Below are 57671 nucleotides of genomic sequence, written 5' to 3' on the forward strand. Positions count from 1 at the left end.
TTGCCTGCCCTTAACGGCCTGCGCGCTTAGCCCGTATTGCGCAGGCCCGCCGCAATCCCGTTGATGCTCAAATGAATCCCGCGCCGCACGCGGGCGTTGGTGTCGCCCCCGCGGTGACGCTTGAGCAACTCGACCTGCAAGTGATTCAGCGGATCGAGATACGGGAAGCGGTTCTTGATCGAACGCGCGAGCAGCGGGTTCTCGGCAAGCCGTTCGCTCTTGCCCGTGATCTCCGACAACACCTTCGACGTGCGCTCCCATTCCGCGACGATCCGCTCGAACACATGCTTGCGCAGCTTCTTGTCGGACACGAGCGCGGCGTAGCGCGAGGCGACCGCGAGGTCGGTCTTCGCCAGCACCATGTCCATGTTCGACAGCAGGGTCGAGAAGAACGGCCACGTCTTGTGCATTTTCCGCAGCAGCGAGAGACGGCGCGTGCGTTCGGCGTCGCTCGGCGCGCCGTCTAGATACGCGGCCACCGCGCTGCCGAATCCGTACCAGCCGGTCAGCAGCAAACGGCATTGGCCCCACGAGAAACCCCACGGAATCGCGCGCAGATCTTCGATCTTGCGTTGCTTTGGATCCTGCAGTTTGCGCGAAGCGGGACGGCTGCCGATATTCAATTCGGCAATCTCCGCGATCGGCGTCGACTCGAAGAAATACTCCTTGAAGCCGGGCGTTTCATAGACCAGCGCGCGATACGAGGCCATCGCCGTATCGGACAACTGCTGCATCGTTTCTTCGAATGCGGGCAGTTGCGCCGGCGCGATGCCGTGCGGCAGCAACGACGCTTCGAGCGTCGCGGCGACCACCGTCTCCAGATTGCGGCGGCCGATCTCCGGATTGCCGAACTTGCTGGCAATCACTTCGCCTTGCTCGGTCAAACGGATCTGACCGTCGACGGTGCCCGGCGGCTGCGACAGAATCGCCTGATAGGTCGGGCCGCCGCCACGGCCGACGGTGCCTCCGCGTCCATGGAACAGACGCAGTGTCACGCCGCGCTCGTTGAAGAGCGACACCAGCGCGAGTTCGGCGCGGTACAACTCCCAGTTCGACGTGAGGAAGCCGCCGTCCTTGTTGCTGTCCGAGTAACCGAGCATCACTTCCTGCTCGTTGCCTTGATGTTCGATCAGCGCATCGACACCCGGCAGCGCGATCAGATCGCGCATGATGTGCGGCGCGTTGCGCAAGTCGGGGATCGTCTCGAACAGCGGGATCACCATCAGGGCCGCCTGAGCCGGATCGTTCGCATTGCCGAGGCAACCGCGCAAGAGGCCGGTTTCCTTTTGCAGCAGCATCACTTCAACCAGATCGCTGACGGTTTCCGTGTGCGAAATGATGTAGTTGCGCACCGCGCGCGCGCCGAATTTCTCGCGCGTGCGGCGGGCTTCTTCGAGCACGCCGAGCTCGCTCTTCACGAGGTCCGAGTACTCCGCGAACGGCAGACGCAACGGACGCGGCTGCGCCAGTTCCGAGAGCAGCACGGTGAGCTTGTCCGCTTCGGAGAGCCCCGCATAGTTTTCTTCGACGCCCGCGCGACGCAGCAGCTCGGTGATCACCGCCTCGTGAACGTCGGAGCTCTGACGCAAGTCGATGCTCGCCAGATGGAAGCCGAACACCTCGGCGGCGCGCGCGAGCGGCGACAGACGCGGGGCGGCGAGCGGCGCGCCGTGATGCTCGGCGAGCGAATCGATCAGCACGTGCAGGTCGCGCACGAATTCGGAGGAGTCCGCGTAGGGCTTGGCGCGAATCGGCGCCGCGCCGCGGCCCGCGCTGCGCACCGGCACGCTGCCTTCGCCGAGACGCACGCGCGCGCTTGCCGCGAGGCGCGTGTACATGCCGATCAACGCGCGGCGATACGGCTCGTCTGTGCGATGCGGCGACTGGTCGGGCGAGATTTCCGCGAGTTCCTTCAGGGCGTCGCTGGCGCCGGCCAGCAGGTTCGACACCGACAACTCGGCGCCCAGCTTGTGCACCTGTTCCATGTAGTGCTCGAATATCACCGCGGCCTGGCGGGTGATCGCGTTTTCGAGCGTTTCGGCCGTGACGTTCGGATTGCCGTCGCGGTCGCCGCCGATCCAGCTGCCCATCTGGAAGAACGGCGGCAGGCGCGCTTCGAGGCCGTGCTCGGCGAGCGCTTCTTCGATATCGGCGTAGAGCGCCGGGATTTCTTCGAGGAAGGTGGCGCGGTAGTACGACAGCGCGTTTTCGATTTCGTCGGCCACGGAGAGACGCGAATCGCGCAGCATGCGCGTTTGCCACAGCGACGTGACGCGGGCGCGCAGCATCGCTTCGTTGTGCGCGCGTTCGCGGTCGGTCAGTTGCTGGTCGCGTTCGGCGAGCAGGCGCGCGACGTCGTGCTGCGCGTCGAGAATGCTCTTGCGCTGCACTTCGGTCGGGTGCGCGGTGAGCACCGGCACGATCAGCGCGTTGTTGAAGAACTCTTGCAGGACCGGCGTGGCGGCCGCGCCCGCTTCGACGAGGCGCTCGAGCGAGTGGGCGATCGTGCCCGGCTGCGAGGTCGAGCCGGCCAGCTCGTGAATCCGGTGACGGCGATTGCGGTGGCGGTCTTCAGCAATGTTCGCGAGATGCGAGAAATAGCTGAAGGCGCGCACCACGCTGACCGTTTGCTCCGGGCTCAGCGAGCGCAGCTTCTTGTCGAGCGTCTGTGCGGCGGCGCTGTCGTCTTCGCGGCGAAAGCGCACGGCCGTCTGACGGATCGTTTCGACGACGTCGAACACCGCGTCGCCTTCCTGCTCGCGCAGCACGTCGCCGAGCAGGCGTCCCAGATAACGGATGTCCTGGAACAGCGGATGGTCCTTGTCCTCGCGCGTGCGGCCATTGCCTTTCGACGCAGGCGCGGCGGTCTGCTCCGTCACGGCTTGCAGCGTGGGCGCTTGCGCGGCTTTATCGGCCTTATCGGCCTTCGGTGCGGCGACGATCTTGACCTTCGTGGAGCCGGCCTTGGCCGATTTCTGCGCCGGGGCCTTGGAGGCGGCCTGCGTCGTCTTGTTCGCCGTCTTATCCGTTTTGACAGCCTTCACAGCCTTGTCCGTCTTGACGGGCGTGGACGTTTTGGCGGGCTTGCCGGCTTTGGCGGCGTTGGCAGCCTGCGCGGCTTTGCCGGCGCGTTTGGCCGGAGCGGGCTGACTGGCGGAAGCAGAAGCGGCGGCAGAAGCGGTGGGCGCCGCGGCGGCGTCGGCCGCTCGAGCGTTGGGCGATGCAGTGTTGCGGCGGGCAGGGCGCGCCGGTCCGGAAGACGTCACGATGGGTTTCCTCAGGGAAGCCAGGGTCTGTTGAGTGATGAACTGCTACTGCGGAACTGCACTATGAACTGCAACGTGAACAGCAAGTGAACAGCAAGAAGCGGTCTGCGCCGATGGCGATACGCCTGAGAGGAACTGCGCGCCTTCATGCTGCCGAGCGTTTGCACGACGCCCATGTGAAGCGCTTGCGGCACGTTGCGCCGCATTGCATCATCCCGCATGCCGGAGCACGGTGCGCGAACGACCGTGCTTGAACAGGCGGGGTCTGGGCCGGCGCGCGCCGCGCGAAGCCCGTCTCCTCCATCGATACCGCTTCAGCACGGCGCTCCACTGCGTCTTGAGACGCGAGAGCGCGTGCTAACATTGATTGTTATTACATCCCGTCATTCGATCAGCAAGCTAATGAACACCGAGACGTTTTCCACGCCACCCCACACGCTTGTGATTGCGTCGCGAGAGAGCCGCCTGGCCATGTGGCAAGCGGAGCATGTGCGATGTGCGCTGCACAAATTATATCCATCTTGTGACGTAAAAATCCTCGGAATGACAACACGTGGCGATCAAATTCTCGATCGCACTTTGTCGAAGGTTGGTGGTAAGGGCCTCTTCGTCAAGGAACTGGAAGCCGCGTTGGCCGACGGCCGCGCCGACCTCGCCGTGCATTCGCTCAAAGACGTGCCGATGGCATTGCCCGAGGGCTTCGCGTTGTCCACCATCATGGAGCGCGAAGATCCGCGCGACGCGTTGGTCTCCAACACGTACGACTCGCTTGCCGCGTTGCCGGAAGGCGCCGTGGTCGGCACCTCCAGCCTGCGTCGCGAAGCCATGCTGCGCATGCGCTATCCGCATCTCGTAGTGCGGCCATTGCGCGGCAATCTGGACACGCGCCTCGCCAAACTCGATCGCGGCGATTACGCGGCGATCATTCTGGCGGCGGCTGGTTTGAAGCGTCTGGGTCTCGGCGAGCGCATCCGCGCGTTGCTCGATCCCGAAGACAGCTTGCCCGCAGCGGGGCAGGGCGCGCTTGGCATCGAGATTCGCGCCGACCGTGCGGACCTCGCGGCATGGCTCGCGCCGCTGCATCACGAACATACGGCGGCTGCCGTTGAAGCGGAGCGCATGGTTTCGCGCGCGCTCGGCGGCAGTTGCGAAGTGCCGCTCGCCGCGTATGCCACCTGGCACGATGGCGCACTGCATCTGCGCGGCATCGTCGCGACGCCGGACGGCCAGCGCGTGTTGAGCGCGCACGCTTCGGCGCCCGCGCCTACCGTCGAGCATGCGCTCGCGCTCGGCCAGGAAGTCGCGGACGCGCTCGCGCAGCAAGGCGCGATGGACATCGTTCGCGCACTCGGCACCGCCGGCGGCGCCGCTGCGGCGGACAGCGCGGTGACCGGCGAGTGATGGCGGCCGATACTCCCGGCAACGCATCCCCAGCCGTCGACAAGGCGGCGTTCACGGTCGTGATTACACGACCGGCCGGTCAGTCGAACGAACTGATCGCACGGCTCGCCGAAGTCGGCCTCGCCACGCTCGATTTTCCATTGATCGACGTCGCACCCGTCACGGACGACGCTCCATTGCGCGCGGCGCTGAGTTCGCTCGAACGTTATGCGCTCGTCGTGTTCGTGTCGCCGAATGCCGTCGATCACGCCTTCGCCCACAGCGACACGATCTGGCCGCATGCGCTGCCGATCGGCGTGGTCGGTCCCGGCAGCGTGCAGGCGCTGGCGCGCCACGGCGTGAGCGCGCCGGCGTACAACGTGATCAGCCCGCCCTCCGGCGCGGATGAAGAAGCCGCGCGTTTCGATTCCGAAGGCCTCTTCGCGGCGATCGATCTGGCGCTCGGCGCAACGAACCTGGAAGGCAAGCGCGTGCTGATCGTGCGCGGCGACGGCGGCCGCGAGTGGCTCGCCGAGCGTCTGCGTGAAGCCGGCGCCGAAGTCGAGACCGTCGCGGCGTACCGGCGCCTCGTGCCGGAACCGTCGATAGGCGGCTGGGCGCGCGTGCACGAACTGCTCGCGGGCGAACCGCACGCGTGGCTGCTCACCAGTTCCGAAGGCGTGCGCAATCTGCACGAACTGGCGCAAGACCACCTCACCGTCGACGAAATCGTGCAGCTCAAACGCGCCACGCTTGTCACGCCGCATCCGCGAATTGCGCAGACCGCGCGGGCATTGGGTTTTGATAGCATTACGGTGTCCGGCGCGGGCGATGAGCGCATTGTCCGCACCCTGCTTGCCGCCGTCCCGACCGTAGTTCAACCGGTACCGTCCAACCCGGCTCATTCACCGGCTAAATCACGCATGACTGAAACGAACGCATCCACGAACGCTTCACCCCAGCCTGCCGCGACCACTGCGTTGCCGCCGAATCCACCCTTCACGCCCTACGAAGCGCAAAAGCGTTCTAGCGCGAGCGGACCGCTGCTGTGGTTTGTCGTCGTGATCATTGCTTGTGCCGCGGGCGTGGGCGGCTATGCGCTCAATCGCAAGGTGGAGCGCACCGAGCAGCAACTCGTGCAGCGCCAGCAGGCCAACGACACGCAGACCAACGAACTGCGCATCAAGACGGACCAGGCGCTCGCCACCGTGCATCAATCGGACTCGCAGGTCGCGCAACTGGAAGGCAAGCTCGCCGATGCGCAAAGCGCGCAGCAGGCGCTGCAACAACAGTACGCGGATCTCGCGCGCAATCGCGACGACTGGACGCTCGCCGAAGTCGGCCAGATGCTCTCGGCCGCCAGCCAGCAGTTGCAGCTCACCGGCAACACGCAGCTCGCGCTGTTCGCGCTGCAAAGCGCCGACACGCGACTCGCCGCGTCGGACAGCCCGCAAGCGGTCGCCGTGCGCAAGGCGATCGCGCAGGACATCGACAAGCTGAAGGTCGCGCCGTCCACCGACCTCACGGGTCTGGCCATCAAGCTCGACAACGCGATCGACCACGTGGACGACCTGCCGCTCTCCGGCGAAGCCCCGATCCCTCATGCCACGCCGCAAGCCGCAACGTGGGCCGATACGGCCAAGGTGGCCGCGGCCACCGGCGAGCCGCGCTGGAAGGTGTGGTGGCGCGAGGTGAGCACCGGCATCGGCCAGCAGTTGACGAGCCTCGTGCAGGTGCGCCGTATCGACAATGCCGACGCGATGCTGGTCACGCCCGATCAGGGCTACTTCGTGCGCGAGAATCTCAAGCTGCGCTTGCTGTCCGCGCGTCTTGCCTTGCTCTCGCGCAACGAGACCACGCTGAAGTCCGACCTGCTCGCCGCGCAGAATGCGCTGACGCGCTACTTCGACAATTCGTCGAAGAAAACCCAGACCGTGAGCGATCTCGTCAAGCAGGTGCAGGCGGGCTCGGCCGCGGTTGAACTGCCAAATCTGAGCAACAGTTTGCAGGCCGTCAATCAATACCGGAGCCGAGGTTAATCATGGCGATCCGGGGACTTCTATGGCTTGCATTGCTGTTCGCCATTGCCGTGGTGCTGGCGGTGGTGGGACGCTTCGATATGGGGCAGGTGCTGCTGATCTATCCGCCGTACCGCGTGGACATGTCGTTGAATCTGTTCGTGGTCGGACTGGTCGTGCTGTTCATCCTGCTGTATGCGCTGCTGCGCATCTTCCGCAATATCTGGCGCATGCCGCAACGCGTGGCCGCGTATCGCGCGCGTTCGCGTGTCGCGAAAGCGCATGCCGCGCTGCGTGATGCGATCGGCAACCTGTATGCCGGGCGTTTTTCGCGCGCTGAAAAGGCGGCCAAAGACGCGCTCGCGAATGGCGACAACAAGGGCGCGGCCGGTTTGATCGCGGCTACTGCCGCGCATCGCATGCATGAATATGCGCGGCGCGACGAATGGCTCGCGCAGATCAACGAAGCCGACTGGCAGGACGCTCGCCTGATGGCCACCGCCGACATGCGCGCGGATGGCCGCGACGCGGACGGCGCGCTGACCGCGCTGACCGAAATGCAGTCGCAGGGCGCGCGGCGGATTCACGCGCAGCAGATCACGTTGCGCGCGCAACAGCAGTTGAAGAACTGGGGCGAGGTGCTCAAGCTCGTCAAGACGCTGGAAAAACGCGAAGCGATTCATCCGGCCGTGGCGGTGCGCTTGCGTCAGATCGCGGCGGAAAACCTGTTGCGTGACCGGCGCCACAATGCCGACGCGCTGCTGGAGTTGTGGAATTCGCTGTCGGCCACCGAACGCCATTCGCCGCGTCTCGCGGATCTCGCCGCCGAGTTGCTGGTGGCGCTGAACCGTCCGCAGGAAGCGCGCAAGATCGTCGAGGAAGCGCTGGCGCAAAACTGGGACGCGCGTTTGCTGCGCCGCTATCCGGATACGGCGGGCGGCGACGCGTTGCCGCTGATTCAGAAGGCCGAAGCGTGGCAGAAGGATCGTCCGGAAGATGCGGACCTGATGTTCGCGCTGGGCCGCTTGTGCCTGCATCAGCAACTGTGGGGTAAGGCGCAATCGTTCCTCGAACGCGCGCTGAAACTCGCGGACAACGAGACGCTGAAGATTCGCTCGCATCGCGCGTTGGCGCGTTTGCATGAACAGCTCGGCGATACGGAGAAGGCGAGCCAGCATTATCGCGAGAGTGCGTTGGCGATGAATATTGTTTGAGGGTTTTTGGGGCGGCGTATCTGTTCTTGGTGCGCTGCTTTGAGGGCTTGAGACGGCTGGTTTTTTAGTTCGTGAGTTGATGGGTTGATGGCCGCAGCGGATGCTGCGGCCATTTGTTTTTGTGCCGGCGGTTGCCTGTTAGGCGAGGCTCGATTTGATCGCTCGGTACGGTCTTAGTGCGGCGCGGTGGACGGCTGTTGCACGGTCGCGGACGGCGACTCGATCACGCTTTTCGTGGAGGGCTTTTTGCGGGGCGACGCTTTCGTTGCTTCGATGGACGCCTCTGCTCGCTGCGACGCTTTAGTCAGCAAGTTCGTCGCATGCTGCGCCGTGAGGCGGCTGCGCGCGACGCCCTTCGCGTCGAGTGCAATCACCTGGAACAACTCGCGGTCGTATTCGAGATCCTGCTGATACTGCTCGGCCGTGTCCACCAGCAATTCGAGCAGCGTCTGACGACGCTTTCTTTCGTCGTGGGTAATCGCAGGATTTCTAACTATCGATGACGCCAGTGTGATCAACGTGTCCAGTTGACCCAGCTGCCGGTCGCATAAGTCGAACGCGGAAAGGGCAAGCTTTTCGTACTGGAGGGCGTCGACGGGCGGACGCGAAGCCGGTTGATTTTTGACGGGCCTGGTCATGGTGCGATCTCCTTGTTGGTGGGGTGGATCGCCCGGACACGCTTCTTTGGAGGAGGGGTGAGCGGGCACGAAGTAGGGTTGACAGACCGGGGCATAAACAAACCGGCGAGCCTTGCGGCTCCCCTACCAAGGCCCGCCCATTGAAATATAGACGTGCAGAGGTAGTCGCACGACCCGCCTGGGCGGGTGTGCGGTTTATGCCACAGGCTGTCAAACCTGGTCGCTGGGTGTTTCCCGACGACTTGATAATTATAAGGGAGTGGGGCTGTCTCGGATTTAGTCTTGCGGTTAAATGGTGGGATTGGCTGAAGGGATAAGGGGGAGCGGGGCGGGGGATCTGACGATGCTTCAAGTATCAACTTCAAGTTCATCGAAGGCCACGGGCCTTAGTGACTTGTGGTGCTTCACTCGATCCCTGCCAAGCGAGGTCCCCGGCATTTAGGAGCGAGGAGAGCTGAAGTCAACCCTGACCGGTCGATACCCTTACCATGCGCCGAACGGTCGCTTACGAGGTACGAGCGCTGCCACGCCACTCCAAATTGACAGCCAGCGCAATGGCCGAAGCCGCTTTCAGGTACCTGCCGGTGGTTCGAACGTATCCGCATTTTTGAGTGCGCGGTGGATCGACCTTGCCTCACTCGCGCGCGTGATGATAAGAGAAGAAACGTATACAACGCGATAGCGGTGTTTGAGAAAACAGAATCCGTTTAGCCAATAATCATTCACACGATTGGAAATTCTAGGGTAACCTCGCCGCCTATACATCTTCGATGAACGGTCTCAGCTTGAGAACGTTAGGCGACACCCGGTGGTCGAGCAGTGGCTCTCGCGTAAAAATGAGGCTTGGCCCTTCGGGATCATAGGTCATCCGATCAACCAAGACATTTTCGGATACTGTCGGCATCTGGGTCGCAAGGCGAGCATAATTCTTGACTGTCCATCGAATGACTGCCCGATGTAATGAGTTAGTCGGAGCAGTGAATTCATTTCCGTGCACTATCAAGCCCATCACGTTTAACATCAACCCCAAAATACGGCTGCTTTGATAGTTCCAGTGTCCGGTAATTTCTTTGAGCAGTAAGCGGCGGAGTTTAAATCGAACCATCTCAACAGCCGGTCCATCTGCTTCAAATTTCCCAAAAAACTCGTTCCAGACATAGTTCCGTTGAACAAGCCAGCACAATTCCCGCGGTTCTTTAATGGCCGACGCACTGGATATCAGCTCGAACATTAGCCCCGCAATCATGTCACATACGTCCTTGCTATGATCGCTCTTGGCCCGTCTCGGCACGATAAACGTCTTGTCGAAATGCTTGTTTAAGATCTTCACGACATCCATGACAAAGGTCACTGCGATTCGGAGCTTGCGGAGCTCATCGTCATCCCAAGCGTCCGTTGGCTTACCGTTAAGCTTGTACAGCGAATTAACGGAACGCTCGACGTGATTGAAAGCACCACCTATTATTGGATCATAACTTGAACCTACTCCGCTACTGATCGCGCTTTCGATAGTTACTAAATTCAGTCGGCAGAACGCTTCCCACTGAGCGGAATCCCAGCGACGCTGTTCTTCGAAATCCATATTGAAGACTTCCCGAAGCGAAGTTACCAAAGGGTAGTCTTCGTAGATGGCTCTCGTGATGGGCTTCTGATGGCCAAAGAACCCGGTGTAGTACCCGTTGGTCTCATGAAATGCGAACGAGTCTTTGTTTGCGATGGCCGCCGCGGTGAAGTTTTTTGCGAAGGTGCCAAGCGCAATGTGATGACGATTCTGCGCGCGTACTTCGTCAAACAATTCCGTTGCGATGACTGGGGCGGAAACGACGACATGTCGACAAAACCGCTTATCGGCAATAATCAACAGAATTTCGTGAGCACAATCTCGCGCTAAGAACTCCCTGCTGGGCTTCTGCTGGTATCGAGGAGCCATTTGGGAAGCGGTCTGTGCCTCATGGCGAAGCCAAGCGTGCTTCACGATCGCGCGCGCTGAGCGCGCCAACTCGTCGGCGACCTCCGGAAGCTCCGTTGGCGAGCTTCGCAAAACCGCACGGTATACCTCGCGGGCAAATCGGAATGCATTCCACCTGGAATAGGTGGGCGGCTTTATAAACGCATACCACACCCACACCATAAAGTTGGCGAGGAAAATAAGGCCCAGTAGCGCCTGCCAACCTGCGGATGAAAGCCAGCCCTCAGGGACCAGCCATTGCTTGGCTCGCCATAAGTCGGTCACCAACGTGAGCAATCCAACAGCCCCGACAACCGAATATGTTGTAATTTGAAGCGGAATCGGTGCGGTTGCGACCCGAAACTTATAGCGCACGTCAGCGATGGTCCAAGCCAACGCCATCAGTGCCACGGCAGCGAGGTATTCCGCGAAGCCGAAAAACTTCGGCACATCCTTGGACAGATGAAAAAAACATACCGACCAGTAGCAATGGCTGGGCATTTGGATTGATCCTCTTTTGTCTTTGCAGTTATCGTAACAGGGATAAACCTAATCAATATCCGAGGAATCGACATGGGGTGATACCGTTACGAGTGGTTCGAGAGCTTCCAACGAAATATCACGTCAACCGGGAGCAACACCGATGGCAAAGCTGTATATCGTGTTCGATACGAACGCTATCTATAATCCTAATCACGAAGACCAGTTTTTTGCACCTGAGGCCGCGAGGCTCATTGAGGATCCCGCACACGCGCACCTTGACTTGATGTGGATCATTCCTCGAATGGTTCGTTTGGAACGCGAGTACGCGATGCGGAAAAAGGTGAAGCAGATAGCCGCCTTGGCGCGAAACATGCCGGCGCTTTTTGGTGAGACTTGGGTGGGCGACACCCAAGAGTTACACGGGCGCATCAGCCAACTCGCGGAGGCTGAGATGAAGCGGCTCAACGTGCAAGAGCGAAAGTGTGAGGCATCGTTTGTGGACTGGAATACCCTGATGGATGCCGCGGGCTCCAGACTGCCGCCCTTCGATCCGAATGAAGACAAAGAGAAGGGTTTCAAGGATGCAATGGTAGCTGAGACGTTCATTCAAATATGGGGTGATCTGCCGGCGCACGGCACTGACTCAATCGTTCTCGTCACCGACGACGCCGTGTTGAGCGAGCATGTCAATCAGCGAATCCGCCATAATTGGAAGGTGCTGAAGAACACTGATGAACTCAGTGCGGAACTGAACTTTTTAGCGTCTGACATTCCTACTGAAATCGCGGAAAAATTGCCGGCGCGGGCAAACGAAGTACTGATTGGCGCTGGTGAGTTTTGGGATAATGTTTGGCGCTTGTCGAATGCCAATTTTCCCGAGCATTTTTCAAAGGCAATTCCCGGCTTGTTCAATGTGACGCTCCGTCCGCAAAAATTCTCGCAGCCAAGTTTCGTAAGAAAAGACATGCGTCGGTTGTACTTTACATGCCGATATTCGGTCTATAGAGTGGCGCAGCGGCTTGTCCCTTCTGGACCGTATCCTGAGGGGCTGCTCACTGATCAAGATTTAATTACCGTTGGGCACGGTTTGACGGGTATTGATCAAATTTTCCCAAGTGCTATCCAATCGGACGACGCTACTCCGGGGGAAGCCATTCCGATGCCGCCCGTTGCCCAAGTTCTTCCTCGCAATGGATTGTTCGGTCTCGGACCAACCATCCCAACGGAAGCCTCTCTGCGGCTCGTCCAATATCGATTGCCCTTTGTGAGCGTTGGATTGACGTGGAGTACGGAATTCGACGTCAAAGGAAAGGGGAAGGATGTCGCAATTACGATGTCGAGGCCACGTTTAGAAAGCCTAGATTCGGTGGAATTTGTCGGGTCTGATGTTGCACTCAACTAAAAGCGGCAGGTCGTAACGCTACCTCTATCCATCGGTGAAGTTGCTCGAAGAGCTCGTGCGACAAGATGGACGAAATAGGCGTTGCTCAGCAAGTCAGCAGCCATTCGGAGCGCTAGATAGCGTTACGATCGGCGAGGAACGGGCAGCCTCGCAGAAGCGCCTCGGCGACCGCCTCAAGGAACTCATCCAATCGCGCTCCTCGGCTACGAACACGCTGGGCCCATTCTTTCGCGACCTTCCTGTAATACGCACGTTGTTCTGCTTTCCACCCTCCATTCGGGAACACCAAGTCGTGCATCCCGGTCAGAAAGACGCGTTCGATACCGAGATCCGCAAATTTTTCAAAGTGGTGAATCTGGTTGCGCTCCCGAATTTCTTGATCGAATTCCTTGGCGAATCGTTTGATGAATGGACCGAATTGAATACCATGTTTGGGCACCAAGACGTCGACAGCGTCGACTAAATGCTTCAGGCGCTCCTTGAACTGATAAATACGACTGAAGTACAACTCGCAGACGTTGCTTAGGTGTTCATGCCGAGTAACGGGTGAGCCATTGAACGGAAAGCGGCGGAAGTAATACTCACAGGTCTTTATGGAGAGCACGAGGTCGCACAATTCGAGGTAACGAATGACAACGGCATGTTGCAGGTCCAATTCAGGGGGCAGTGCAATCGGCTTCTCCTTGCCGCTCGGCTCCGAAAAAATGCCGTCGAGGTCCATCGCGGCTACCAAGTTCGAAACTCGTGCCTCCCGCCAACCGGGGACGGCGTTAAGCCTCGCGATGAAGCTGCTTATCGCGTCCAGCATCTGCGCGCTTGCTGATTTTTTAGATTCAGATGTCTTGTTTTCCATTGCAGCCACATTTACGGTAGACAGCACACGAGTTTGTCAACAATGTATTCACCAATACTGAACGGCCGATTGTGGCCGAACTGAGCCCGGCGACGACAGGCTCTGATCGACCCATACCCGACATCGGTAGTACTGGTTTGGGCGCCCAGAAGCTGACGCTCGTACAGTCGAGTAACGAAGGCGATGTCACCGCAGGCCCGTGCTCTCGATGGAGGTTGGATGGCGATTAAAGATCTGCGGACAGTCGCCCTCGTGCCGCTGCATTGCAGTCGACCGCTGTCGATACCTAGGGCTTGGATTCAATTCCGCCCTCGACCAAAAGCTCCGGTACTTTGCTCTCTGCGAACAACGTCCGCAACAACCGTCCGAAACGGTTCTCTTTCTCGGCTCTGACGATGCGCCGGCATGCTTCCAAGAAATTCATCCCAGCCTGGCCGAAGTGGTTCTCGTACATTTGGTTCTGCTCGAGAATGTCCAAACCTTTAAGTACGAAAAGCTTGAAATCACGACCTTTCATCGTCCGCATCGCAGTCTCGAAATCGTCGATCGTAGCGGCTCTCATCGCCGCTTCTTCCCGATGGCCCCAACCGCTGTTCTCAAGAAGATACTTGATGGCATCGACGACGGTCGCACTGTGAATTCGAGCATCGCGCGCATTGTCGACTGCCGCCTTAAGTTTTGGGTGTAGCGGCCGACGGAACGGTGATTCACCGAATTCGGTGTTGTCGGCGATGGTCGCGAAGTGAGCCAACCAACCATCAATCAAATCTTCTTCAAGTTTGGCACCGCCAGGCAGGTCGGCCATCTGTTTTCCGAGCGCCGTGACAGTGTAGGCGTCAAGGTCGGCGACTCTGGCGATGAGCTTGACCGCATCAGCTACGAGATCGTCGTCGCAGTCTGTGACGTCCCAATAGCAACGTTCAAAGAATGCTTGCGCGAGATTTCTAGATTCGGTGCGATTCTCGTTGTCCTGGTAGCCTTGGACGATGGCCTCAATCGCCTGCGCGTCGTGCCTTCCGTCGCAAACAAAGGCGACAACCAGTTCTTCAAATTCGTCCGAAGAATTGATTCCTAACTTTGACAGCAGAACTTTCCATGCGGCTGGCGTTGAGTCCTCGGCTTTCTCCTTGAACGCATCGCCTTCCTGCCCGAGGTAGCGCCTCATAAAGTCGCCAGAACCGCGGTTGTAGCCTGCAACATACTCCAGAGTCGGCCCGTCCTTGATGGCTTTGTTTGCAAGAGCAGAAATGAGCACAATCGATGGAACAGTTCGTGCCTGTATCGCGAGAGGCATGTCCCCAGTCGCACCGAGGAGCCGAACCACAAGACGGTAAGCCTGACGGATGACCCGAATATTGGTGATCCCGCAGGCGTCCACCGCAGTCCTGGCCGTCGCGCGGTAAGGGCTATCCAAGTTCGGAACCGCGATGTCAAACGCCTCCCCAGGTGTCGGCGTGAAACGAAGTTCTTCTTCGACCACCTTCTCTCGGAACGCCGCCCAGAGCGCGCTGTCGGTAGTTGCGGAGAACTGATCCGAGTTGAGAATCAAGAGGAATCGCGTACCAAAATTCTGAGAGTATTCGTCAACGAAGCCTAGGACCTCGTCAACCGACAACGAGGCGTGCTTGCGCTCGATATCGTCGACGACTACGAATCGGTTGCGCAAGGCGACAGGAACTGCTACCAGCGCAAGCTCGTCGAGCGCCGAAAACCCTTCGTGGACCTTCTTCAAGGCGTCGACGCTGACCTTCCAAGTCTTCATCAGACCTTCTGTCAACGAACTGCTGTCTCCGCCTACTGGGAGCGCGCTTTGGACCACCTTGAGCTTGAGCTGATTGATGTCTTTCACGCCAAAGAGGGACACGTAGCGCGCGCCTTCGACAATTGGGTCCTGCGACTCCTTGCGAATCTCGTTCCAGAGGTGGGTTTTGCCGGTGCCCCAAGCGCCTGTCAGCGCGATGACTTTTAGGTCGGCATTGCCGACGAGCGAGATCAACTGCGTTTTAGATTGTTCGATCGTCATTTGCTTTATTCGGTCCTGAACCCAGCAGGCGCTCCTGCCAGTACGACGTTTGGGTTGCATCACTGGCGCACTCGACCAGCCAACTCGTGTGAAGATTTTTCGAGATTCGAAGGGAACGCGTTGTCATTTCAATTCCACGCCAACACCGGTCCACCGCGAGTTTATCGGCCGCTCCGAATCTGCCATTCTCGACCGGCAAAAGATGGCCGGCTCCCGCCCTCGGCGCAGTCGGCCAACATCCGTCGAAGCCGACGTATTCGGTGGCAAAGTGATTGCTCCTTCGCACACCCACGGAAAGCCTCAACAGGAAATTACCGCCAAGCCCCGCCTCTCAAAGCCTCACTTATTAACCATCTTCGCCGGCACACTAATAGCCAGCAACCCACCCAGCACCATAAACGCCGCCAACATATACATCCCCGAATCATTCGCAGCCGTAGCCTGCTTCAACCACCCCACCGCATACGGACTCAAAAACCCCGCCAGATTCCCAATCGAATTAATCATCGCGATCCCAGCAGCCGCCCCAGTCCCCGCCAAAATCGCCGTAGGCAAACTCCAAAACAACGGCAAGGTAGTAAGAATCCCCATCGTCGCAAGCGTAAGCGAAGCCATCGCCAACACAGTGTTATGCGTCCACACGACCGAAAGCACCAACCCAATCGCCCCCGCAAACGCCGGCAGCGCAATATGCCACCGCCGCTCCCGCTTCCTATCCGCACTACGCGACACAAACACCATCGCCACCACAGCCCCCGCGAACGGAATCGCCGACAGCAACCCAATCATGAAAGCATCCGTCACCCCAGTCGCCTTAATAATCGTCGGCAACCAGAAGCTCACCCCATACAACCCCATCACAAACGAGAAGTACGTCAGACTGAGCATCAACACCCGCCCACTCGTGAGCACCTGACGAATCGGCATGTCATGCTTGGTCGCTTCCTCCGCGGACACATGCCGCTCGAGCAACTGCTGCTCTTCCTTGGTCAGCCACTTCGCCTTCGAGATCCGATCGTCCAGCATGGCGAACACCATGATCCCGACGATCACCGAAGGAATGCCTTCGAGCAGAAACAGCCACTGCCAGCCATGCCAGCCGTTCAAGCCGTTAAAGGTCTTCAGGATATAACCCGACACCGGGCCGCCGATCACACCCGACAACGCAATCGCCGTCATGAACCACGTCGTCATGCGACCACGCCGATGCGACGGATACCAGTACGTCAGATAAAGAATGATCCCGGGAAAGAACCCCGCTTCAGCCAGACCAAGCAGAAAGCGCATCACATAAAACATCGTCGGCGTAGTCACGAACATGGTCAGCATGGAGATCACGCCCCACGACACCATGATCCGCGCAATCCACACCCGTGCGCCGACCTTATGCAAAATCACATTGCTCGGAATCTCGAAGATGAAATAGCCGACAAAGAAAATTCCCGCGCCGAATCCGTACACCGCATCGCTCAGCCCAAGATCGCTGGTCATTTGCAGCTTGGCGAAACCGACGTTGACGCGATCCAGATACGCGACCACGTAACAGAGCATCAGAAGCGGCGCGAGCCGCCAGGTGACCTTGCGGTAGGTGGCCTCTTCGAAAGTGGAAGGTGGCGCACCCGCGCCGGGATGGTGGAGCGGATTTGCGGGACTAGCCATGGTGTCTCCTCTTTTCTTGTGGAATTGAAGTACCGCCGTCGATCGATTCTATCCGCGCTCAGTGCTTTGCACGACGAATCGATACCGGGGGAAAACACTGACTGCCGCGAGGGCGGTGCAGCGGCCGCCCTCGCTGGAATGGTCCGACGCGGCGCTACACGCAGCGCCCGCCGTCCACTTCGAGACACACGCCGGTGATGAACTCCGCCTCGTCCGAGGCCAGATAAAGCGCGGCGTTGGCAATATCCTGCGGCGTCGAGAAACGCCCGAGCGGAATGCCGGCGAGAAAGCGCTGGCGATTTTCCGGCGTATCTTCCACGCCCATGAATTCGGACAGCAGCGCCGTCTCGCCGATCACCGGATTCACGCAGTTCACCCGAATCCGGTCCGGACCCAGCTCGACCGCCAGCGACTTGCTCGCGATAATCACCGCGCCTTTGCTGCCGTTGTACCAGACGAGCCCAGGGCGCGGCCGCACACCCGCCGTGGACGCAATATTGATGAAGCAGCCGCCGCCTTGCTCGCGGAAATACGGCACGAATTCCTGCACGCTCCAGTAGATGCTTTTCACGTTCACCGCGTAGACGCGGTCGAATTCGGCTTCCGTGACTTCCATCACCGGCTTGTTGCGATGCGTGGTGCCGGCGTTGTTGACGACGATCTGCACGCTGCCGAAGTCTTCGAGCGCGGCCGCGCGCAGCGTCTGCCAGTCCTCGCGCTGGGCGACGTTGCCCGCCACTGCGATCGCCTTGCCGCCGGCCAGCGCGATTTCGCTCGCCACGCGCTCGGCGGCCGGGCCGTTCAGATCGTTGACCACCACGTTCGCGCCTTCGCGCGCGTAGGTCTTCGCAATGCCTTCACCGAAACCCGAGCCGCCACCTGTGACGATGGCTGTTTTACCTGTCAACCGCATGATGTCTCCGTTGTTCGTTGTGGATGGTGATGCCAGTGCGTGCCGCGCCCGCTAACCGTGCCGGATGGCAATGGTCTTCAGCACGGTGAACCCATAGAGCGCTTCGAAGCCTTTTTCGCGTCCGTGGCCCGAATGCTTGACGCCGCCGAACGGCAATTCCACGCCGCCGCCCGCGCCATAGTTGTTGATGAACACCTGGCCGGAGCGTAGGCGGCGCGCGAGCCGCATCTGCCGTGCGCCGTCGCGCGTCCAGATACCGGCGACCAAACCGAATGGCGTGCCGTTGGCGAGATTCAAAGCTTCGTCTTCGTCGCTGAAGGACATAGCGGCCAGCACCGGTCCGAATACTTCGTCGCGCGCGAGGCGGTGGCTCGCGGGCACGTCGCGCAACAGCGTGGGCGCCTGATAGAAGCCGGCTTCCGGCGCTTCGGGAATCACCTCGCCGTGCGCCGCCATGGCGATGCCGTCGTGTTGCGCATCGTTGAGGAAATCCCACACGCGCCGCTGCTGTTTCGCGCTGATCAGCGGTCCGCAGTCGAGGTCGGCCTGCGAAGGGCCGACGCGCAACGCGTGAAACGCGCTGCTCAGCCGGTCGAGCAAGGGCTCGTAAATGGCTCGGTCGATCAGCACGCGGCTACCCGCCGAACAGGTCTGCCCGGCGTTTTGCACGATCGCCGACACCAGCACGGGCAACGCGGCGTCGAGGTCCGCATCGGCGAAAACGATTTGCGGCGATTTGCCGCCGAGCTCCAGCGTGACCGGCACGTGATTCTCGGCGGCCATTTGCGTGACGAGCTTGCCGGTATCCGGCGAGCCGGTGAACGAAATGTGATCGATGCCCGGATGACGCGCGAGCGCCGCGCCCGCTTCATGGCCGTAGCCGGTGACGATATTCAGCGCGCCGGCCGGCAAACCGGCCTCGGCGGCCAGTTCGGCGACGCGCAGCACGGAAAGGCACGCATCTTCGGCCGGCTTGACGACGCAGGCGTTGCCGGCGGCGAGCGCCGCGCCCACGCTACGCCCGAAAATCTGCATGGGGTAATTCCACGGCACGATATGGCCGGTCACGCCATGCGGCTCGCGGATGGTCAGTACCGTATAGCCGGTCTGGTAAGGCAGCGTTTCGCCGTGCAGCTTGTCCGCCGCGCCGGCGTAAAACTCGAAATAGCGGGCGAGGGCGGCGGAATCGCCGCGCGCCTGCTTGAGCGGCTTGCCGGTGTCGCGAGCTTCGAGTTGGGCGAGTTCCTCCTGGCGCGCGGCGACCAGCATGGAAAGCCGGTACAGAATGCGGCCGCGTTCGGCGGCGCTGGCTTGGCCCCAAGGGCCTTCGAACGCGCGGCGCGCGGCGTGCACGGCAGCGTCGATATCCGCCGCGGTGCCGCGTGCGAGTTGGGTAAAGGGTTGGCCGTCAGAGGGATCGAGTACGGCGATCGTCTCGCCGCCTGATGCGGCGGACCATTCGCCGCCGATGAAATGCCGGGCTTCTTCCATGCAGGCTCCTTGAGGTGTCACGAGCACCGCGCGGCGGTGACGTGGTGTTCACAAACGAGAGGCACAATCGAGAGACGCCCGACGATTATCGCCCCGATGTTCCGAGGGATGCCATTAGGTGATTGGCTATAATGGCGTATTCAGCACTGTCCGGCCGCAGCGCCGCTGCTCGAGGCGAGTTTTACGTTGCATCCCGTTCGAGCAAGCGCGCCGCACGCCGTGTTCCGAATTCCATCCCGACCAGAGAGCGCTCATGAGCTTCAATAACGTCCCCGCAGGCAAAGACCTTCCGCAAGATTTCAACGTCATCATCGAAATCCCGGCGCAAAGCGATCCGGTGAAGTACGAAGCCGACAAGGAAACGGGCCTGCTCCACGTCGATCGTTTCATCAGCACGGGCATGCGCTATCCAGCTAACTACGGCTACATTCCGCAAACGCTGTCGGGCGACGGCGACCCGGTCGACGTGCTGGTGATCACGCCGTTCCCGCTGCTGGCTGGCTCCGTGGTGCGTGCCCGCGCACTCGGCATGCTGCAAATGACCGACGAATCCGGCGTGGACGCGAAGCTGGTCGCCGTCCCGCACGACAAGGTCTGCCCGATGACCGCAAGCCTGAAGTCGATCGACGACGTTCCGGCGTACCTGAAAGATCAGATCAAGCACTTCTTCGAGCAATACAAGGCGCTCGAGAAGGGCAAGTGGGTGAAGGTCGAAGGCTGGGCGGATATCGAAGCCGCGCACAAGGAAATCACCGAAGGCGCGGCGAACTACAAGAAGTAAGCTGCGTCACGTTTGGTGGACAAAAAAACCGCGCGAGCCTGCAAGGGCCGCGCGGTTTTTTCATTTGCAAGTCGAAGCGGGAGGCCGGCGCGTTACATAGTCTTCAGAAGGGAGCATAGACGTAGCGCATCGATTGGATGAACCGAATGCATTTTTATAATTAGGGGTAAACCCTTATCATGGGGCAGCCGATGCGCTCACGTTGTTTCGCCGGCCTTTCTCAATGCGCTGATGCGGCGCCAATCCCTGTTCTTCTGAGCCCACCGTCCGGATGCTGAATCGCAAGTCCAACCCGTCGTCGTCTTCGCTGCGCTGGTCGAACTGGCTGTATGCCGTCGCGAGCGCGATCTATCGCAAGCGGCCGGTCTGGATGGTGTCGTTTTCCACGAGCGAGGCCAGTCTGTCGGAAGGCTTGAGAGCGGCTTGCGCATCCACGGCCATGCTCGCGCTGGGCAATGTGCTGCATGAACCGATGTTCGCGTGGGCCGCCATCGGCGCCTTCTGGACCTGTCTCGCCGATGCCGCCGGCTCCAACCGCGCCCGCTTTGCATCGATGATGGGCTTCGCGGTGCTGTCCACGGTGTGCGGTGGCTTGACCTCTTTCGCGTCCGCAGAGGGAACGGTGGTCGCCGCGCTCGCGGTGTTGCTGTTCACGAGCCTTGGCGCGTTCGGCAGGATCTGGGGCGCGGCTACATCGCAGGTGACGATTCTCGTGGCGACCGCCTGCGTCGTGATGGTCGATCGGCCGATGCACGATGTGCGGCAAGGTATGGCGTTTCTCGGTATCTACCTGGTCGGCTGCCTGTTCGCTGTCGCGCTGAGTCTGACGGTCTGGCGCATTCATCCGTTCGGTACGAGCCGCTCGACGCTGCGCGCCGTGTATCTGCGTCTGGCCGATATCGCGCTGGATAGCGCGCGGCTGCTCGAACGGCGCGCGGCTCGCGGCGAATGGGCCACGCATGCGGCGAAATTTCGCGCCGATGCCCGAGCCGCGCTCGAACGCTCGCGCAAAGTGCTGGCGCGGGTGCCGGCGTCGAGAACGGGCGGCCGCGAAACCTACGACACGCTGCTCGGCTTGCTGACCGACGGCGAAGCGTTGTTCGCTTACCTGATCGCCGTGTCCGGCGCCTGTGAGCGAGCGCCGGATAACGCATGGCGCGCGAAACGCGCGGCGCGGCTGCTGGCCGTGATGGGCGACTTGCTGCGCGACATCGGCGCAGCCGTCAACGATGCGCAGTGGGAGCGTCTCACTGCTTTGCAATTGCGTTTGCGGCGCTTTGCGAAGCGGCTCGAAACCGCGTTGTCGGAACCGGTGTCGCTGAAGTCCGATTTCGAACTGGTCGACTTCGCGCCGGTGTATGCGCAGCCCGAAGGTTGGCGCGACAGCGCGACGCGCCTCTTCACGCGCATTTGGGCTACGTTCAAGGCGAACCTGTCGGTCGAATCCGTCGGCTTGCGGCATGCGGCCCGCGTCGGCGTGACGACCACCGCCGGCTTTCTCGTGATTCGCGCGCTCGGGCTGCCGTTCGGCTACTGGGCGACCATGGCGACGCTGCTGATCTTGCAGCCTTCGATTGCCGCGACCTGGCCGCGCAGTATCGAGCGGGCGGCGGGCAGCATCGTCGGCGGCGTGCTGGCGGCGGCGATCGGCTACGCGATCCATTCGCCGCTCGGCATTTCCCTCGCGGTGTTTCCGCTGGTGATGGCGACCATGGCGCTGCGTCCCGTGAGCTACAGTCTCTTCGTGCTGTTTCTCACGCCGACCTTCGTGCTGGTGGCCGACTTCGCGACGCCGGGCGCCAGCGAATTCGTCTATGCGATCACGCGGCTCGGCAACAACGTGCTGGGCTGTGTATTGGCGCTGCTGGCCACGTTCTATCTATGGCCGACGCGCGAAAAGATCGACTACCGCGCGTATCTGGGCGAAGCGGTGCGCGCCAATCTCGCGTATCTGCGAGCCGCGCTGGCGTCGCCTCGCCGCAGCGAGAAGGAAATGGAGCGCTTGCGCCGGGCCGCGGGTCTGGGCAGCAATAACGCGGAAGAAGCGATCGGCCGGATGCGCCTTGAGAAACTCGAGGACTCGATGGCCGATACGGTGACGCTGACGGTGCTGAGCGTGTTGCGAAGAATGGCCGGCACCGCGACGCAACTGCGTCTGAGTACCAACCGGCGCGACACGCACGACGAACTCGACGCGTGGATCGCGACCGTGAGCGCGGATATCGACGCCGCATTGGATCGGACCTTGCGGCCGGTGCGTCACGCGCTGCCGGCGCGGGATGGGCTGACTTCGCTGGAAGCGGATGCGGTGGGCGAGCTTGCGCTGATGCATCGGCTGCTGAATGAGCGGATGCGGGAGGCGAGGGGGTAGCGAGCCTGAACGAAGCCGAACGGCCTTCGTTCAGGACGCGCCGGTTGCCTGTTCCGTTCCCTCATCAACAACCACTTCAGGCTCCGGCAACGGCATCACAGACTCAAGCGTGCGCAATCCTGCCGCCAACGCCCGTTTCTCCGATGCCGTGAGCCGCTTGACCCAATACTCGGCGCGCGACGCGCTCGACCGGTCCGTCAATTCAAACGACGCCAGCACCCGCAACGGCTTGCGCGAACGCGTATAACGCGCGCCTTCGCCGCTGACGTGTTTATCGAAGCGCGCCTGCACATCGACGGCGATGCCGGTATAGACGCTGCCGTCCGAGCATTCGAGCAGATAAAGAAACCACGCCATAAACGCGCTTCAGCCTTTGAACGGATTGTGTTCGCGCAGCTCATCCACATACGCGTGGATGCTGTTCTTTTCGTTGTCGAGAAAGTGGCCGACCGCATCCGCGAAAGCAGGGTGCGCGAGCCAGTGCGCCGAGCGCGTCACCGTGGGCAGGAAGCCGCGCGCCATCTTGTGTTCGCCCTGCGCGCCCCCTTCAAACGCGCCGAGTTTTTCCTCGATGCAGAATTCGAGCGGTTGGTAGTACGCGGTTTCGAAGTGCAGGCACGGCACGTGTTCGAGCGCGCCCCAATAGCGGCCATACAGCGTGCCGCCGGTTTTCGCGTCGCGCTGATACACCACGAGTGAACTCGCGATCGGCTTGCCTTCGTATTCGGCGATCACGAGCAGCAGATTCTCCGGCATCGACGCGCCGATCATGCGGAAGAAATCGAGGTTCAGATACGGACTCGAAAAGTGCTCGCGATACGTCTGCCGATAACACTTGCTGAAGAAACGCCAGTCCGCGTCCTGAATGTCTTCGCCGCGAATCCGGCGCATCGTCACGCCGGCCTCCTGCACTTTGCGCCGCTCGGCGCGAATGTTCTTGCGCTTCTTCTGTTCGAGCGTGGAGAGGAAATCGTCGAAGTCGCGATAGCCGTCGTTCAGCCAGTGAAATTGCACGCCTTCGCGTTGCATCATGCCCATGTCGGTGAGCGCGTCGGCTTCCGTTTCCGTCGGAAACAGCACATGCAGCGACGACACGTCGGCCTGCTCCGCGAACGCCATCAGCGTGGCCGCCAGATGCTTGAGCGCATGCGTATCCGCCGATAACAACCGGTTGCCTTGCACGGGCGTGAACGGCACCGCGCACAGCAGCTTCGGGTAATACGGCAGACCGTTGCGCTTGTAGGCGTCGGCCCAGGCCCAGTCGAACACATATGTGGCCGGGGGCTTTTTGGCCTCTTTTTGTACGGGTAGCGTTGGGTGGGTTTGTGGCATTTATATGTCAATTACCTTTCAAATCCTACCGCGGCTAGCGAAATTACAAATCTTACAAATTGCTTTGGACGCTTGATTCAATTCGGCAGTTCTGCAGCTAGCCTGTCGCCGGTCTCCAACCACACCCGTTCTAGCTTGCTTTCTTGCGCGGGCGGCGCGCCTTGCCAAGGTGGTCGCACATTTCCTCGAACCACTTCTTCATGAAGGTTTGGTCTTCAGGCGAAAGTCGCTCGAGGCGCGCCGCGAATTCTAGCCCCACATCGACTGGTCGCGCTGACTCGCCTTGCAAGAGCTCCGCCACAGGCACCGCCAATGCTTCAGCTAGCTCGAACAAACGGGGCAGAGTTGGGAGAGCAGTGCCACGTTCGAATCGACTGATGGTCTCCACATGAACGTCTAGTCGCCGAGCCAGATACTCCTGTGAATATCCCCGTTCGATGCGAATTCGAGCGAGCCTAGGCCCGAGTCGATTATTCAGTGTGTGGTCTGGAGTCGCTGTCACTACTCAACATTCAGTGTCGTTGGTCAACGCGCATATTCCCTTCTTCTAGCATTTGATGTAACAACGTGATATGTTGGTATACAACGTTTTGCGTTGTTTTAGTTCTAATCTGAATTTCCCTTGGTCGTTCTGATGCTATTTACTGACAGTAGTTGGGAAGAGCCACATCCCATAAAGAAGAGGCTCATGCAGCCACTTCTTGCGTGGCGCTGCGTTGGATGGACGGACCTCACGCCGAACTTCTTCGTCGTAGCCTCCTCTCGCGGTGTGGACTGCGCGAGCGCGGATGGTTGGGTGGTGGACGGTGCCGAGGCGCTGATTCAACTGGTACTGCAACTTGGCGATGTCAGCTTTTCGGTTCACCTGTTGGCTCGCAATGAAGCTGACGCTTCCGTTACGCTCTGTCGAGTAAGTGGGTTGTGGCAGGAGGTTCAGGCCAAAGATGCTGACGTCGTGAGGTATTGGTATTCAACTAACGACGGGGAGGCGAGACCGTGTTTGCCTATAGCGTCCGGTAATCGTGTTAAGAGACCACGGTTGGTAAGCGTGATGAGCTTCGAAAACAGGTGAGAGCTCTCAGCAAATTTGCGTATCGCTGAATCGGCGACGAAAGGTTTTAGCCTCACTTAGGTAAAGGAATGAACATGCCGCGTTCTACGCGCGCGACAAAGCCCGAAACGTCGCCCCAAAACGAATGGGTGGAACATATCATCCATCGCGCTGCGATTGCCGCCATCCTATTTGACCCGAGAGTCGCCGAAACGCTGCTCGAAATTCCTGACGCGGCGCTTGGCCGCATGTTCAAGAATCATCTTTGCAAGGCCGTTGGCCAAGCTATGGTCTATGGCATCGACTTCCCTGCGCTTAGCGAGGAGGAAGATAGACTTCGCAAGCGTGTGAAACCTGAATCGGAACGGGCGCCAGAGAAAAAGCCTTCCCCCAGGTACCGTGATGCCAACACGAAGCGTTATCCGCTTGTGCTCCAAGGGAAAGTGCTTCGGAAGCACGACTTCTGCATCTCGGCTGGCCTCACAGAAAAGAAGCTGGCTAAGCTTGTCGAATCGCAGAGACTATTTCCAGTCTTCTTTGGTCCCGAAGCCTACTACCCAGCGTTTTTTCTCTCGACCACGATTTTTCGCGACGACTTCAGAAGGGTCATACGTGCTCTTGGCAAGACCCACTCGTGGACAATGTTCGACTTTTTCACGACCCCAATCGCGTCCTTGAACGGTGCTACGCCGCTTCAGAGGCTATCGGCTGGAGATGTCGGACCGGTAGTGGAGGACGCTAAGAGCTTCGTGGAGCAATACGCTCGGCTGTTTCCGACGGAACAAGACCTCAGTTCATAAGTCTGTTGACCATGAAAGCGCTCTTGACCTTCTCCCTCAACAATTACGGACTGCTGGTCTTGACTGCGGCCGGCGCCGTCCTTACCTTGGTCGTGCTGCGCATCAAAAAGAGATACATCAATGAAGGAGTCCTGTTCCGACGACTGCCAGCTGCGGAGCATGAAGTCCAAGGGGAAAAGATGCGCTTTGACAACCATATCGACCTCGAGATTGCGCTTCGTAAGTTCCGTGAGCTGGGCTTGGAGGGCGGAGACTTAGGATATGCCTATTGGCATGAAGTCGGGCAGCTGCTGAAACAAGCGGTGGGCATGCAGTCGCGGATACATGAGCTCAGCAAAGAACTAGAACAATGTCGCGCGAGGCTCGCCAAAGCTGATTGATACGGAAAAGCGCAAGGCGCGAGGAGGCTTCAATGAAGGAAGGAATTGGTGTGGAAGAGCGGTTGTCAAGGAAATCGGGCAAGCCTTCTGAGGACTTGAGTTGCAACTGGCACTACAAAACGTCCCCGAGCTACGACGGCTCCGCGTCTACTGATGCGACAGGCAAATGGTGCATCTTTGTAGGCGCTGCCGAAGTGGACGAGGTGTGGAGCAAAACTAGCGGCGCTATCGAGAGCGACCAGTTAACGTGTGCCAAAGCGTCCACCGCTCTGCGCAGCATGGGTCGCATTGGGCACGTCATCTGCGTCTACATGCGTGACTGGGCGGATAGGCAGGACCTCATGCGCGCCCGCGAAGTGCTGCAGTCGCTGGGCTTCGTGAAGGAACTCGACTACAAGCGTGACATTGATACACGGAACAGGATTTACGGCCCTAGTGAGTGGTATCTGCGTGCGTAGCTAGCTGCTTGAATCGAATACCGGCGCTGTGCGGTACAAAGCGCCGCGAGAGACGCTGAGACGAATAATTCTTCATGGTGACGATGCCGAATACCGATATGCACGTTCCAGCCGAGTATATTGCGGTGAGCAAATTCCTATCGAAAATTTTGCGTCACGAGCCCCTGTTGGTTGGTGTCCAACTCGATAAGCATGGGTGGGTCTCTATTGATGTGTTAATACGCGCTATCGAACGTACTGCGCGAAGCCCCGGTGCATCAAAGCGGCTGAGGACGCTGCCGACCGTGACCAGAGAATTCATTGTGGCTGTGGTCGCTACGAGCGATAAACAACGGTTCACGATTTCATCGGATTGCAAGCGAATACGCGCTGCCCAAGGTCACTCTGTCGAGGTGAATCTCGGATATGCGGAAATGGAACCACCGGCCGTCCTCTACCACGGCACTGCTTGGAGTAACTGGAAAAGTATCGCCGTTGAAGGGTTGACGGCTCAAACTAGACACGCGGTTCATTTGAGCACGGATGTGGATATGGCAAAACAGGTCGGTGCTCGACACGGCCCTCCACTGGTACTGGTCGTGGATGCCGCCCAGATGCGTGCCGACGGGTACACATTCACGTGTTCAGACAACGGTGTGTGGCTAACGCAGGTAGTGCCCCCGGCATATCTTTCTCAGGCAAAGCAGCATACACAGGGGTCGAAGTCGTGAGCGTAGACTCCGGGCCCTCCGCACTTTCGTCGCAAGCGACAATCAATGGATGAACAATCGCGCATCGAAGAGCTGCTATCAAGGACGTCCGACAGGCCAGCCGAAGACTTCAGTCGAAGCTGGCAGATGCGGAAATCCCCTAGCTGCGGAATTATTTTCTCCGGACCTACGACAGGTAAGTGGTGCGTCTTTGCTGCTTCATCCGACTTCGACTCGGCATGGAGCAAAATCAAAACCGCTGTCGAAGAGGACAAGCTCTTGTTCGCCAACGTACCCTCAAGCTGCTTGACGCCTCTTTGTGAATGCGCGACGGAAACGACCCCCAACAGTCAAGAGGAAGATATGACTCCCCGACGTGTGCCCGATGATTTTCCGAGGGAGCCAGACCCAGGTTCTGTAACTGGGGTTCAACCTAAAGTTCTCGTTCGCGAAGTCTACGGGCGTTATCAAAGCGGTCTCTCGGAGGAGCAACTGTGGGTACGCTATGACGCGTGCGAGGACCTAGCTAGCCAGCTATCCGCGTATGCGTCGCGAAAAATTGCTAGCTCGGGTCTGCCGCCGGACGTGGCGTTGACTCGCGCCGAGAAAGGCGTGAGATTGAAGGTCGACGCTGGCGAATGGGACTTTTCGCAGGCGGAGGTGGCTTGGGTAATGAAGCGCACGCGACAACTTCTAATAGCTGCGACCGATGGGTAGCGCGCACAACCGCTGAGAAACCGCCGCGCTAAAACATCGTTGGTCGCTCCTCGATACAGCGTTGACCGACAGCGGTTCGCCTTAGGGCGTTCGCTGACTGCGCCAGCGTCGAGCGCAACGCAAGGAGCGTCGACACGGAAACTGACTGGTGCACACCCGAGCATCCAAGGGGAAATTCATTGCTGATTCGCGACTGACAACCAGAGGCCGCACCACCGTGCCTGCCGGAGTCAGAAAAGCACTGGGCTTGACGCCAGGTACGCGGCTGGTATGGCATGTCATGCCCGATGGCGAAGTCCTCGTAAGGGCAAAATCGAAGCCGCTTCTGGAACTGGCGGTTACCGCGGGCGAAATCCCCGGTCAGAGTGGTGACCATTGAGGACATGAAAGCGTGGCGACGGTATCCGTCTTTGACGGGGCGCTGGAGCACTCCCTCGATGACGCGCTATTGCACTTCAACCGCGCGGTCATTCTCGAAGAGCTGAAACGCTACGACGCTGCGGCGACAACCGCAGCCTGCCGTCACGATGAGTGTTTGACCGAGCGGGTGGGTATGCCAGTTCGAGCGAGCGCCGGGCTAGAATGTGACGCTTGCGCATGAGACACGCGCAGGAAAGGCGCTCGAAACATCCAGGTGCGGGTCGATGGACAACTCACGTTTAACTGTGCCTATCAGATGTTGAACGCAGCAATCGACGGGGCCGGCATGGCATTCGTGCCAGAGGACCTCGCGGAACCACATGTCGCCGCAGGTCGCTTGCTGTGGGTGCTGCCAGATTGGTATCCAACTTTCCCCGGACTGCACATCTTTTATCCCAATCGCCGTGAATACTCGAAGGCGCTGACTATCGTAGTGGACGCGTTACGGACAGCCGGCTAGTCGGCATCGCCGGCCTCAACGTATGTGAGCAGTTCGGCTCGCGCGCAGGTCAAGATTTAGTGGTCCGCCCATGCCCTTATTGTCGGCGGGTTCTGTGGATTGTAGTAACGGAATGCTGCTAGTTATTTTTTGCAGCAAGTGCGCCTCGACTTCGAGGCACTTGACGAAAACTGCCTCTACTATCGTCAAAAGAATCGCGCGTCCGTCTTGTTTCGGACGCGCCCAAAGTCACTCCTTGAATGGCAGTTCAATCCTGGACGTTCGCTCCAACTCGAACAGCGCTTTTCGGTAGCGCTAAAAGTATCGTGAGACCGCCTGCCACCATTATCGCGGCGATGACATAGATGCCGTTTGAGAGGCTGCCGGTGTGAGACTTGATGAAACCAAGAAGCGTCGGGCTCACGAACCCGCCGATGACACCAATCGAACTGACAAGGCCGATGCCGACGGCAGCGGCTTCCTTGCTGAGATAGGTCGGCGGAATAGCCCAGAATGCTATGCCCGCGCCGAACTGGAAGAAGGCGACAAAGCTCAGCACAACCAGACTTGCCACCAGCGAGGCATGGAGCTGCGTTGTGAACGCGAGGGCAATTGCTGCAACGACGAGCGCACCGCCTACGTGCCAACGGCGTTCCTTGAACCGGTCAGAGCTACGGGTGATGAAAAGCACACCTGCTGCGGCGAACACATACGGAATCGCCGAATACCAGCCAATCCGGCTGATGTCGCTGACGCCCAGACTTTTTATCATTGTCGGAAGCCAGAAGGTGAACGTGTAGTTGGCGCAAGCAGTGGCAAAGTAGATGAACGCCAGAATCCAGACCCGCGGGTCGGTCACAGCACGACGAAACTCAGTCGCCACGCTGGCATGCGTCGGCGCAGAGCCGGCCGCGTCAGACTCCAGAACACGCTGTACCAGAACCTTCTCTGAATCGTTCAGCCAGCCTGCCTCTGACGGCTTATTCTTCAATGCGAAGTAGCACACGATACCGAGTGCCGCTGTCGGGAGGCCCTCCAGGAGGAACATCCACTGCCATCCATTCAATCCGCCGACGCCCGTCATTGACCCCATAATCCATCCGGAAATTGGACCGCCGATGATTCCGGCGACCGGTATCGCGAACATAAACTGCCCCGTCACTGCGCCGCGTCGTGTGCTGGGATACCAGTACGTCAAGTAAAGAATAATTCCCGGGAAAAAACCCGCTTCGAAAAGCCCGAGCAAGAAGCGCACGATGTAGAACTGTGTTGGAGTGACTACGAACATGGTGGCCGCGGAAGTCACACCCCACAGGAACATGATGCGCAACAGCGTAAGCCGGGCTCCGATACGCTCGAGCAGCAGATTGCTAGGAACCTCGAACAACAGGTAGCTCAGAAAGAAGATGCCCGCGCCGAAGCCATAGACCGAATCGGAAAAGCCCAGGTCAGTCTTCATTTGAAGCTGTGCGTATCCGACATTGATGCGGTCGAGGAATGCCAGAAGATACGATACGAAGAGTAACGGCATTATCCGGAGAGAAATCTTTCGATAAACCGCGTCCTCGCTCATACTGAGCAGATTTCCGCCGGTTGGCATATCGACTGGTAGATGTGATGTGCGGGCCATGATGTCTCCATACCTTTGTGTCTCGCGTTCCTTCATCGCTGCAGGGATAGGCACACGAGACGTATGTCTTCCGGCGAGCAGGGCGAGTTGCTATAAAATTTGGCCCCTTGGTGACGTGGCTGTGGCAACGACAACTCACGCGCACCGAGACCGAAGATGAATTTGATTCGCAAGGTCAGAACGACACCTTGTCACGGCCCTTGAGCTTCAGGATTTCCCGCGCTTCCGCTGGCGTTGCAATCTCCAAAGACAGCTCTTCGAGAATGCGTCGAATCTTTCTGACCTGCTCGGCGTTAGACTTAGCCTTGACGCCTTTTCCCAGATAGATACTGTCTTCCAGCCCGACTCGAACGTTGCCTCCCATGATGGCGCCCATCGTGAGCAACGACATCTGGTGCCGCCCCGCGCCAAGAATCGAGAATTCATAGACGCCTCTTCCGAAGAGACGGTCCGCGACGGTCCGCATCATCGCGAGGTTTTCCGGGTCCGGGCCCATGCCTCCGAGAATGCCGTAGATTGACTGGATGAAAAACGGTGGTTTGATTAAACCCTCGTCGACAAAGTACGCGAGGTTGTACAGATGACCGACGTCGTAGCATTCGAGTTCAAAGCGCGTACCTTCATCGCCTAGCGTTTGCAGGATGTATTTGATGTCTTTGAAAGTGTTGCGGAAGATAAGGTCTTCCATGCCTTCTACAAAGGGCTTTTCCCACTCGTGCTTCCACTCAGTAATCTTTCGTGCGATTGGGTGAATTGAGAAATTCATCGACCCCATATTCAAAGAACACATCTCTGGCTTCAACTTCATTGGATAAGCCAGCCGCTCCTCGAGAGTCATGCGCGTGCTGCCGCCGGTAGTGATGTTGATAACGGCATCGGTTGCCTCAGCAATCTGCGGAATGAACTGCTCGAATATTGCGGGGTCTGGCGACGGCCTTCCGTCGGCCGGGTCGCGTGCGTGAAGGTGCAGCACGGCTGCACCGGCTTCTGCGGCTTCGATGGACTGTTCCGCGATTTGCTTCGGTGACAGCGGCAGATATTCCGACATCGTCGGCGTATGCATCGCGCCGGTGATGGCGCAGGAGATAATGACCTTGCGGTTGGGCTTGCTCACGATGGTGCTCCTGAAGAATGCTTAAGGTGTACGCGGTTCAGCTATCAATAGCGGCGATGAGATGGAGTGCGAGCAGGCGCTTGACTTCGTCTGCGCCCTCGGGCGTCCACTCGCGCAGGCCCTTGCCGCTGCGCATGCCAAGGTGGCCCTTCGCTAGAAGGTCTTCGAGAAGCGGGGACGGCTCTTTTGTGCAGTCGAGGTCTGGAAAGATTATTCGATGGACGTTGCGTGCCAGTTCGAGTCCGACCAGGTCTGCGTTTTCCATCGGCCCTAGAACTGGAAGCCGCATTCCGAAACTCTGCTTGACAACCGTGTCGATGGTTTCCGCGTCGCAAACGCCCCTATACACGAGCGAAATAGCTTCTCGCCAAAGGGCATGCTGAAGCCGATTCCCAATGAACCCGGGTACGTCCTTGTAGACTTTGACGGGACACTTGCCGACGCTGGCCAAGATGTCGAAGGTCACATCAAACACAGCATCGGAGGTGAATTCTGTCTTTACTACTTCCACGAGTGGTACTAGATGCGGCGGGTTCCACCAGTGCGTTCCGACGAGTCGGTTGCGGGCCTGCTCGTCGAGCAGTTGTCCGATTTCAGTAATCGGGATGACAGAGGTGTTGCTTGCCAGAATGGCGGTGGAGGGGGCCGCCTTCGACACTGCGAGGAAAAGTTGCTGTTTGAGTTCAATTCGCTCTGGAGCTGCTTCAATAACGAGGTCTGCGTCCGAGACCGCATTTTCGAGGCTGCCTTCCAGCCGGATATTGTTGAGCACTGACGCGTGCTCGACACCCATCTGCTCGAGGTTGTGGGTAATGTGGCGAGGGGCGGCCTGAAGGATGTCGTTATTTGTGTCGGTAATCGTCGCATGATGCCCGGCGGCGGCGAAGACCTGAGCGATGCCGTGACCCATAAGGCCGGCGCCGATGACCACAACATTCAAATTTCTCTGCACGGTTGTCTCCAGTCTAGTCTCGCAGCGCTACGGATGAGGCTGCGCTTGTGGAACCGATACTAGATAGACGGGGCTTGCGCGATAAGGTCCGTTTGGGACAACATTATGTTCAAATGGGACACCGGAGAGGGACATGTCAGCGAGGTTGCCGCTGCTCAATGAGTGCATCTACGCGCCATACAAGATTGAGATGCTTGTCGAGGCGCTCGCTGAGCAGGGTTTCTCCGTAGAGGAGTGCCTACGCGGAAGCGGGCTTGAAGTAACTGACATCCACAACCCGGATGCGCAGACTTCGGTTCGGCAGTATTTGAGCGTATGTCAGAACGCAGTGCGGCTTTCGACAGACCCAGCCACCCCGTTTAAGGTTGGGCTTCGGATGCATCTGTCCGCGTACGGGATGTACGGCTATGCGCTGATGTGCAGTGTAACCATCCGGGACTTCTTCAATCTAGGGGTGAAATATCACAAGCTGGCGACGCCAACGCTAACAATCGAATGGCGCGAGGACCCAGATGCTGCGGTGTGGGTATTCCCTGACGCGTTCATTTCGGGGCCATCCAGAGAACTGAAAGAATTCCTGATTGAACAGCAGTTTGCCCAACACGTTACTCATCTGAAGGATGTCGCCGGCAGAGACTGCACGGCGATGAAGGCTCACTTCGCGCATCCGGCGCCGGCGCACGTCTCGCTCTATGAGGAGTATCTCGGATGTCCCTGCTTCTTTGAACAGGGTGCCTACGAGCTTTTCTATCCGCAGACCCTGCTGGACCAAAAGCCCCAGTTGGCACACAAACTCACGTCAACCCTGCTTCAGGATACATGCGACCGCCTCATTGGCCGTGCGAAGACATCGAGCGGAACGGCCGGAGAGGTTTATCAGCTGCTGATGCGTACTCCAGGACACTTCCCGACGATGGAGGCCATTGCGGGAGAACTGCACATGGCACCTCGTACTCTCCGGCGGCATCTGGAGACCGAGGGGCTGACATTTGCGGAGATAACTGAAGACGTGCGCTGCTCGCTTGCCACCGAGTATCTGCGCACGACCAAGATGAGTACGGACGACATTGCCGTTTTGGTTGGTTTTACTGAAACCGCAAACTTTCGCAGGGCGTTTAAGCGCTGGACTGGCAAGGCGCCAGGAGAATTCCGGGCCTGATTCTGGCAGTATCGCGCCCGCGATGAATCGGCACGGCATCCTCTTAGGCTAAGCGGTCCAATTCGTCGCCAGACGCCTCTCCACTACCTAGGTGAAATCACCGATACCGGCTGGAAACGCTTGATAGGTAAGGCGCCGGGCGACTTCGGCGTAATCCGTGTCCCATATAGACATTTTCACGTCCCCGAATGACCTCGTTCTGCTGGGGGCTCATCCTTACCATCGAATCACTCCGTCAATCTACCCGGAGTGATTCGCCACCAAGAGGAACCTGTAGTTCCTGTGCGCGATTCGAAAAGCAAAATACACAGGAGACAGACATGCGATTCCTACGATTGTCGGCGCTTGCGTCAACGGCAACACTTTTCCTTGCAGCCGCGCTTGCCGGGCCCAGCCTCGCGCATGCGGCGGACAAATACAAGGCCTACCTGAGCATGAGCTACTCAGGGAACGACTGGCAAACGGAAGCCCAAAACATGGTCGAAGCCATGGCCAAGGCGCATAGCGACAAGGTGGAACTGAAGACCCAGATTTCCGGGACGGACGTACAGCGCCAAATCCAGCAAATCAACGCGATGGTTCAAGCCGGCGCGAACATCATCATCGTCTATCCGATTTCGCCAACGGCTCTAAACCCCGCGATTCGTGCTGCTTGCGCGAAGAAGGTCGTCGTCTTTGCGTATGACTCGCGAGTCACGGAACCTTGCGCCTATAACGTTTTCACCGACCAGAAGAAACTCGCGACAGACAGCGCTGAATGGGTGGCCACCAAGATGAACCACAAGGGCAACCTTGTCTTCATCACAGGCGTACCTGGAACTACCGTCGACACCGAGCGCAATGATGCAGCGCATGCCGTCTTCAAAAAATATCCCGACATCAAGATAGTCGGCGAACCGAACGGCATGTGGTCAGCCGCCGTCGCTCGCAAGGCGCTGACCGAGACAATGTCAACGCGCAAATGGTCCGACGTAAGTGGCGTTTGGGGCGGTGCAGCATGCTACGTGTCATGGTCTATGCAACGTGAGGCAGGCACTCCGGCGGACAAACTCGTTCCATGCGGAACGGAAGGCACAAACGGTATGCGTGTCGCGATGCTTAAAACGGGCATCGTACCTAACGCAAAACCTGATTACACCGCGATGGGCGGGCCTGGAATCTCCATCGAAAGCCATCCTGCCGCTGGCGCTCTGGCGCTCAAGCTGGCGCTGAAGGTACTTGCCGGCGAATCCGTTCCCAAGACGACAGTCATGCCGCTAGTCGAAGTCACTCCCGAGACGGTGAAGCTCTGCAAGACCGGCTCGTGGGTTGAGATGAAGGACGGTTGCAACACCTTTGACCCCTCGCTCGTTCCTCCCGGCTGGTTCGCAAACATCTTCAGCCCGGACACCCCAGAAATTGGCCTCCATGCCGCGCTTAACCGCGAGCCTGAATCGAAATAACAGGCATGGACGCAGTCGCGCTGCAAGCCTAGTTGCCCCCGCCAAGCTGAGGGAGTTAGAGATGAACGCAAACGCAGAAGCATTTGCCGTAGATGGCGTCACGAAGCGCTTTGGGGCGACAGTTGCCCTGAACAGCGTCACCTTTTCCGTGCGGCAGGGAGCGGTTCACGCCATCCTCGGCGAAAACGGTGCCGGCAAGTCCACGCTTATCAAGGTGCTGAGCGGCATTACTCAGCCTGACGAAGGAAAGGTCCGTCTTCTGGGACAGGAGGTTCAGCTGGGTGGACCTCGCATCGCCCAGAACGCGGGGGTTGCTACCGCATTCCAGGAACTGTCGCAGGTCCCTTACCTGACGGTTGCCCAGAATCTCCTGCTACCTAACGAGCCGACTCGCTTTGGGCTGCGTAGCAAGCGCCTGGCCGACGAGCGGGCGGAGCAAATCCTCGCCGAGTTCGACATGACGGATGTGGACCCGACGCAGCAGATTCAGGAGCTTGACCTGAGCGTGCGGCAAAAGCTCGAAATCGTTTGTGCAATCTCGAAGGCTCCGAAGGTACTGCTACTGGATGAACCGACCTCTGCCCTGACAAGTTCGGATGTCGACTGGCTGGGTCGGCAAATCGCCGAATGCTCGCGACGAGGTATCACAGTCGCACTTATCACCCACCGGATGCCGGAAGTCAGAGCGTTCTGTACGAGCATGTCCATACTCCGAAACGGCGCATGCGTTGGGTCATTCGACGCGCATGAAATAGGCAATGACGAAGTGTTTCGCCTCATCATGGGACGTACGTTGGGTGCGGCGTTTCCGCCGAGAGCGGCGCCCATTGAGGGACGAACTGTGCCTCGACTGGCCGTCAGTAATTTGCGTTCGGGAAGCCGGTTGCACGACGTCTCGTTCGACATCCACCCGGGTGAATGCCTCGGGGTGGTGGCGCTGCAGGGCATGGGACAGCTTGAACTGTTCAAGTCGCTGTTCGGTCTGGCGCCGATGGATTCAGGGATGTTGGCGGTTGACGGACAAGAGGTGACGGTCAGGTCGCCGCAAGATGCAATATCCGCTGGTGTTGGTCTTAGCCTAGTCCCGGAGGAGCGCAAGACGGAAGGACTCGCGCTGAATCTTTCTGGCCGTGCAAACGTGTCGCTGCCGACAATCGAGCGTTTCGCCCGACGGGGCAAGATTGACAGACAAAAGGAGGAGGCGGCCGTGGCGGCCGCGTTGCGACGCGTGAGCGGGAACCTTCGCGCGTTGTATGAGCCTGCGTCGGCCTTCAGCGGCGGTAACCAGCAAAAGTTCGTCATCGCAAAATGGCTGCTCGCCGATAGTCGCGTGCTTCTGCTATTCGACCCGACGCGAGGCGTGGACGTCGGCGCAAAGCTCGAAATCTACCAGGTCATGCACGACTACCTTGCATCGGGCGGTGCAGTTCTGCTGCATTCCACTGAAATTCCGGAAGTGGCGAACCTATGCGACCGGATTCTCGTTATGTACGCAGGTCGCGTCGTCGCTGAGCTCGATGGCCGTTCAACGAACGAGCATGCCATCACGACGGCAATGCTCGGCGGGTCAGGGCCGGCTGCCAACGAAAGTTATGAGAAGGAGGCATCGTGACAACCACGACACTTCATCCCCATCCGCACCACAAGTCCCCTCGCATTCGGCTCGCACCGATTCGCGGATTGCTGGTCGCGCTTGCTGTCTTAGCGGTGGTCTTCGGCGCGCTCGATTTGAGCCTCGCACAACCCTTCGGCTACAGCGACCTCAGCTCGACCGCGTCCGGGACGGTCAGCCTCGCGCTGGCTGCCATGGGGGAGACTGCGATAATCGTAAGCGGTGGTCTGGACCTGTCGGCCGGCGCGGTGCTCTCACTTGCAAATTGTCTATTCGTGACGCAGGTGGGTACCTCGGCTGGGTCGATGGTTCTGTGGGCATTGCTCGCTATTGCCGCCGGAGGTTGTGTCGGTGCGGTCAATGGTTTTTTTGTGGCCTACGTTCGGCTTCAGCCAGTTGTGGTTACGCTGGCAACGATGTTCATCACGCAGGGAGTGACACTACTCATCCTGAAGCAACCTGGTGGAACAGTACCCCCGGACTTCACCACTGCATTGACTAGCGACGTTGCAAACGGCCACATCCCGATGCCGCTGGTTGTCATCGGCGTTGCGTTAGTCGTCTGGTACGTGGTGAAGAAGTCACGGTTCGGCACGATGATGTACGCCATCGGCAGTGATGAAGGCGCTGCGCATCTCAAGGCTCTTCCGACCCGTAGCGCCAAGTTCTGGACCTATGTTCTGGGTGGATGCTTCTACGGGGCGGCCGGCGTATTCTTCTCCGCCCAGACCGGCGGCGGCGACCCGCTCGTCGGTGCAGGGATGCTTTTGCCAATCTTCGTCGCTGTTGTTCTTGGCGGGACCCCGTTGGGAGGAGGTCGCGGTGGCTGTTTCGGAACCGTCGTCGGTGCATTCTCCGTAACGCTCATTGCGAACATGCTGCTCGTTCTGAACGTCTCGACCTACTACAGCACCATCGTCGAAGGTGGCATTCTGATTCTGGCTGTGCTGGGAACCTCAACCGGATTGCGGTGGTCCAGGCTTTTGCACCTTCCCGCAGCTCGACGCGGCGCGTCCTCTAAAGGCTCAGCACCGGCGACCCCGGCGGCTCGCCGTGACTCGGCTTCCGACAGCACAACGTCGATGAAAGATGACCTGCCCGCGCTTAGCTTGCGCGAGCGCCTTCGCCATAACCGCGAAACCTTAAGGCTGTGTTTGCCGTCATATGTGGGGCTCGTTGTGCTGCTCGCGGTAACGTTTATTCTGTTCAGCGCCAATGTTGGAATCGCCGGTTATCTGAAATCGCTGCTAGTGCTTTCATCCTTCCTGGCAATTCTCGCACTCGGCCAAGGGGCAGTCGTTTTAAGCGGCGGCCTTGACTTGTCCGTTCCCTTCACGATTACGCTGGCGGGTGTCGTACTCACAGGCGTGACCAATGGCTCCGACGTTGCGGCGCTTTGGGGCGTACCAGGGGTCTTGTTGCTTGGCGCAGTAATAGGTGCGATAAACGGATTTGGTGTCGCTGTACTGCGGATTTCCCCGCTCATCATGACTCTCGCCATGAACGGAATCTTGCAGGGAGTCGCGCTGGTCTACGACAACGGAGCGCCGACAGGCTTTGCCCCCCCAAGCATCCGCTGGCTGATGACCGGACAGCTATTGGGCGTGACCCCGGTCGTCTACTTCCTGATTGCGTTCGCCGCATTCGCCATATTTCTTCTGCACCGCACCGTCTATGGACGCCGACTATTCGCAGTCGGCAGCAATCCTGTATCCGCAAAATTCTCAGGCGTCCCCGTTACCAAAATCCTTATCCTGACATATGCGCTCAGTGGAGTCTGCAGTGCGCTCGTTGGCGTGATGCTGAGTGGTTTTACCGGTCAGGCATTTAACGATATGGGGGACCCGTACCTGCTGACATCTATCGCTGTCGTTGTGGTCGGCGGGACGTTGATGACCGGTGGACGCGGTAACTACATCGGCATGATGGGTGGAGCGTTGATGTTGACTGCGCTTTCGACGCTGCTTTCCGGCTCATCGTTACCCGTCGCCTCGAGAGGAGTGGTCTATGGCCTAGTCGTGCTTGCGGCCGTAGTTGCCATGCGCGAAAGGCGCGCTTCATAGCGCCGTCGAACTGAAGTGCTCGGAATACTAAAACCAGGAGACAGACATGCTAGTTCCCGTTCGCCGTATTGTTACCCACAACGATGAAGAGGGTCGTTCGTACGCTTTGCTCGATGGCACGGCGACCAACGTCATTGGCACTTTGACTGAACTATGGACCACCGACCCCGCGCCGCATAACCACCGCGCAACCGACGATGCCGGCGCAGCCTCGGAGAGCCTCGAGCCGGTTCCTGGTGGCACCGTCTTTCGGTACTTTCAAATTCCGCCTCAATCACAGTTGGCGCATCTGAGCCTTGAGGAAAAGCGAAAGGCGTGGCGTGACCTCTTTGAAAGGATGCACGCACCGCACGCACAGCCCGATACGAGTCGCGACCCTGGCATGCACAAAAGCTCAACGACGGATTACATCATCTTGCTGTCCGGGCAGATTACGCTCGTACTCGACAAGACAGAGCATGACCTGAAGCCCTTCGATGTGGTCGTGCAACGCGGGACAAATCATGCCTGGGTGAATCGTGGCACTGAAGACGCGCTACTGATGGCGGTGCTGGTAGACGCGAAGGGTTGAATTTGGCAGCGCCGTACACCTGCGAGTTCGGATGCGCATCGCAAGAAGCGTGGACTTTTGGCTGACCTATGGGATTAAACGTCCGGACTCCCGGCATTGAAGAGAGGTTGAAATGGCAAACAACGAGTTGGTAGGGATTGTCGGAACCGGAACCATGGGCAGTGGCATTGCGCAGGTCGCCGCCTTGAACAGAAAGCGCGTAATCGCAGTCGACGTTCAGCCGCAATCGCTCGAACGAGCGAAGGCTTCGATTACAGATAGTTTAAGCCGGATGGTGAAGAAGGGGGCCGTGTCCGATAGCGACGCGAAGGACGCAATCGGTCGGATTCAATTCTCGACCGATTACGCGGACCTCGCGGGCGCAGACCTGCTTATCGAGGCTGCGACTGAGGCATTTGAATTGAAGCGCAGCATCCTTCGTAAGCTGGCTGAAATAGCCGGTCCCGAATCAATCATTGCGACGAACACGTCTTCACTTTCCGTCACGCTCCTTGCGGCCGATGTTCCTGACCCCGCCCGGTTCATCGGCATTCACTTTTTCAATCCGGTTCCGCTCATGCCTCTTGTTGAGGTGGTTCGCGGCGTCGCCACGGATGACGCCACAAGCGCCCGGGGTGCGAGCTTCGTCGCGGAGCTTGGGAAGACACCCATCGTAGTTCGCAACTCCCCAGGCTTCGTCGTAAACCGGCTGCTCATTCCGATGGTAAACGAGGCATTTTTCCTGCTCGGCGAGGGAGTCGCGTCGGCTGAAGAAATCGACCAAGGTATGAAGCTCGGCGCAAATCATCCAATCGGCCCCCTCGCGCTGGCGGACCTTATTGGCCTCGACGTGTGCCTAGCCGTCATGGATGTCTTGCTGAAGGATTTCGGTGACGGAAAGTACCGAGCGGCGCCCACTCTACGCGAACTGGTCGCAGCGGGACGGTTGGGCAAAAAAGCCCGACGAGGCGTGTACTCGTACGAATGAGCTAAATGACCAAGGGCATCTGACCTCGCTGTCCGGTCGTTGCCCATATTTGCATGCATGGAGAGTTGAGATGACGAAGCTCAGTGCTGATTTGTCCGGCAAAGTTGCACTTGTGACAGGCGCCGCAAGCGGGTTAGGAAGGGAGATTGCACTCGAGATGGCTCGGTCGGGTGCAGCAGTTGGCATCGCAGACCTGAATGCCGACGGGGCCAATGCGGTTGCTGCGCAGATTCGTGAGCTTGGCGGCCGCGCCACCGGAGTGCTCATGGACGTTACCTCAGAGGAGGCAGTAAATGCTGGCGTCGACGCAATTGTGGAGGAGTTTGGGGCTTTGGACATTCTGGTATCGAATGCCGGCATTCAGATAGTCAGTCCCATTGTCGACTTCTCATATTCTGACTGGCGAAAGATGCAGGCCATTCACGTGGACGGTGCGTTTCTGACAACCAAGGCCGCACTACGTCACATGTACAAAGACAATCGTGGCGGTGTCGTCATCTACATGGGGTCTGTCCATTCGCATCTCGCCTCACCACTGAAGTCCGCATACGTCAGCGCCAAACATGCCCTTCTTGGCCTATCGCGGACCTTGGCCAAGGAAGGCGCGGCTCACAACGTCCGTTCGCACGTGGTCTGTCCCGGGTTCGTCCGCACGCCTCTGGTCGACAAACAGATTCCAGAGCAGGCACGAGAACTTCGGATGAGCGAAGAAGATGTAATCCGGAACGTCATGCTAGGCGGCACGGTTGATGGAGTATTTACCACCGTTGAAGACATCGCTCAGATGACGCTGTTCCTTGCAGCGTTTCCGACAGCGGCCCTGACTGGCCAGTCGTTTGTCGTAAGCCACGGGTGGTTCATGCAGTAAGAGCAGCATCGCGGGGCCCGGTCGGGGCACGCAATATGGCTGAACAAAAACATAGCGCCGGAGGCCTCCTCACCGGTGCGGTCTGGAGGCAAATATGAATGCAGGATTTCAACATCCATTTCCGGCGTCGATGCAAAGCGTTGGACGAGGAAAAATTGTCACCGCTCAAGATGCTGTCAGACTGATTCGCCCAGGCAACACGGTGGCAACTGGCGGGTTCGTCGGAATCGGTTTTGCAGAGGAAATTGCGGTTGCGCTTGAACAACTTTTTCTTGACGCCGGCAGTCTTGAGAACGATGCCCCGCGAAACCTGACGCTTGTTTATGCTGGCGGACAGGGCGACGGCGCCCTGAAGGGATTGAACCACTTTGCCCATCAAGGACTCGTTCGGCGAGTCATCGGTGGCCATTGGGGGCTTGTGCCGAAGCTTCAACGCTTGGCTGTCGAGGGGCATATCGAAGCCTACAACCTTCCGCAAGGTGTAATTTCACAGCTGTTTCGCGACATCGCGGCGCATCGACCTGGCCACCTGTCGATAGTCGGGCTCGGTACATTCGTAGACCCCCGAAACGGTGGCGGCAAGCTTAACGACAAAACGATAGAAGATTTGGTAAGCCTCATATCTGTCAATGGCGCTGACTGCCTTCTGTACAAGACATTCCCCATCGATGTCGCTATCGTGCGCGGCACTACGGCCGACGCAAACGGGAACGTAACGATGGAGAAGGAAGCGCTCACCCTCGAGTCGCTGTCAATCGCTATGGCTGCGCGTAACTCCGGCGGCATCGTGATAGTACAGGTAGAGCGAATTGCAGAGTCGGGCACGTTGAATCCTCGACAGGTCAAGATACCCGGCATTCTGGTCGATTGTGTTGTAGTTGCGAAGCCTGAAAACCACTGGCAGACCTTTGCCGAACCCTACAGTTCTGGCTTTGCAAGCGAGCTTCGCATTTCGGCCGGTTCGATTCCCCCAATGGCTTTGACGGAGCGGAAAGTCATTGCACGACGAGCCTCGTTCGAACTGATGGCCAACAGCGTGGTGAATCTTGGGATTGGGATGCCGGAAGGCATAGCAAGCGTCGCCAACGAGGAGAAGGTATGCGACCTTTTCACAATGACGACGGAGCCTGGCGTCATCGGCGGGATACCTGCAGGGGGGCTGAATTTTGGCGCGGCGACCAATACTGACGCCATCATTGACCAGCCGTACCAATTCGACTTCTATGACGGCGGCGGCTTGGACATTGCATTCCTCGGACTGGCTCAGGTTGACCGCGAAGGCAACATTAATGTGAGCAAGTTCGGCCCAAAGCTGGCAGGTGCAGGCGGCTTCATCAATATTTCTCAAAGCGCGAAGAAGGTGGTCTTTCTCGGCACGTTTAACGCCGGCAACCTCGATGTGAGTATCAAAGACGGTCGGTTGACGATTCATCGGGACAGCGTCTGTCGGAAGTTCGTGGACGAGGTGGAGCATCGCACGTTCGGCGGTCGCTACGCGAATCAACGCCACCAGCCTGTTCTCTACATTACGGAACGCTGCGTCTTTTCCCTGAGTCCGGGCGGCCTTGAACTCGTGGAAATTGCGCCAGGGGTCGACTTGCAGAGGGACATCATTTCACAGATGGGCTTCGCGCCCATCATAGAGTCGCCGCCGCGCCTCATGGACGCCCGCATTTTCGAAAGCAAGCCGATGGGCCTGCGAAGCGTGCTTCTGCGACTGAGACTTCGTGAGCGCTTCAGCTACGACGCGGACAAAAATATGCTGTTCATCAACTTCGAGGGACACAAGGTCGCGACTGAAGAGGACGTGGAAGCTATTCGCGCTGAGGTTGAATTGGCACTGTCCGGCCTCAAGGTGAGACCTCACGCTATCGTTAACTATGACAACTTCTCGATAGCTCCGGAGGTCATCGACGCATATTCGGACATGGTGACTGGTCTCGTCTCGCGCTTTTACTCGGATGTAACACGGTACACCACGAGCAGCTTTCTCCGAATGAAACTAGGTGATGCACTGCACCGGCGAAACGTCGCAACGTACATCTACGAATCTCCCGAAGAGGTAACGGCCTACGAGTCGCGATGACTGCAGTCAGCCGTTTCTTTGGTTGTCCGGACCGTCAGGCTTATGCGCTAAGACTTCGAACACGCAGGCTTCTATGCCGCGTTTCATTTTAAGAGTCCCGGTCTTTCGACTGGGACTCCTTCCCCTACTACTCGACCCGGAGCTTCATTGTTATAGCTCATCGAAGCCTTTTCGCGCCAGTGTTAGGGTCTCCGGGCGTAAGCGGCTACTACGCTTCGCTCACCGTGGCTTCGACAGTCTTTTTAGTCGCCTTCGTGGCAGTTGCATACGCCGCGCCAGCAGACTGGTTCGCCGCACCGAGACCTGACTTCCAGACCGCCAAAAACGCTTCGCCGCCTGGCAATGCATTTTTCGACATGTTGTCGAACCACGCCTTCGCGTCAAATGAAGGTTGTTTGATGACCGATTTGCCCACCGCCTCGAATTCAGCCTGGATGCTCGACACGATTTCCTTCACGTGGGTCCAATAGGCCTGACTCTTCTGAAAACCGGCGCGCAGCTGGTCTTCCTCAACTGCAAACGCTGCTTGCGGGGCCTTGCCTGTAAGGGACTTCGCCGCGAATCCTTGCGCCTCAGCAAGCGTCGTCTTGACCGTCTGCGAATTGAGTTCGACGAGCTTTTCGAATCCTTCAAAAACTTTGCTCGCCAGACCGAAAGCTGTGTCGAGGCTTGTTTTCGTCGCGGCAATTGTTTGTTCGGGGATGAGGGTGGTCATATTCGACTCCAAAAAAGTAGGGCCGGACGTCGCCCGTTCACGTATTGCACTGCAGCAATTAAGGTTCCATCTTAGCCGCAATTTCAATGAAGTCAATTTCTTATTTTGGCAATCATTTCCCATGCCTCGCCCTCATTCCCTCTCCATTAAGGCACAGCACGACGATTACTGCAGCAAGGTGGTTCTCAGGCTTTTGACCCTTCATATGCATGCTGCGACGCAGCAATTTCAGTGCATACTGAGATGTCGCACTTACATGCGCTCTTGGAGATGCAATGAAAAGCATTGAACTCACACCGCCGTCAGCAACGCTTCTCGCTCTTGAACCGCTTCGCGCAGCAGCCGACTACATTGCCGGCATGGCTCCGCTGGCTGTCCCACTGCCGCCGGGCGACGGTCATCCGGTGCTCGTGTTCCCCGGGCTGTGTGTCAGCGGGGCCGCGACGTCGGACCTGCGCAATCGTCTGCGTCAGGCGGGATACGAAGTCCACGATTGGCAACAGGGCTTCAATTTCGGACCAAGCGCCGACCATGACCTGATGCTCGTACGCCTCGGTGACCATCTGAAGCAGATACATGCGTTGCATCGAAGCTCGGTCTCTCTCGTCGGCTGGAGCTATGGAGGCATCTATGCCCGTGGGCTAGCGGCGAAATATCCAGAACTGGTGCGCCAGGTCATCACGCTGGCCACACCTGTGGCCGACAACTCGGACGCCACACACGCCGGATGGCTGCTGAACATGCTGAGCAGCGGCATCGTTCCAATGGGCCAGGTTTCAACGCGCCACTCCGATGTCGGTTTGCCTGTCCCATGCGCTTCGGTCTACTCGAAAACGGACGGAATTGTTGCGTGGGAAGCATGCGTGTCGACCGAGTCAACGAACCACCGCAACATCGAGGTCGAAGACGTAAGCCATCTAGGCATGGTCCATCATCCCGAAGTGCTGCGCGTGGTGGCGGGCCTCCTTGCCCAGCATTGTGACGGTCCCGAGCAGGTGACAATGCGGGCTGCGGGTCGATAGTGTCTCGAGTGCGAAATCATCTCCAAACATCGTGAGCGGGCGTCCGAATGGCCGCTTCTCGGAGCACGGCTCCGGCTTGCTTTGGCGCATGCTGGGAACGGAACGCCGATTGAACGTGGGGCGGCTCTTCCGTTCTCTCGGTATGCAGCTACAGCGGATTCCCGTCCCCGCCCGACCGGCCGCCTGTGTCCTGTTTCCCGTCGTCCGAACCGGCTAAGGCGATTCACCCGCTGGACATTGGCTATATTCACGTTGGGAAAAGTGGCCGCAGTTCCCGGTACAGCGCTCGGAACGACGCCAACCGTCCCAGAAGGATTGAACGCTGCTTGTCGTCAGGAGAGAATTCCTGCGATACCGATGGCTTACGGACAACGACCGAGAAGTCACCGCCAGCTGCTAACCAGCCGAGACGTGCGGCTCCGAGCGCCGCGATGCCTTGCGCATCGGGCGGCCGGCTTATTGGTACTCCCATCGCGTCAGCAATCAACTGCGCCCAGAACGCACTACGCGCACCGCCGCCGATAAGACTCAGCGAAGTTTCGCGGGTGCCATCCTCACGCAGGGCATCCAGGCCGTCCGACAACGCAAACGTAACGCCCTCAAGAACCGAATAGGCAAGCGTGGCGCGGTCGGTCGAATCAACAAGCCCAAAAAGGACGCCTTGGGCATACGGGTCGTTGTGGGGTGTTCGTTCACCGGAAAGATATGGCAAGAACAATGGCGCAGCGGCGCGGCGTTTCGCACTGACACTCTCGACCTCAGCAAGCAAACATACTTCATCGGCAGAAGTGAGGTTGCATAGCCACCGCATGCAGCTAGCCGCAGACAACACGACGCTCGTTCGGTGCCACCGGTTTGGAATCGCGTGGCAGAGCGCATGTATCCCCAAGTGCGCGCTCGGCCGGAACTGCTCGGTAACAACTGACAGCACACCGGACGTACCGAGAGACAGAAAACCATCTCCCGATTCCGCCGCACCGACGCCCAGCGCGCTCGTGGCGGTGTCGCCCCCGCCAGCCGCGACAATTACATCTACGGGCAGTCCAAGTTCGTCGGCAATACTGCGACGCATAACGCCGGCTGCTCGGCTCCCTTCTTGAATCGGTGGGACCTGCATCCGCGTCATGTCGCACGCTTGCAGAAGCTCATCTGACCAGTCGCGCTGGCCGACATCGAGCCACAGAGTTCCTGACGCATCGGACGGGTCCGTGAGCTTTCTACCGGTCAAACGCAGACGTAGATAGTCCTTGGGCAGCAGGACGCACGCCAGCTTTCGGAAGTGCTCCGGCTCGTGTCGAGCGACCCACAGAAGCTTTGGTGCCGTGAGCCCTGGCATTGCGCAATTGCCTGCGATTTCATGCAGCCTCGGCGCGCGGGTCTCGAGTTCAGCACATTCGCTGACGCTACGCATGTCGTTCCACAATATCGCGGGGCGCAGCGGTCGGTCATTGGCGTCGAGCAGGACAGCGCCGTGCATCTGACCTGAAAGGCCGATAGCTTGAACGCTGCCAAAGTCACCGGGGTAACGCATACGAAGCGTTGCAAGCGCAGTTTGCGTAGCGCGCCACCAATCCTCCGGGTCCTGTTCCGACCAGCGGGCCTTCGGCCTCGATATTTCCAGCGGATAACGAGCGGTGCCTACGACATGTCCGTCGCCGGCCAGCAGAAGGGCCTTCAATTCCGTCGTGCCAAGGTCAATGCCAAGGAACATTGCTTAACTCAAGCTGTGTCTTGTCTTTACTTTTAGAGGTCGAAGTTGGTTGGCATCAAGACCACGTCGCGGATGGTCATACCACGTTGCCGCGTCAGCATAAACATGATGACCTCCGCGACTTCGCTAGCCTCAAGCAGGCTTCCCGATTCTTTGGCCTCTTTCAATTTCTCCTCCGGCCAGTCGGCAAGCAGCGCACTGGCGACTGGTCCGGGCGAGACGGAGCCAACTCGTATTCCATGTTTGAAGACTTGACGCCGCACCGTTTGCACAAAACAGTTAATCGCCCATTTGGACGACGCATAGACCGGCTCCCACGGCGTCGGGAAATGCGCCGCCAGCGAACTGGTCACCACAATATCGCCGGTCCCCCGGCTTATCATGTGAGGCAACACATCATGGACGTTTTTCATCACGACGTTGACGTTGAGATTCAGCATCCGGTCGATTGCTGTTGTCTCCGCATCCACCAGTTCGCCGCCCACATAGGTGCCGGCGTTCGCATGAAAGATGTCAATATGCGCCGCTGTGTCCAGGATTCTAGGCACGAGCGACGAACAGGCTGTCGGGTCCAGCAAATCTACAACCAGCGGAATCGCGGCATCGCCGTGTTCGCCGCAAATTGTCACCAGCGCGGCTTCATCGCGGTCCACTAGCACCACGCGGGCACCGGCAGCCAATAATGCCTTTGTGCTGGCCAGCCCGATGCCTGAAGCAGCGCCAGTGACCACGGCGACCTTGCCTTGCAGTTCTCCAGCCATCTCCATCCTCCTATTGGGCGCTTCAGGCACTTGTTACGAAAGCAATCTATCTGGAAAGGTCTTCGCGTTCTGAGCGGTGATGCAACATCCCAATTGAAGTCGGCCGAGTCACCTACTTCACGGCGCTAACGAGTGCCATCTGCGCTCTCGCCGCTGGCAAACGCGTTTTCCGACCACAATAAATGAACAATTGCTCTGTTATTGGGCAAATAATCGGTCTGGCAGGAGAACGTGTCAAGGCAATTTCGGGAGGGAAAACCCCGATAACTGCCCTAGAGGAAAGCGGTGCACTGCTCATCAACTGCTGCTGCACTGTGGGTCAAACTCTGAACGCCGGGCCGAGGTACGTTGGAGTGCCTAACCTAGATGACAGAACTTCGCACTGACCTGATGTGCCGCGCGAACCTGCAAACGACTATGGCCAACAGCCTCGAGTATGTCCCGGTGCCCTTCAACACGGACAACTACGCCTGGGTGATAACGGACGGCACCTTCGCCGTTGTCGTCGACCCGGGAGTAGCTGGGGCTGTCGTTGACTACGCGCGCGCACGCAAACTCATTGTGACAGCGGTGCTAATCACACACCATCACGGCGACCACGTCGGCGGCGTCGAGGAATTGCTACGCTGCTGCGGCAGAAAGGATGCGCCGGTTTACGGGCCGGCGCTCGAGCGTATCGAATCCGTGACGTGTAAGGTCGGCGACGGTTTCACGATTGAACTGGATGAGCCACGGTTCTCCGCGAGCGTCATCGCGACGCCTGGACATACAAATGGACACGTCACTTTTTATGAACCGCCATCTGGGGGGCTTCCGGGCCATCTATTTTCCGGCGATACGCTCTTCGCCAGCGGATGCGGTCGGCTATTGGAAGGGACCGCCGATGAAATGCTCGAGTCGCTCGACATCTTAGCGATTCTTCCCCCGGCAACGCTGGTTCATTGCGCGCATGAATACACGCTTTCGAACCTCGAGTTCGCGCGTGTATGTGACCCTAACAACAAACGCGTCGAGCTCTGGCAGCAGGAGGCCGCAAAGATTCGCCAGAAGGGACGGCCGACATTGCCTACCACCATCGGACATGAACTTTCCGTGAATCCGTTCCTCCGAGTTGGCGAGCCTGATATTCACGACGTTCTGGTAGAGCGTTTCGGCGTGCCGGTGCCTCACCGGTTGGCCGCGTTCATCTTGATGCGTGCGTGGAAGGACCTGTTCCAAGGCGAATACCGCGAGTTGACGGAGCGATGGGCCCCGCGGCTTCTCACCTAGCCGGAGTTTTAATACCTCGATACCTGCGCAAATAGGACCATAAGGGTACGGTCTTCTTGATAAGAGTCCTCTTGCGCGGTAGTGTAAATATTCCAAAGGTGTGCCTTGACCCATATGAGCAGGGCACCTTGCAGGAGACAAGCGGTGCTTAAACCTTCGACAGACTGGAAAAGCAGCGAAGTGGCGGGCGAGGATAGAACTGATGCCTGGCAGGAGGTCCTCAGCGGCAGTTATCGCGAGTGGCAGGTCCCCCAGCGACTTCCAGCTACCTTCTACGCACATCTCCGGCGTCACGATTTTGCCGGTGCCGAGATTGTGGATACGCTGTGCGACCCGTGCGTTGGCCGACGAACTCGGGGACACGTGCGTCGCGACGACGAACTCTTCATCGGAGTTCAGCTTACGACTAGCGGCCGCGAGCGATTCAAGATTGGGGACAACGCAGTCGAAGTAGCATCGGGCGACTTGGTTGTCTGGACAAGCGACCAAGAAGTTCAGTTTGAAGTTATGGAGCGCCTTCACAAAGTGACCCTCATGATTCCTTGGTCGCTGATGCGCGAGCGGCTGCCTGAACGCAAACAGGTTCCTTCTGGCGGCAGAATAGAGAGTCGGACCGGTGTCGGCTCGCTTTTGGCGGTTCACCTCCTCGCATTGTCCAACGAAATTTCATCATTGGACGCAACCGTTCAAGGGTCGGTCAGCCGCTCAACCCTCGAACTGCTGGGTATTGCCCTCTCAGGGCAGCAACACGGGGCGTCTTTCGACGCGAGTGCGGCAATGTTCACAAAAGTGCAGGACTACATTCTTCAACATCTTCACGAAGACAACCTGACACCGGCGTCCATCGCCGCGGCGTGCGGGATTTCCTTGCGCTATCTGCACATGCTTTTCCAACGCAGCGATTCGACCGTCTCCGGATACATTCTGCACAGCAGGCTTCAGGCGTGCAAACGAGCTTTGTCGGACCCGGCATATCAACGCTTTCAGATAAGCGAAATCGCCTACCGCTGGGGTTTCAATTCCACTAGCCATTTCTGCAGAGCGTTCAAAGAGAAGTTCGGCGAATCGCCGGGAGACGCTCGTCGCTCGGCAGTTTCAACATAGCCGCTGGACAACCGTTGCTGTCTTAATCAAGACGTAGGCTCAAAAATCTACGGCGCTAACAATGCTTCGCCGGTGAAAAGCATGGTATTTTCCGCTCGCGTCCGCAATAGGGTCCTCTGCCGGACACGTTGCCGCTTCCCGCTCGTGCCTCTACGTGCACGCCGGGTCCAACTGACCAATGATGTGCGGTATTTTCAGAGTCAGCATTTTCGTGCTCGACGGTCACACTTAGGCTAACGCGCGGCTTCTACCGCTGATGCATGCTTACCCGTCCGCGGCGCCGGCAGCGCTCACGCACAAAAGCCCACCTCTAAAGACGGGCAAACCCATGCCTGGAGACATAGAGGAGACACCCGCTGACGGCGCGCCTCGAGCCTAACCAGCACGCTCAACGCGTACCGACGTCGGGCAGCGACGTTTATACGTAGTGCCCGGCGCGCTCCAGAACTTCAATCTTGTAACCGTCAGGGTCTTGCACGAAGAAAAAACGAGCAAGCATCTCGTCTCCGCGGTTGAATTCTTTGATGGGCAGCGGATTGATTCCAATTCCAGCCATGCGTGCGTGCTCTTCCTCGAGATTTGGCACAGCGACGGCGATATGTCCGTAGCCGTCTCCGTGCGTGTACGCTGCGGCGTGGCCCTTGTTCCAAGTCAGCTCGATTTCCACGTCGTTCTCGCTGTTCTTCAGGTAGACGAGAGAGAACTCGGGAAAATCCAGGCGATGACTGATTTTCAGTTCCAACGCGTCTTCGTAGAACTTCAGCGACTTGTCCAAGTCGTGAACTCGAATCATGGAATGTATGATTTTCGGCAATTTCACACCTTTACGTCGAATGCAAAATGCGGCCCGCTACCGACTTGGGCCGCTGTGAACCAGTGATTAAACTGAGAAACGGCAGAGCGTTTCCCCACCATCAATACGGATGAGGTCGCCGTGGATGTAGCTTGACTCATCCGACGCGAGGAAGATAGCCAGATTGGCAATATCCTCGACCTCGCCCCAACGCTTTAACGGGATGACATCCGTGAAGGCCTTGTCGAAGTCTTTGTCGTCGAAAAGCGCCCTAGTAAGCGAGGTCTTCGCGTAGGTCGGGCAAATGCCATTCACACGAATTTTCTCGTGCCCATATTCGATGGCCAGACATCGCGTCAGATTGGCCGCTGCGCCCTTCGAGATGTTATAGACCGACTGTTTCGGGTGCCCCTGCAGGCCGGCAGTCGAAACGATGTTGACGATGTTGCCGCCACGCCCCTGTTTCAGGAAAGCCTTGATAGCTTCTTGGCATCCGAACCAAGTGCCGCGCACATTGACATCGAAGCAGGCGTCAAGGTCCTCGACCCCGAACTCGTGAGCGAGCTTGCCTGCGCGATAGATGCCGGCGTTGTTGACGATGACGTCCAGTCCGCCATAGACGCGGACGGCTTCCTGAACCAGGTTGGCAACCTCGCTCTGCTTTGTGACGTTGCACGACACATATGTCGCTTCGCCGTCCGCTTTCCTGATGGCCGCTACAGTTGTTAGCTTGGCGTCACCTTCGAATCCACCTTGGTTCGGCTCTTCATGAATGTCGCTGACAACAACCTTCGCGCCTTCGGCGGCATATGACATGGCGATACCGCGACCGAATCCAGAACTTGCACCCGTTACGATAGCGACTTTGCCTTTTAACCTGTCCATTGTGTGCTCCTCTGACTACCTAGGAATGTGTCTCTTTACCAATTCCACTTCTGTCCTCTGATTCGGCTCGCCCGAGACGAGCCAGGACCCAACCGACGATTAGGCGGAGAAAGAAGTGAAAGTTTGGACCGCAATTTTTCCGTTCTTCACGAACAACGTATCCGTCGCAAGGGTGACCCACGGCTTCGCTTCCCACACCAAGTACCCAACCTCGCCCTCCGTGCTCTTGCTCGTCACCTTGAACGCCGCCCAGAATTCCGGGGTGGCGCCATCAATGAACGCCTTGAAGAAACCACGGATTTCATCGAGACCGCGATATGTCTTGTCCGGTGTGACCAAGGCGGAGTCGCCGCCATAGTCCTTCAGCAATTCGTCTAGCCCCCGCGCGAACGCGCCTAGATGGTGGTCGAAAACCTGGTTAGTGGACTCGCTCGTTTTGGAAGAATCTGGCATCTTGACCTCTCGTGAATTCGGATGCCACCGGCGACATAGGTGTATCGCGCGGTGCTGTTATCTGACAAGACAGTGTTAGCCGACGTAAGCGCGCTGCGCTTCGTCCCACGAGACGTTCACGATAGGCGAGCCGTCTGCATTGATGAAAGCAAGCGGACCAAGGAAGGTCATATAGAACTCAGAATCGACCGGGAAATACGTCTTGTCGTGACGCGCATTGGCCGACTCGTAGCCGTAGGCCGGCGCTACCACCGTGTCGCCGCCTTGCTCTTTGCCGCCACGAACATCCATGCGTCCCTTGGTCAGCAGATACTCGCCAGGTCCGACGTGAAAGTGAGCGTTGAAGGAAGAACCTGCCGGACAGTCAAAGATAGCGGCCCAAGAACCCATCTCAGGCGAAGCGTGGAGCATCTTCCAACGGATGCCCCCCTGCGACAGCGAATCGGGGAATGCCTTCCAAGGAATCTCGTCGATTTGTACTGCCTCTTCTTCCACTTTCGGTTTGATTTGCATTTTTCGTCTCCTGAAAATCTGCCCGGCCTCAAAGCTGAGCTTGGGTTTGTGGGGTGATTCAAATGTAGGCTCATGCCGTCGGAGGCGGTTGCATGGCAGTGCAGCGTGAGTTGACCGAAAGTGCAGTCGGCCAATCGCAATCAAAATCGCATGGCAAAAGCTGCCGTAGCGGTCACCAGGCTGAAAACTTCGGAGGAGCACGTGCTGACGGCGGCCGTGCCTGGGGGACTCTCCGGCGGTTTACGCGCGGCACGAGCGAAAAAAAGGCCGATAAGTCATCGCACCGCACGGTCATGCCGTCATCCATGAGCTGAGATAACGAGCCTGAAGCAGGACGTCGACCGCGCCCGCAAGGATGGCCACCCGATGGTAATTACCAGACTCTAAAATATTCAAGTCTGCTTGAGTTTGCGCCGATAAAGCGTCCACTGACATACCACTCAGAGGACGCAGTGCACTTGCATAAAACGATTCTCGCCACCCTGACACTCGTCGCCTTGTCTGGCTGCTCAACGACTCAGTCCGTTACCGGTGGACCGCAGTCGGGCAAGTCCCCCATGACTACCGCCTGCTTCACTGCCCATGGCGGTAGGTCGGCGGACATGGACGCGGCGATTCAGCGAAACCTCGAAAACCACGGCGTGTCCGTGGCGCTTGCGCCGGCTTGCGACAAGGCAGACATGAACGTGTCGTACACAGACAGCTGGTTCTGGGACATCGTTATGTACCTGCGCTCGATGGACATTCGCTTCTACAAAGCACCTTCCGGCGGGTTGATTGCATCTGGTCATTGGAAAAACTCCGTGCTACATCAATTCCCGAATGCCGACGGTGTAGTGCAAGACCTGATGGACGAGATGTTCCGGAAGACCGGGGAGCCGACTGCCGTGCGTACCACCTCCGTGAGCCAGTAATACCCAGTGCGGCGGCAATCATATTTTGACGCGCGGCGCCCTCACTTGCAGATAAAGATATGGCAACTTTGGCAGACCTGAAACCGGTTACGAAGCAGCTTGTCCGCGACATCGCAGAAAAGGTCGGTGTCCCTATGACGACGCAGTACGACTGGTGCTTCAAAGGCGAAGGTGGTCCCTACCTGGTCAACATCTGGCACGACGGTATGGATGAGGACGGCGACGAAATTTCATTCATCGACAGAGCCTCGGATTGGGCGCAAGAAAATATCGCGACTGCCACCCCGGTGCAATTGAACCGTGCAGATGCGGTATCGGCGTTGATGGTGGAGGCCTACTATCGAAAGCAGCCGATTCATGTGGCTATTCTTGATGGAGTACGACGCAGGAAAGGGCTGCGGGAGACGAGCGAGGCACATCAGCGCGAGTTGGACCCCGTCCTCTGGTACCCGCATCACTTGAATGAAGACCGACGGATTGTCGTTATCCGCGGCAAGCCGCAGCCCATCGAGTTCGACCCTTATGCTGAAGACCGAGAGTATGAAGAGTTGCGCCGAGCTAGGTTTGCCGCTTCATCTGCTGTTTCCGCAAAGAAGGCCGTTGCTCCAGCCACCGCCACTGCCATTTACGAGCGAGATTCGGCTGTGGTCCGCGCAGCGAAGCTGCGAGCTGCGGATGGGAATTGTGAGCTATGTGAAAAGAAGGGCTTCGTGACAGCAAGCGGCGCGTATTACCTGGAGGCGCACCATGTCATCCCGCTGAATTGCGGCGGGCCCGACGACGAACGGAATGTAGTCGCTATTTGCGCGGACGACCATCGGCAGGCACATTACGGAGAAGACCGACATAACCTTCGCGACATCATGATTTGGGATGTGCTTGCAAAAAAATATCCTAATGACGAGGAGTTCTTCGAAGGTCTCGACGAAAAATCTCATCAAATCGCACAAAGCGAGATGGGCGACAAGCGGTTAGAAGAAAACAGGATTGAAACATAGGTGTTCAGAAGATGGTGTTCGTCTGGTGTGGCCACGAGCCTGCCCGATGCAAAACTATCATGTAGCGTCTGAGAAGCATTTCGGAACGCACAGGCAGGATGCCTCGCATTCGGTTGGGCCGCACCGACGCGAGTTTCGGTAGAACCCGGCTCGAAGTTGTCTGCTGAAGTCGATGTCGAAAAAAAGCCCGCTCGAAAAGCGGGCTTTTTAACAAGCGACGCGGCGCTTATGCGGCGGCGTCCTTCAGCTTCTTCAGCGGGCGCACCTTCAGGCGCACGCTCGCCGGCTTGGCGTCAAACCAGCGCTCCTCACCCGTGAACGGGTCCTTGCCGAAGCGCTTTTTCTTGGCTGGCACTTGCTGCACGCCAATCTTGAGCAGGCCGGAGAGCGTGAACTCACCAGCACCCTTCTTGTGAACAGAGCCCAAAATAGTGTCTTCCAAAGCCGCCAGGATGGCCTTCGCTTGCTTCGGGTCGACGCCGGCTTGCGTGGCGACGTGAGTAGCGAGCGACGCCTTAGTAAACGTATCTTTCATCGGCTTGAGCGCAGTAGGCGCCGTAGCCGCTTCCTTCGCCGGGGCGGCAGCCTTCTTCACTGCCGTCTTGGTTGCAGCCTTCGTGGCTGCGGGTTTTGCCGTCTTCGTTGCCATGGACATCCTCATTTCTGGTTTCGAGAATGCTTAAGACGAGGCACCCCAGAGATAGAGCACTCGGCACATGCGCCGTCTTAAGCTGAAGGCAAGCGTAGCAATGGTTTGTAGCCAATGCAAGCAGAAAACCCCTTATAAAAGGGCATATTTCGATTCTGCAACTTAGCCCAGACCAGGTTTTGACCTTCGACTCTTCGTGGATGCTTCACACGGAAATGCAGCAAGCGGCTTTCAGAGCAACTCGGGTTCGCCTTGGTGTAGTAATGTACGGGTCGCCAGTCGGGCAGGATTCCCGGGCAGAGTTGGTAACATGAAGGGCAAGCTATTGACCAACCGAATCACGAAGCGTCGTTGAATGGACATTTTTTACTACTGGCAAAAGCTCGAAACCAACCTCAAAAGCCGTGAGGTGGGGTACTTTGGCTCCAATAATTCGAAGCTCTCGGAGCTCGCGGGGCGCTTGCCCAAGCGAATTTGGGTGTTCAAAACCCCGAAGGGCATGAAAGGCTCAATCCAGCTCGTAGGCTCGCTGATGGTCTGCGACGAGCCGCGCGTCGCAGTCAAAACTGACTACCCGAATGTGATTTACTATGACCCGTTCTCGCCCGGGTCTGTCATCTACACGGACTCCAATACACCTGAGCGAATAGCTGAAATCTCAGGGTACTTTCAGTACCGATTCCACACGGCGTTCAGTGCCAACTTCAACGGTGACGCGGGGATTCAACCGCTGGAAGCCAATGTGGTGCGTGGTCTGGAGGCAATGGTGGCGAACTGGTCGAAGGTCCAGATGCTCGAACGTGTCAATGAACCCGAGAAGGTGTACCCGATTAATCCTTTCGCTCAGCAAAGCCGGTAGCTGCTAGCAGAAGTTTCGACTGACGGCGGTAAGTCCACCGAGCAGGTGCGACATATCGACAAGCCGTTGCGCGACCAAGTGGCGGACCTCTCCCTCGCACTGCCACGTTCCGTACACCGCCAGCAGGGAAGCCCCCAGTGCTTCCTGCCGGAACTTCTCCTGCAGCGACGGCCAGATGATGACGTTCACGTTTCCAGTCTCATCTTCAATGGTCACAAACATCACGCCCTTCGCGGTTCCTGGTCGCTGACGTACCGTGACCAGACCACAACCGCGAGCGAGCCTGCCGTTGCGATACGTCATGAGCGTCGCGGCCGGCACAAGACGGTGTTCGAGCAGCACCGGCCGCAGCAGAAAAAGGGGATGCCGGCCGAGCGTGAGGCTCATTGAATTGTAGTCGGCAACGATGTCTTCGCCTTCCGACGGCGCGCCGAGCACAGGTGTTTCGTCATCCACGCGTGCGTCGGCGAGAATGTCACGGTCGGGCACCGCTGCAACTGACGTCCAGAGCGCTTCGCGCCGGTTGCCTGCCAGTAGCGAAAGCGAGTTCGCGGCCGCAAGAACCTGTAGGTCTTTCCGGTCGAGCTGCGCGCGCTTCGCCAAGTCGCTGACGCTCGCGAACTGCCTCACGGCTCTCGCTGCTTCGATACGTTCCGCGGCGCCGTCCTTCATGCCTTTCAACAGCGACAGGCCAAGACGAACCGCCGGTTTCGATGAGGACCCATGGTTCTCGAGGGCCGAATCCCAGTTGCTGATGGTGACGTCGGCCGGCAGCACCTTCACGCCGTGACGTTGTGCGTCTTGTACCAGTTGCGACGCAGAATAGAAGCCAAGTGGCATGCTGTTCAGCATTGCCGCGAGAAACGCCTCTGGCTCGTGACACTTCAGCCAACTGCTCGCATATACGAGCAACGCGAACGACGCGGCGTGGCTCTCCGGGAAGCCATATTCGCCGAAGCCATGAATCTGCTGGAATATGGATTCGGCGAAGTCCTTCGTGTAGCCGCGCTCCGTCATGCCGTTGACGATGCGGTCATAGTATTTGTCGAGGCCGCCCTTGCGCTTCCATGCGGCCATCGCGCGGCGCAGTTGGTCCGCTTCGCCGGGTGTAAAGCCGGCAGCCAGGATGGCTACCTGCATCACCTGCTCCTGGAAGATGGGTACGCCCAGTGTCCGCCCGAGCGCGACCTCCAGTGCTTCGCTTGGATAGGTTACCGGCTCCAGACCCTGGCGACGGCGCAAGTATGGATGCACAGCGCCGCCCTGAATCGGGCCGGGCCGCACGATGGCGACCTCGATGACGAGGTCGTAGAACTCGCGCGGTTTCATCCGCGGCAACATGCTCATCTGAGCGCGCGACTCAATCTGGAACACGCCCACCGTGTCGGCGCGCGAAATCATTCCATAGGTCGCCGCGTCTTCAGCCGGTATGTCCTGCATCTCGAAGCGCTCGCCGCGTTGCTCCGACACGATGTCGAGCGTGCGCCGGATTGCCGACAACATTCCCAGCGCGAGTACGTCGATTTTCAGTAGCCCGAGCGCTTCGAGGTCGTCCTTGTCCCATTGGATTGCAGAGCGGTCCGCCATCGCCGCGTTCTCGACGGGCACCAGGCGCGTGAGTTTGCCGCGGCTGATGACGAAGCCACCAGAATGCTGCGACAGATGGCGTGGAAAATTGAGAATCTGGGCGGCCAGCTTCGCCCACAGACCGATGAGCGGATTTTCCGGGTCTAGCCCCGACTCAGCGAAGCGCTGGAGGAGGTCGGCCGAATGGTCGAACCACTGGTGCGACTTCGCGACCTTGTCCACAATCTGCGGGTCAACGCCGAGCGCCT

Annotated in this window: 48 protein-coding genes and 2 pseudogenes (1 of these 50 running past the window's edge); 26 read left to right on the forward strand and 24 right to left on the reverse strand. The window is 58.6% G+C overall.

The features are described 5' to 3' along the window. Positions 1-26: 26 nt before the first annotated feature. Positions 27-3266, reverse strand: coding sequence for a phosphoenolpyruvate carboxylase (gene ppc, locus P0D71_RS17585; protein ID WP_408481272.1), 3240 nt, complete (start codon positions 3264-3266; stop codon positions 27-29). Between the two features lie 402 nt (positions 3267-3668). On the opposite strand from ppc, the gene hemC reads away from it, so the two are divergent. The 3 genes from hemC to P0D71_RS17600 are packed head-to-tail and all read left to right on the forward strand — an operon-like array spanning position 3669 to position 7878. Then, positions 3669-4667, forward strand: a complete 999-nt coding sequence (hemC, locus tag P0D71_RS17590) for a hydroxymethylbilane synthase (RefSeq protein WP_408297452.1) — start codon at positions 3669-3671, stop codon at positions 4665-4667. Continuing rightward, the gene (gene hemDX, locus P0D71_RS17595) at positions 4667-6685 is read left to right on the forward strand and encodes a fused uroporphyrinogen-III synthase HemD/membrane protein HemX (RefSeq protein ID WP_408481274.1); all 2019 of its coding nucleotides are present in this window, start codon (positions 4667-4669) and stop codon (positions 6683-6685) included. Before hemC ends, hemDX begins: the two co-directional genes overlap by 1 nt. Positions 6686-6687: 2 nt before the next feature. Beyond that, on the forward strand, positions 6688-7878 hold the full coding sequence (locus P0D71_RS17600) for a heme biosynthesis protein HemY (RefSeq protein ID WP_091796275.1): 1191 nt from the start codon (positions 6688-6690) through the stop codon (positions 7876-7878). Between the two features lie 173 nt (positions 7879-8051). Here the strand turns inward: P0D71_RS17600 and P0D71_RS17605 are convergent, their stop codons facing one another. Both P0D71_RS17605 and P0D71_RS17610 read right to left on the reverse strand, forming a co-directional pair. Continuing rightward, positions 8052-8516: a hypothetical protein gene (locus P0D71_RS17605; RefSeq protein WP_408481276.1), complete on the reverse strand. Its 465-nt coding sequence runs from the start codon at positions 8514-8516 to the stop codon at positions 8052-8054. 757 nt (positions 8517-9273) lie between these two features. Beyond that, entirely contained in the window at positions 9274-10965 is a 1692-nt protein-coding gene (locus P0D71_RS17610) for a hypothetical protein (protein WP_408481278.1), read from the reverse strand. Between the two features lie 142 nt (positions 10966-11107). Between P0D71_RS17610 and P0D71_RS17615 the strand changes: the two genes are divergently transcribed. After that, the gene (locus tag P0D71_RS17615; RefSeq protein ID WP_408481283.1) at positions 11108-12349 is read left to right on the forward strand and encodes a PIN domain-containing protein; all 1242 of its coding nucleotides are present in this window, start codon (positions 11108-11110) and stop codon (positions 12347-12349) included. A gap of 112 nt (positions 12350-12461) precedes the next feature. Here the strand turns inward: P0D71_RS17615 and P0D71_RS17620 are convergent, their stop codons facing one another. From P0D71_RS17620 to P0D71_RS17640, 5 genes are all read right to left on the reverse strand, one after another. Beyond that, on the reverse strand, positions 12462-13202 hold the full coding sequence (locus tag P0D71_RS17620) for a hypothetical protein (protein ID WP_408481285.1): 741 nt from the start codon (positions 13200-13202) through the stop codon (positions 12462-12464). Between the two features lie 286 nt (positions 13203-13488). Then, entirely contained in the window at positions 13489-15225 is a 1737-nt protein-coding gene (locus tag P0D71_RS17625) for a P-loop NTPase fold protein (protein ID WP_408481287.1), read from the reverse strand. Positions 15226-15564: 339 nt separating this feature from the next. Continuing rightward, positions 15565-16884, reverse strand: coding sequence for an MFS transporter (locus tag P0D71_RS17630; protein ID WP_408481289.1), 1320 nt, complete (start codon positions 16882-16884; stop codon positions 15565-15567). Between the two features lie 154 nt (positions 16885-17038). Next, positions 17039-17797 carry an SDR family oxidoreductase gene (locus P0D71_RS17635; RefSeq protein ID WP_091796257.1) on the reverse strand — a complete coding sequence of 253 codons (759 nt, stop codon included), beginning with the start codon at positions 17795-17797 and terminating at the stop codon, positions 17039-17041. 51 nt (positions 17798-17848) lie between these two features. Beyond that, on the reverse strand, positions 17849-19288 hold the full coding sequence (locus tag P0D71_RS17640) for an aldehyde dehydrogenase family protein (protein ID WP_408344969.1): 1440 nt from the start codon (positions 19286-19288) through the stop codon (positions 17849-17851). 253 nt (positions 19289-19541) lie between these two features. Here P0D71_RS17640 and ppa point away from each other — a divergent pair, with 253 nt between their 5' ends. Then, a complete protein-coding gene (ppa, locus tag P0D71_RS17645; RefSeq protein WP_408186077.1) occupies positions 19542-20069 on the forward strand; it encodes an inorganic diphosphatase in 528 nt (175 codons plus the stop codon). Between the two features lie 271 nt (positions 20070-20340). Continuing rightward, on the forward strand, positions 20341-22440 hold the full coding sequence (locus P0D71_RS17650) for an FUSC family protein (RefSeq protein ID WP_408481291.1): 2100 nt from the start codon (positions 20341-20343) through the stop codon (positions 22438-22440). Between the two features lie 30 nt (positions 22441-22470). Here the strand turns inward: P0D71_RS17650 and P0D71_RS17655 are convergent, their stop codons facing one another. The 3 genes from P0D71_RS17655 to P0D71_RS17665 all read right to left on the reverse strand — a co-directional run bounded on the left by P0D71_RS17655 (position 22471) and on the right by P0D71_RS17665 (position 24274). Then, on the reverse strand, positions 22471-22797 hold the full coding sequence (locus P0D71_RS17655) for a GIY-YIG nuclease family protein (RefSeq protein WP_408481293.1): 327 nt from the start codon (positions 22795-22797) through the stop codon (positions 22471-22473). 9 nt (positions 22798-22806) lie between these two features. After that, positions 22807-23772 (reverse strand): GNAT family N-acetyltransferase, encoded by a 966-nt coding sequence (locus P0D71_RS17660; RefSeq protein ID WP_408481295.1) that lies wholly within the window; start codon positions 23770-23772, stop codon positions 22807-22809. 130 nt (positions 23773-23902) lie between these two features. Then, on the reverse strand, positions 23903-24274 hold the full coding sequence (locus P0D71_RS17665; RefSeq protein ID WP_408481297.1) for a helix-turn-helix domain-containing protein: 372 nt from the start codon (positions 24272-24274) through the stop codon (positions 23903-23905). A 644-nt stretch (positions 24275-24918) separates the two neighbouring features. Here P0D71_RS17665 and P0D71_RS17670 point away from each other — a divergent pair. The 5 genes from P0D71_RS17670 (at position 24919) to P0D71_RS17690 (ending at position 28246) form a co-directional block, all read left to right on the forward strand. Continuing rightward, positions 24919-25623, forward strand: coding sequence for a hypothetical protein (locus tag P0D71_RS17670; RefSeq protein ID WP_408481299.1), 705 nt, complete (start codon positions 24919-24921; stop codon positions 25621-25623). Between the two features lie 23 nt (positions 25624-25646). Then, positions 25647-26003 carry a hypothetical protein gene (locus tag P0D71_RS17675; protein WP_408481300.1) on the forward strand — a complete coding sequence of 119 codons (357 nt, stop codon included), beginning with the start codon at positions 25647-25649 and terminating at the stop codon, positions 26001-26003. A gap of 32 nt (positions 26004-26035) precedes the next feature. Beyond that, complete coding sequence (locus P0D71_RS17680) at positions 26036-26461, forward strand: putative phosphothreonine lyase domain-containing protein (RefSeq protein ID WP_408481302.1); 426 nt, start codon at positions 26036-26038, stop codon at positions 26459-26461. 74 nt (positions 26462-26535) lie between these two features. Continuing rightward, complete coding sequence (locus tag P0D71_RS17685; RefSeq protein WP_408481304.1) at positions 26536-27171, forward strand: RNA 2'-phosphotransferase; 636 nt, start codon at positions 26536-26538, stop codon at positions 27169-27171. Between the two features lie 913 nt (positions 27172-28084). Then, positions 28085-28246, forward strand: a complete 162-nt coding sequence (locus P0D71_RS17690) for an AbrB/MazE/SpoVT family DNA-binding domain-containing protein (protein ID WP_408481401.1) — start codon at positions 28085-28087, stop codon at positions 28244-28246. A 129-nt stretch (positions 28247-28375) separates the two neighbouring features. On the opposite strand, the pseudogene P0D71_RS36155 reads toward P0D71_RS17690, so the two are convergent. After that, positions 28376-28519: pseudogene (locus tag P0D71_RS36155) on the reverse strand (cupin domain-containing protein); the annotation flags it as partial. Between P0D71_RS36155 and P0D71_RS17695 the strand changes: the two are divergent. Then, a pseudogene (locus P0D71_RS17695) lies at positions 28478-28747 on the forward strand (LysR substrate-binding domain-containing protein); the annotation flags it as partial. The pseudogenes P0D71_RS36155 and P0D71_RS17695 sit on opposite strands and share 42 nt — an antisense overlap. A 247-nt stretch (positions 28748-28994) precedes the next feature. Here the strand turns inward: P0D71_RS17695 and P0D71_RS17700 are convergent. The 3 genes from P0D71_RS17700 to P0D71_RS17710 form a co-directional block, all read right to left on the reverse strand. Then, positions 28995-30356 carry an MFS transporter gene (locus P0D71_RS17700; protein WP_406868089.1) on the reverse strand — a complete coding sequence of 454 codons (1362 nt, stop codon included), beginning with the start codon at positions 30354-30356 and terminating at the stop codon, positions 28995-28997. Between the two features lie 175 nt (positions 30357-30531). Continuing rightward, a complete protein-coding gene (gene kce / locus P0D71_RS17705) occupies positions 30532-31470 on the reverse strand; it encodes a 3,5-dioxohexanoate:acetyl-CoA acetone transferase (protein ID WP_406868090.1) in 939 nt (312 codons plus the stop codon). Positions 31471-31507: 37 nt separating this feature from the next. Then, positions 31508-32422 (reverse strand): 3-hydroxyacyl-CoA dehydrogenase family protein, encoded by a 915-nt coding sequence (locus P0D71_RS17710; RefSeq protein WP_408481306.1) that lies wholly within the window; start codon positions 32420-32422, stop codon positions 31508-31510. Positions 32423-32555: 133 nt separating this feature from the next. On the opposite strand from P0D71_RS17710, the gene P0D71_RS17715 reads away from it, so the two are divergent. The 8 genes from P0D71_RS17715 to P0D71_RS17750 all read left to right on the forward strand — a co-directional run bounded on the left by P0D71_RS17715 (position 32556) and on the right by P0D71_RS17750 (position 43190). After that, the gene (locus tag P0D71_RS17715) at positions 32556-33581 is read left to right on the forward strand and encodes an AraC family transcriptional regulator (protein WP_406868092.1); all 1026 of its coding nucleotides are present in this window, start codon (positions 32556-32558) and stop codon (positions 33579-33581) included. 320 nt (positions 33582-33901) lie between these two features. Then, positions 33902-35023 (forward strand): sugar ABC transporter substrate-binding protein, encoded by a 1122-nt coding sequence (locus tag P0D71_RS17720; protein WP_408481308.1) that lies wholly within the window; start codon positions 33902-33904, stop codon positions 35021-35023. Between the two features lie 61 nt (positions 35024-35084). Further along, on the forward strand, positions 35085-36635 hold the full coding sequence (locus P0D71_RS17725) for a sugar ABC transporter ATP-binding protein (protein WP_408481310.1): 1551 nt from the start codon (positions 35085-35087) through the stop codon (positions 36633-36635). After that, positions 36632-38698, forward strand: a complete 2067-nt coding sequence (locus P0D71_RS17730) for an ABC transporter permease subunit (protein ID WP_408481311.1) — start codon at positions 36632-36634, stop codon at positions 38696-38698. Before P0D71_RS17725 ends, P0D71_RS17730 begins: the two co-directional genes overlap by 4 nt. Positions 38699-38744: 46 nt before the next feature. Next, positions 38745-39269, forward strand: a complete 525-nt coding sequence (locus P0D71_RS17735) for a cupin domain-containing protein (RefSeq protein WP_408481313.1) — start codon at positions 38745-38747, stop codon at positions 39267-39269. Between the two features lie 112 nt (positions 39270-39381). Beyond that, entirely contained in the window at positions 39382-40236 is an 855-nt protein-coding gene (locus P0D71_RS17740) for a 3-hydroxyacyl-CoA dehydrogenase NAD-binding domain-containing protein (protein ID WP_408481314.1), read from the forward strand. Positions 40237-40306: 70 nt separating this feature from the next. Beyond that, positions 40307-41104 carry a 3-hydroxybutyrate dehydrogenase gene (locus P0D71_RS17745; RefSeq protein WP_408481315.1) on the forward strand — a complete coding sequence of 266 codons (798 nt, stop codon included), beginning with the start codon at positions 40307-40309 and terminating at the stop codon, positions 41102-41104. A gap of 94 nt (positions 41105-41198) precedes the next feature. Then, complete coding sequence (locus tag P0D71_RS17750) at positions 41199-43190, forward strand: acyl CoA:acetate/3-ketoacid CoA transferase (protein WP_408481317.1); 1992 nt, start codon at positions 41199-41201, stop codon at positions 43188-43190. Positions 43191-43398: 208 nt separating this feature from the next. Here P0D71_RS17750 and P0D71_RS17755 read toward each other — a convergent pair whose 3' ends face one another. Then, positions 43399-43905 carry a phasin family protein gene (locus P0D71_RS17755; RefSeq protein WP_408481319.1) on the reverse strand — a complete coding sequence of 169 codons (507 nt, stop codon included), beginning with the start codon at positions 43903-43905 and terminating at the stop codon, positions 43399-43401. A gap of 275 nt (positions 43906-44180) precedes the next feature. Here P0D71_RS17755 and P0D71_RS17760 point away from each other — a divergent pair, with 275 nt between their 5' ends. After that, on the forward strand, positions 44181-44927 hold the full coding sequence (locus tag P0D71_RS17760) for an esterase/lipase family protein (protein WP_408481320.1): 747 nt from the start codon (positions 44181-44183) through the stop codon (positions 44925-44927). Positions 44928-45174: 247 nt separating this feature from the next. Here P0D71_RS17760 and xylB read toward each other — a convergent pair whose 3' ends face one another. Both xylB and P0D71_RS17770 read right to left on the reverse strand, forming a co-directional pair. Continuing rightward, positions 45175-46638: a xylulokinase gene (xylB, locus tag P0D71_RS17765; RefSeq protein ID WP_408481321.1), complete on the reverse strand. Its 1464-nt coding sequence runs from the start codon at positions 46636-46638 to the stop codon at positions 45175-45177. A gap of 32 nt (positions 46639-46670) precedes the next feature. After that, positions 46671-47399, reverse strand: a complete 729-nt coding sequence (locus P0D71_RS17770; protein ID WP_408481323.1) for an SDR family oxidoreductase — start codon at positions 47397-47399, stop codon at positions 46671-46673. Between the two features lie 366 nt (positions 47400-47765). Between P0D71_RS17770 and gloB the strand changes: the two genes are divergently transcribed. Together gloB and P0D71_RS17780 are read left to right on the forward strand one after the other, a co-directional pair. Beyond that, positions 47766-48668: a hydroxyacylglutathione hydrolase gene (gloB, locus tag P0D71_RS17775; RefSeq protein WP_408481324.1), complete on the forward strand. Its 903-nt coding sequence runs from the start codon at positions 47766-47768 to the stop codon at positions 48666-48668. 144 nt (positions 48669-48812) lie between these two features. Further along, positions 48813-49772 carry a helix-turn-helix domain-containing protein gene (locus tag P0D71_RS17780; RefSeq protein WP_408481326.1) on the forward strand — a complete coding sequence of 320 codons (960 nt, stop codon included), beginning with the start codon at positions 48813-48815 and terminating at the stop codon, positions 49770-49772. Between the two features lie 418 nt (positions 49773-50190). Here P0D71_RS17780 and P0D71_RS17785 read toward each other — a convergent pair whose 3' ends face one another. The 4 genes from P0D71_RS17785 to P0D71_RS17800 form a co-directional block, all read right to left on the reverse strand. Then, complete coding sequence (locus P0D71_RS17785; RefSeq protein WP_408481403.1) at positions 50191-50586, reverse strand: VOC family protein; 396 nt, start codon at positions 50584-50586, stop codon at positions 50191-50193. Between the two features lie 66 nt (positions 50587-50652). After that, entirely contained in the window at positions 50653-51450 is a 798-nt protein-coding gene (locus P0D71_RS17790; RefSeq protein WP_406868104.1) for an SDR family NAD(P)-dependent oxidoreductase, read from the reverse strand. Between the two features lie 99 nt (positions 51451-51549). Next, positions 51550-51903 (reverse strand): nuclear transport factor 2 family protein, encoded by a 354-nt coding sequence (locus P0D71_RS17795; RefSeq protein ID WP_406868105.1) that lies wholly within the window; start codon positions 51901-51903, stop codon positions 51550-51552. Positions 51904-51978: 75 nt separating this feature from the next. Beyond that, positions 51979-52416 (reverse strand): cupin domain-containing protein, encoded by a 438-nt coding sequence (locus tag P0D71_RS17800; protein WP_408481327.1) that lies wholly within the window; start codon positions 52414-52416, stop codon positions 51979-51981. 458 nt (positions 52417-52874) lie between these two features. On the opposite strand from P0D71_RS17800, the gene P0D71_RS17805 reads away from it, so the two are divergent. Both P0D71_RS17805 and P0D71_RS17810 read left to right on the forward strand, forming a co-directional pair. Beyond that, positions 52875-53330, forward strand: coding sequence for a hypothetical protein (locus P0D71_RS17805; RefSeq protein ID WP_408481328.1), 456 nt, complete (start codon positions 52875-52877; stop codon positions 53328-53330). Positions 53331-53389: 59 nt separating this feature from the next. Further along, positions 53390-54328, forward strand: coding sequence for an HNH endonuclease (locus P0D71_RS17810; protein ID WP_406868108.1), 939 nt, complete (start codon positions 53390-53392; stop codon positions 54326-54328). 226 nt (positions 54329-54554) lie between these two features. On the opposite strand, the gene P0D71_RS17815 is transcribed toward P0D71_RS17810, so the two are convergent. Further along, positions 54555-54977, reverse strand: a complete 423-nt coding sequence (locus P0D71_RS17815; RefSeq protein WP_408481330.1) for an HU family DNA-binding protein — start codon at positions 54975-54977, stop codon at positions 54555-54557. Between the two features lie 355 nt (positions 54978-55332). On the opposite strand from P0D71_RS17815, the gene P0D71_RS17820 reads away from it, so the two are divergent. Further along, entirely contained in the window at positions 55333-55836 is a 504-nt protein-coding gene (locus P0D71_RS17820) for a hypothetical protein (protein ID WP_406868110.1), read from the forward strand. Positions 55837-55839: 3 nt separating this feature from the next. On the opposite strand, the gene P0D71_RS17825 is transcribed toward P0D71_RS17820, so the two are convergent. Next, positions 55840-57671, reverse strand: the 3' portion of a protein-coding gene (locus P0D71_RS17825; protein ID WP_408481405.1) for an error-prone DNA polymerase. It continues 1300 nt past the right edge of the window; 1832 of the gene's 3132 nt are visible here — the last part of the coding sequence; its start codon lies beyond the right edge, outside the window; the stop codon is at positions 55840-55842.

This window comes from Paraburkholderia sp. RL17-383-BIF-A (assembly GCF_046028015.1).
Classification (GTDB): domain Bacteria; phylum Pseudomonadota; class Gammaproteobacteria; order Burkholderiales; family Burkholderiaceae; genus Paraburkholderia.

Bases quoted from the DNA above. Each gene is read 5' to 3' on its own strand.
- P0D71_RS17630 (WP_408481289.1), bottom strand. From the start codon at position 16,884: ATGGCTAGTCCCGCAAATCCGCTCCACCATCCCGGCGCGGGTGCGCCA.
- P0D71_RS17655 (WP_408481293.1), bottom strand. From the start codon at position 22,797: ATGGCGTGGTTTCTTTATCTGCTCGAATGCTCGGACGGCAGCGTCTAT.
- P0D71_RS17635 (WP_091796257.1), bottom strand. From the start codon at position 17,797: ATGCGGTTGACAGGTAAAACAGCCATCGTCACAGGTGGCGGCTCGGGT.
- ppa (WP_408186077.1), top strand. From the start codon at position 19,542: ATGAGCTTCAATAACGTCCCCGCAGGCAAAGACCTTCCGCAAGATTTC.
- P0D71_RS17700 (WP_406868089.1), bottom strand. From the start codon at position 30,356: ATGGCCCGCACATCACATCTACCAGTCGATATGCCAACCGGCGGAAAT.
- P0D71_RS17750 (WP_408481317.1), top strand. From the start codon at position 41,199: ATGAATGCAGGATTTCAACATCCATTTCCGGCGTCGATGCAAAGCGTT.
- hemC (WP_408297452.1), top strand. From the start codon at position 3,669: ATGAACACCGAGACGTTTTCCACGCCACCCCACACGCTTGTGATTGCG.
- P0D71_RS17740 (WP_408481314.1), top strand. From the start codon at position 39,382: ATGGCAAACAACGAGTTGGTAGGGATTGTCGGAACCGGAACCATGGGC.
- P0D71_RS17610 (WP_408481278.1), bottom strand. From the start codon at position 10,965: ATGCCCAGCCATTGCTACTGGTCGGTATGTTTTTTTCATCTGTCCAAG.
- P0D71_RS17725 (WP_408481310.1), top strand. From the start codon at position 35,085: ATGAACGCAAACGCAGAAGCATTTGCCGTAGATGGCGTCACGAAGCGC.
- P0D71_RS17600 (WP_091796275.1), top strand. From the start codon at position 6,688: ATGGCGATCCGGGGACTTCTATGGCTTGCATTGCTGTTCGCCATTGCC.
- P0D71_RS17605 (WP_408481276.1), bottom strand. From the start codon at position 8,516: ATGACCAGGCCCGTCAAAAATCAACCGGCTTCGCGTCCGCCCGTCGAC.
- P0D71_RS17770 (WP_408481323.1), bottom strand. From the start codon at position 47,399: ATGGCTGGAGAACTGCAAGGCAAGGTCGCCGTGGTCACTGGCGCTGCT.
- P0D71_RS17615 (WP_408481283.1), top strand. From the start codon at position 11,108: ATGGCAAAGCTGTATATCGTGTTCGATACGAACGCTATCTATAATCCT.
- P0D71_RS17800 (WP_408481327.1), bottom strand. From the start codon at position 52,416: ATGCAAATCAAACCGAAAGTGGAAGAAGAGGCAGTACAAATCGACGAG.
- P0D71_RS17755 (WP_408481319.1), bottom strand. From the start codon at position 43,905: ATGACCACCCTCATCCCCGAACAAACAATTGCCGCGACGAAAACAAGC.
- P0D71_RS17685 (WP_408481304.1), top strand. From the start codon at position 26,536: ATGGTGACGATGCCGAATACCGATATGCACGTTCCAGCCGAGTATATT.
- P0D71_RS17735 (WP_408481313.1), top strand. From the start codon at position 38,745: ATGCTAGTTCCCGTTCGCCGTATTGTTACCCACAACGATGAAGAGGGT.
- P0D71_RS17795 (WP_406868105.1), bottom strand. From the start codon at position 51,903: ATGCCAGATTCTTCCAAAACGAGCGAGTCCACTAACCAGGTTTTCGAC.
- P0D71_RS17745 (WP_408481315.1), top strand. From the start codon at position 40,307: ATGACGAAGCTCAGTGCTGATTTGTCCGGCAAAGTTGCACTTGTGACA.
- xylB (WP_408481321.1), bottom strand. From the start codon at position 46,638: ATGTTCCTTGGCATTGACCTTGGCACGACGGAATTGAAGGCCCTTCTG.
- P0D71_RS17810 (WP_406868108.1), top strand. From the start codon at position 53,390: ATGGCAACTTTGGCAGACCTGAAACCGGTTACGAAGCAGCTTGTCCGC.
- P0D71_RS17680 (WP_408481302.1), top strand. From the start codon at position 26,036: ATGAAGGAAGGAATTGGTGTGGAAGAGCGGTTGTCAAGGAAATCGGGC.
- P0D71_RS17660 (WP_408481295.1), bottom strand. From the start codon at position 23,772: ATGCCACAAACCCACCCAACGCTACCCGTACAAAAAGAGGCCAAAAAG.
- P0D71_RS17790 (WP_406868104.1), bottom strand. From the start codon at position 51,450: ATGGACAGGTTAAAAGGCAAAGTCGCTATCGTAACGGGTGCAAGTTCT.
- P0D71_RS17815 (WP_408481330.1), bottom strand. From the start codon at position 54,977: ATGGCAACGAAGACGGCAAAACCCGCAGCCACGAAGGCTGCAACCAAG.
- P0D71_RS17625 (WP_408481287.1), bottom strand. From the start codon at position 15,225: ATGACGATCGAACAATCTAAAACGCAGTTGATCTCGCTCGTCGGCAAT.
- P0D71_RS17720 (WP_408481308.1), top strand. From the start codon at position 33,902: ATGCGATTCCTACGATTGTCGGCGCTTGCGTCAACGGCAACACTTTTC.
- P0D71_RS17760 (WP_408481320.1), top strand. From the start codon at position 44,181: ATGAAAAGCATTGAACTCACACCGCCGTCAGCAACGCTTCTCGCTCTT.
- P0D71_RS17715 (WP_406868092.1), top strand. From the start codon at position 32,556: ATGTCAGCGAGGTTGCCGCTGCTCAATGAGTGCATCTACGCGCCATAC.
- P0D71_RS17650 (WP_408481291.1), top strand. From the start codon at position 20,341: ATGCTGAATCGCAAGTCCAACCCGTCGTCGTCTTCGCTGCGCTGGTCG.
- P0D71_RS17620 (WP_408481285.1), bottom strand. From the start codon at position 13,202: ATGGAAAACAAGACATCTGAATCTAAAAAATCAGCAAGCGCGCAGATG.
- hemDX (WP_408481274.1), top strand. From the start codon at position 4,667: ATGGCGGCCGATACTCCCGGCAACGCATCCCCAGCCGTCGACAAGGCG.
- P0D71_RS17820 (WP_406868110.1), top strand. From the start codon at position 55,333: ATGGACATTTTTTACTACTGGCAAAAGCTCGAAACCAACCTCAAAAGC.
- gloB (WP_408481324.1), top strand. From the start codon at position 47,766: ATGACAGAACTTCGCACTGACCTGATGTGCCGCGCGAACCTGCAAACG.
- P0D71_RS17640 (WP_408344969.1), bottom strand. From the start codon at position 19,288: ATGGAAGAAGCCCGGCATTTCATCGGCGGCGAATGGTCCGCCGCATCA.
- P0D71_RS17670 (WP_408481299.1), top strand. From the start codon at position 24,919: ATGCCGCGTTCTACGCGCGCGACAAAGCCCGAAACGTCGCCCCAAAAC.